The sequence below is a fragment of the Mycobacterium tilburgii genome, from assembly GCF_902168065.1.
Taxonomy (GTDB): Bacteria; Actinomycetota; Actinomycetes; order Mycobacteriales; family Mycobacteriaceae; genus Mycobacterium; species Mycobacterium tilburgii.
The window spans coordinates 57,672-98,318 of record NZ_LR655695.1 but is presented as its reverse complement, the minus strand read 5'-3'; the positions used below and the strand labels follow the sequence as shown (position 1 = coordinate 98,318).

At 66.8% G+C, this 40,647-nt stretch carries 37 protein-coding genes, 1 tRNA gene and 10 pseudogenes (1 of these 48 cut by a window edge); 33 read left to right on the top strand and 15 right to left on the bottom strand.

The genetic code is table 11. The features are described 5' to 3' along the window. A partial coding sequence (locus tag FQ389_RS04850) for an MmpS family transport accessory protein (RefSeq protein WP_144206220.1) occupies nucleotides 1–264 on the top strand: 264 nt, incomplete at its 5' end. Continuing rightward, on the top strand, nucleotides 264–878 hold the full coding sequence (locus FQ389_RS04845; protein ID WP_144206219.1) for a DUF2561 family protein: 615 nt from the start codon (nucleotides 264–266) through the stop codon (nucleotides 876–878). The genes FQ389_RS04850 and FQ389_RS04845, both read left to right, overlap by 1 nt. 89 nt (nucleotides 879–967) lie before the next feature. Here FQ389_RS04845 and FQ389_RS04840 read toward each other — a convergent pair whose 3' ends face one another. Continuing rightward, nucleotides 968–1,126: a hypothetical protein gene (locus tag FQ389_RS04840; RefSeq protein ID WP_260860496.1), complete on the bottom strand. Its 159-nt coding sequence runs from the start codon at nucleotides 1,124–1,126 to the stop codon at nucleotides 968–970. Nucleotides 1,127–1,297: 171 nt separating this feature from the next. Here FQ389_RS04840 and FQ389_RS04835 point away from each other — a divergent pair. Further along, a pseudogene (locus tag FQ389_RS04835) lies at nucleotides 1,298–1,728 on the top strand (DUF5994 family protein). A 51-nt stretch (nucleotides 1,729–1,779) separates the two neighbouring features. Here FQ389_RS04835 and qcrB read toward each other — a convergent pair. From qcrB to ctaE, 4 genes are read right to left on the bottom strand one after another with little or no spacing between them, the layout of a single operon-like run. Then, nucleotides 1,780–3,411, bottom strand: coding sequence for a cytochrome bc1 complex cytochrome b subunit (gene qcrB, locus FQ389_RS04830; RefSeq protein ID WP_144206218.1), 1,632 nt, complete (start codon nucleotides 3,409–3,411; stop codon nucleotides 1,780–1,782). Next, a complete protein-coding gene (qcrA, locus tag FQ389_RS04825) occupies nucleotides 3,408–4,601 on the bottom strand; it encodes a cytochrome bc1 complex Rieske iron-sulfur subunit (RefSeq protein ID WP_144206217.1) in 1,194 nt (397 codons plus the stop codon). Before qcrA ends, qcrB begins: the two co-directional genes overlap by 4 nt. Next, complete coding sequence (gene qcrC / locus FQ389_RS04820; RefSeq protein WP_144206216.1) at nucleotides 4,598–5,464, bottom strand: cytochrome bc1 complex diheme cytochrome c subunit; 867 nt, start codon at nucleotides 5,462–5,464, stop codon at nucleotides 4,598–4,600. The genes qcrA and qcrC overlap by 4 nt, the downstream gene beginning before the upstream one ends. Before the next feature lie 29 nt (nucleotides 5,465–5,493). Further along, a complete protein-coding gene (gene ctaE, locus FQ389_RS04815; RefSeq protein ID WP_144206215.1) occupies nucleotides 5,494–6,105 on the bottom strand; it encodes an aa3-type cytochrome oxidase subunit III in 612 nt (203 codons plus the stop codon). Nucleotides 6,106–6,246: 141 nt separating this feature from the next. On the opposite strand from ctaE, the gene trpD reads away from it, so the two are divergent. Continuing rightward, nucleotides 6,247–7,347 (top strand): anthranilate phosphoribosyltransferase, encoded by a 1,101-nt coding sequence (trpD, locus tag FQ389_RS19065; RefSeq protein WP_407662759.1) that lies wholly within the window; start codon nucleotides 6,247–6,249, stop codon nucleotides 7,345–7,347. On the opposite strand, the gene FQ389_RS19060 is transcribed toward trpD, so the two are convergent. The 3 genes from FQ389_RS19060 to FQ389_RS19050 all read right to left on the bottom strand — a co-directional run bounded on the left by FQ389_RS19060 (nucleotide 7,335) and on the right by FQ389_RS19050 (nucleotide 9,130). After that, nucleotides 7,335–7,520 (bottom strand): hypothetical protein, encoded by a 186-nt coding sequence (locus FQ389_RS19060; RefSeq protein ID WP_260860495.1) that lies wholly within the window; start codon nucleotides 7,518–7,520, stop codon nucleotides 7,335–7,337. The genes trpD and FQ389_RS19060 overlap by 13 nt on opposite strands. A gap of 228 nt (nucleotides 7,521–7,748) precedes the next feature. After that, a complete protein-coding gene (locus FQ389_RS19055) occupies nucleotides 7,749–8,045 on the bottom strand; it encodes a hypothetical protein (protein WP_260860494.1) in 297 nt (98 codons plus the stop codon). 242 nt (nucleotides 8,046–8,287) lie between these two features. Continuing rightward, entirely contained in the window at nucleotides 8,288–9,130 is an 843-nt protein-coding gene (locus FQ389_RS19050; protein WP_260860493.1) for an exonuclease domain-containing protein, read from the bottom strand. Nucleotides 9,131–9,289: 159 nt separating this feature from the next. Between FQ389_RS19050 and FQ389_RS04800 the strand changes: the two are divergent. The 4 genes and pseudogenes from FQ389_RS04800 (at nucleotide 9,290) to pimB (ending at nucleotide 12,910) form a co-directional block, all read left to right on the top strand. Then, nucleotides 9,290–9,546 (top strand): annotated as a pseudogene (locus tag FQ389_RS04800) (hypothetical protein). 227 nt (nucleotides 9,547–9,773) lie between these two features. Next, a complete protein-coding gene (ripC, locus tag FQ389_RS04795; RefSeq protein ID WP_144206213.1) occupies nucleotides 9,774–10,877 on the top strand; it encodes a peptidoglycan hydrolase RipC in 1,104 nt (367 codons plus the stop codon). Nucleotides 10,878–10,926: 49 nt separating this feature from the next. Further along, nucleotides 10,927–11,696: pseudogene (locus FQ389_RS04790) on the top strand (hypothetical protein). Between the two features lie 35 nt (nucleotides 11,697–11,731). Next, nucleotides 11,732–12,910: a GDP-mannose-dependent alpha-(1-6)-phosphatidylinositol monomannoside mannosyltransferase gene (pimB, locus tag FQ389_RS04785; RefSeq protein ID WP_144206212.1), complete on the top strand. Its 1,179-nt coding sequence runs from the start codon at nucleotides 11,732–11,734 to the stop codon at nucleotides 12,908–12,910. Here the strand turns inward: pimB and FQ389_RS04780 are convergent. After that, nucleotides 12,895–14,697 carry an AMP-dependent synthetase/ligase gene (locus tag FQ389_RS04780; protein ID WP_144206211.1) on the bottom strand — a complete coding sequence of 601 codons (1,803 nt, stop codon included), beginning with the start codon at nucleotides 14,695–14,697 and terminating at the stop codon, nucleotides 12,895–12,897. The genes pimB and FQ389_RS04780 overlap by 16 nt on opposite strands. Before the next feature lie 168 nt (nucleotides 14,698–14,865). On the opposite strand from FQ389_RS04780, the gene FQ389_RS04775 reads away from it, so the two are divergent. The 5 genes from FQ389_RS04775 to FQ389_RS04755 all read left to right on the top strand — a co-directional run bounded on the left by FQ389_RS04775 (nucleotide 14,866) and on the right by FQ389_RS04755 (nucleotide 18,287). Next, nucleotides 14,866–15,255, top strand: coding sequence for a polyketide cyclase / dehydrase and lipid transport (locus FQ389_RS04775; protein ID WP_144206210.1), 390 nt, complete (start codon nucleotides 14,866–14,868; stop codon nucleotides 15,253–15,255). A gap of 101 nt (nucleotides 15,256–15,356) precedes the next feature. Next, nucleotides 15,357–15,794, top strand: a complete 438-nt coding sequence (locus tag FQ389_RS04770; protein ID WP_144206209.1) for an SRPBCC family protein — start codon at nucleotides 15,357–15,359, stop codon at nucleotides 15,792–15,794. Between the two features lie 22 nt (nucleotides 15,795–15,816). Further along, nucleotides 15,817–17,076: an ArsA family ATPase gene (locus tag FQ389_RS04765; RefSeq protein ID WP_144206208.1), complete on the top strand. Its 1,260-nt coding sequence runs from the start codon at nucleotides 15,817–15,819 to the stop codon at nucleotides 17,074–17,076. Then, a complete protein-coding gene (locus FQ389_RS04760) occupies nucleotides 17,073–17,471 on the top strand; it encodes a hypothetical protein (RefSeq protein ID WP_144206207.1) in 399 nt (132 codons plus the stop codon). Before FQ389_RS04765 ends, FQ389_RS04760 begins: the two co-directional genes overlap by 4 nt. 87 nt (nucleotides 17,472–17,558) lie before the next feature. Beyond that, nucleotides 17,559–18,287 carry a lysophospholipid acyltransferase family protein gene (locus tag FQ389_RS04755; RefSeq protein ID WP_144206206.1) on the top strand — a complete coding sequence of 243 codons (729 nt, stop codon included), beginning with the start codon at nucleotides 17,559–17,561 and terminating at the stop codon, nucleotides 18,285–18,287. Here FQ389_RS04755 and FQ389_RS04750 read toward each other — a convergent pair. After that, nucleotides 18,284–19,579, bottom strand: a complete 1,296-nt coding sequence (locus FQ389_RS04750) for a glycosyltransferase 87 family protein (protein WP_144206205.1) — start codon at nucleotides 19,577–19,579, stop codon at nucleotides 18,284–18,286. The two genes, FQ389_RS04755 and FQ389_RS04750, sit on opposite strands and share 4 nt — an antisense overlap. Before the next feature lie 90 nt (nucleotides 19,580–19,669). Here FQ389_RS04750 and FQ389_RS17725 point away from each other — a divergent pair, with 90 nt between their 5' ends. The 3 genes and pseudogenes from FQ389_RS17725 to FQ389_RS04735 form a co-directional block, all read left to right on the top strand. Continuing rightward, nucleotides 19,670–20,164, top strand: a complete 495-nt coding sequence (locus FQ389_RS17725) for a hypothetical protein (protein ID WP_186296267.1) — start codon at nucleotides 19,670–19,672, stop codon at nucleotides 20,162–20,164. A 44-nt stretch (nucleotides 20,165–20,208) separates the two neighbouring features. Further along, nucleotides 20,209–20,424 carry a hypothetical protein gene (locus tag FQ389_RS22085; RefSeq protein WP_260860492.1) on the top strand — a complete coding sequence of 72 codons (216 nt, stop codon included), beginning with the start codon at nucleotides 20,209–20,211 and terminating at the stop codon, nucleotides 20,422–20,424. Next, nucleotides 20,393–20,786: pseudogene (locus FQ389_RS04735) on the top strand (beta-class carbonic anhydrase); the annotation flags it as partial. The gene FQ389_RS22085 and the pseudogene FQ389_RS04735, both read left to right, overlap by 32 nt. Nucleotides 20,787–20,790: 4 nt before the next feature. On the opposite strand, the pseudogene FQ389_RS04730 reads toward FQ389_RS04735, so the two are convergent. Continuing rightward, nucleotides 20,791–21,215, bottom strand: a pseudogene (locus FQ389_RS04730) (PaaI family thioesterase). A gap of 194 nt (nucleotides 21,216–21,409) precedes the next feature. Between FQ389_RS04730 and cysD the strand changes: the two are divergent. The 3 genes from cysD to FQ389_RS04715 are packed head-to-tail and all read left to right on the top strand — an operon-like array spanning nucleotide 21,410 to nucleotide 24,730. Beyond that, nucleotides 21,410–22,339 carry a sulfate adenylyltransferase subunit CysD gene (cysD, locus tag FQ389_RS04725; RefSeq protein ID WP_144206203.1) on the top strand — a complete coding sequence of 310 codons (930 nt, stop codon included), beginning with the start codon at nucleotides 21,410–21,412 and terminating at the stop codon, nucleotides 22,337–22,339. Then, nucleotides 22,339–24,192 carry an adenylyl-sulfate kinase gene (gene cysC, locus FQ389_RS04720; protein WP_144206202.1) on the top strand — a complete coding sequence of 618 codons (1,854 nt, stop codon included), beginning with the start codon at nucleotides 22,339–22,341 and terminating at the stop codon, nucleotides 24,190–24,192. Before cysD ends, cysC begins: the two co-directional genes overlap by 1 nt. A 55-nt stretch (nucleotides 24,193–24,247) precedes the next feature. Beyond that, nucleotides 24,248–24,730: an Rrf2 family transcriptional regulator gene (locus FQ389_RS04715; protein WP_144206201.1), complete on the top strand. Its 483-nt coding sequence runs from the start codon at nucleotides 24,248–24,250 to the stop codon at nucleotides 24,728–24,730. On the opposite strand, the pseudogene FQ389_RS04710 reads toward FQ389_RS04715, so the two are convergent. Then, a pseudogene (locus FQ389_RS04710) lies at nucleotides 24,727–25,114 on the bottom strand (VOC family protein). The gene FQ389_RS04715 and the pseudogene FQ389_RS04710 overlap by 4 nt on opposite strands. Nucleotides 25,115–25,163: 49 nt before the next feature. After that, nucleotides 25,164–25,576 (bottom strand): annotated as a pseudogene (locus tag FQ389_RS04705) (VOC family protein). Nucleotides 25,577–25,648: 72 nt separating this feature from the next. Between FQ389_RS04705 and FQ389_RS04700 the strand changes: the two are divergent. Together FQ389_RS04700 and FQ389_RS04695 are read left to right on the top strand one after the other, a co-directional pair. Then, a pseudogene (locus FQ389_RS04700) lies at nucleotides 25,649–26,081 on the top strand (NUDIX domain-containing protein); the annotation flags it as partial. Beyond that, nucleotides 26,078–26,578, top strand: a pseudogene (locus tag FQ389_RS04695) (Rv2253 family sensor-like surface protein). The pseudogenes FQ389_RS04700 and FQ389_RS04695, both read left to right, overlap by 4 nt. Before the next feature lie 36 nt (nucleotides 26,579–26,614). On the opposite strand, the gene FQ389_RS04690 reads toward FQ389_RS04695, so the two are convergent. Further along, the gene (locus tag FQ389_RS04690) at nucleotides 26,615–26,929 is read right to left on the bottom strand and encodes a DUF732 domain-containing protein (RefSeq protein WP_260860491.1); all 315 of its coding nucleotides are present in this window, start codon (nucleotides 26,927–26,929) and stop codon (nucleotides 26,615–26,617) included. 175 nt (nucleotides 26,930–27,104) lie between these two features. Between FQ389_RS04690 and FQ389_RS04685 the strand changes: the two are divergent. Beyond that, a pseudogene (locus FQ389_RS04685) lies at nucleotides 27,105–27,728 on the top strand (DUF1345 domain-containing protein). A gap of 477 nt (nucleotides 27,729–28,205) precedes the next feature. Here the strand turns inward: FQ389_RS04685 and FQ389_RS04680 are convergent. After that, nucleotides 28,206–28,281, bottom strand: a tRNA-Arg gene (locus FQ389_RS04680). 124 nt (nucleotides 28,282–28,405) lie between these two features. Here FQ389_RS04680 and argS point away from each other — a divergent pair. The 11 genes from argS to FQ389_RS04620 form a co-directional block, all read left to right on the top strand. After that, nucleotides 28,406–30,058: an arginine--tRNA ligase gene (argS, locus tag FQ389_RS04675; protein ID WP_144206199.1), complete on the top strand. Its 1,653-nt coding sequence runs from the start codon at nucleotides 28,406–28,408 to the stop codon at nucleotides 30,056–30,058. Next, nucleotides 30,055–31,473, top strand: coding sequence for a diaminopimelate decarboxylase (gene lysA, locus FQ389_RS04670; RefSeq protein ID WP_144206198.1), 1,419 nt, complete (start codon nucleotides 30,055–30,057; stop codon nucleotides 31,471–31,473). Before argS ends, lysA begins: the two co-directional genes overlap by 4 nt. Before the next feature lie 3 nt (nucleotides 31,474–31,476). Then, nucleotides 31,477–32,802 (top strand): homoserine dehydrogenase, encoded by a 1,326-nt coding sequence (locus FQ389_RS04665; RefSeq protein ID WP_144206197.1) that lies wholly within the window; start codon nucleotides 31,477–31,479, stop codon nucleotides 32,800–32,802. Then, nucleotides 32,799–33,881, top strand: a complete 1,083-nt coding sequence (thrC, locus tag FQ389_RS04660) for a threonine synthase (protein WP_144206196.1) — start codon at nucleotides 32,799–32,801, stop codon at nucleotides 33,879–33,881. The genes FQ389_RS04665 and thrC overlap by 4 nt, the downstream gene beginning before the upstream one ends. Nucleotides 33,882–33,918: 37 nt before the next feature. After that, nucleotides 33,919–34,863, top strand: coding sequence for a homoserine kinase (gene thrB, locus FQ389_RS04655; protein ID WP_144206195.1), 945 nt, complete (start codon nucleotides 33,919–33,921; stop codon nucleotides 34,861–34,863). Between the two features lie 260 nt (nucleotides 34,864–35,123). After that, nucleotides 35,124–37,016, top strand: coding sequence for a transcription termination factor Rho (gene rho / locus FQ389_RS04645; protein WP_144206194.1), 1,893 nt, complete (start codon nucleotides 35,124–35,126; stop codon nucleotides 37,014–37,016). A gap of 165 nt (nucleotides 37,017–37,181) precedes the next feature. Then, on the top strand, nucleotides 37,182–37,424 hold the full coding sequence (gene rpmE, locus FQ389_RS04640; protein WP_144206193.1) for a 50S ribosomal protein L31: 243 nt from the start codon (nucleotides 37,182–37,184) through the stop codon (nucleotides 37,422–37,424). A gap of 112 nt (nucleotides 37,425–37,536) precedes the next feature. Continuing rightward, a complete protein-coding gene (prfA, locus tag FQ389_RS04635; protein WP_144206222.1) occupies nucleotides 37,537–38,610 on the top strand; it encodes a peptide chain release factor 1 in 1,074 nt (357 codons plus the stop codon). Further along, nucleotides 38,607–39,479, top strand: a complete 873-nt coding sequence (prmC, locus tag FQ389_RS04630; RefSeq protein ID WP_144206192.1) for a peptide chain release factor N(5)-glutamine methyltransferase — start codon at nucleotides 38,607–38,609, stop codon at nucleotides 39,477–39,479. The genes prfA and prmC overlap by 4 nt, the downstream gene beginning before the upstream one ends. Then, nucleotides 39,472–40,125: an L-threonylcarbamoyladenylate synthase gene (locus FQ389_RS04625; RefSeq protein ID WP_144206191.1), complete on the top strand. Its 654-nt coding sequence runs from the start codon at nucleotides 39,472–39,474 to the stop codon at nucleotides 40,123–40,125. The genes prmC and FQ389_RS04625 overlap by 8 nt, the downstream gene beginning before the upstream one ends. Before the next feature lie 34 nt (nucleotides 40,126–40,159). Then, nucleotides 40,160–40,647: the beginning of a glycosyltransferase family 4 protein gene (locus FQ389_RS04620; RefSeq protein WP_144206190.1), read on the top strand. The gene runs 730 nt beyond the window's last position; only the first 488 of its 1,218 coding nucleotides appear in the window; the start codon lies at nucleotides 40,160–40,162; its stop codon lies beyond the right edge, outside the window.

The window sequence follows — 40,647 nt, the reverse complement described above, 5'->3', positions numbered from 1 at the left end:
CAGGTGACGTATTCGGTGACCGGCACCAAGGCGCCGGGCGACATCATCTCGGTAACGTATATCGATGCCTCCGGGCGCTCCCGCACGCAGCACAACGTCTACATCCCGTGGTCGATGACGGTCACCCCGATCTCGCAGTCCGACGTCGGCTCCGTGCAGGCATCCAGCCTTTTCCGGGTCAGCAGGCTCAACTGCTCGATCACCACCAGCGACGGGACGGTGCTGTCGTCCAACAACGGCGACGCGCCGCAGACGAGCTGCTGATGGTCAGCAGATACTCCGCGTATCGACACGGGTCCGACATTCTGCCCGACGTCATCGATCGCATCTTGCTGGGTGCCTGCGTCGCGGTTTGGCTGCTGCTGCTGGGCGTGAGCGTGGCCACGGCTGTCGCACTGGCCGATCTGGGCCGGGGCTTTCACAGCGCGGCCAGGAGCACGTACAGCACGCCGTGGGTGCTGTACGTCGTCATCGTCATCTCCGCGTTGATCATCGCCGGGGCGATCCCGGTGCTGCTGCGGGCGCGCAGGATGAGCAAGACCGAGCCGCCCGTCGTCAGATCGACGGCCCTGCAGGGGCGTCCGACTGTGCGGCAGCCGGCGGGGCGGCAGGTGATCGATCGGCTGCGCCAGCAGCGCGCCGCGACGGCGGGGACGGGCGAAGCGGTTGACCGCATCTGGCTGCGCGGCGCGGTGGTGATGGTCGCCACGATGGGGGCGGCGCTGATCGCCGTCGCCGCGGCGACCTACGCGATGGCTGTCGGCCACGACGGCCCGTCCTGGGCTGGGTACGCGCTGGCCGGCGTCATCACCGCGGTGTTGCCGGCGGTCGAGTGGCTGTTCGTGCGGCAGCTACGCCGCGAGGTCGAGGCGGAGTAGTTCCGCCTCGCAGGCTCATAAAGCCTTGGCGTACCGGCCGAATCAACAGGTCGTCGCGGACGGTGCTGGTGTGCTGCGACCCGTCGTTATCACGGCAGAAGAACGTCCACTTGCCGGGACTCTTCTGCGGCCCGCCGATCATCTACCGTGTAGCGCAGCCGGCTGGTCTCCAGGGTGTCGATGACGTCACCGACCCGGATGTCCGAAGGATGGATCTCGGGCGCCTCGTCCCAGTTCTGTATTGCCATGAATGTGCCGAGTTTGTCTTCGTTGTCTGCGGTCGAACACCGTATAGGCTGGGAGGACGTCGATTCCGCCGCCCTGCACCCGTGGGGCGTTTGCCGACAGCGAAGGGAGCCATCCCGTGATTTGCGGGGCCATGGCCATCGCGGGACAGTGACATCCGCGATGACCCGCCCCTGAGCGGTCGGGCCCGAACCCAGCCGGTCCGGGTCTCGGTGGCCCGCGAGCTGGGCCGTGCCATCGACGGCGCGTGGTGGCCTCGCGCCGACCGCATCACCAACGAACTGTCCGACCTGGTTGCCACCTTGATGCCGCTGCTGGGCGATATCATGTCGATCAACGTCAACTGGCACCTGTTGCAACGCCCACCCGACTTCAATTGGCCCGGCTGGAACACAAGCGCCAGCACGTGATGACCATCAGCGGCGAGAGCGGTTGCGTTAACCTGCTGATCGTGTCGTACGCGACGTACAGCACGCTGGCGCGGATGGTGTTGCGCTGCGCGACGGACCTGCCGGTCGGTGATGACGATCGGCTCAAGCCGGTGTTCGTGACCGTCGGTTCGATCGTGCGGGCGGCCCAACAGCAACGCGTCGGCTGTCCCTAGCCGACGCGTTGCCGATCAGTTTGCCGAGCCGAGCAGCCTAGTGCTCGCCGTTCACCGATCTGTTGGTGTCCTGCGTTCCCGCAGCGCGGTAAGGGCGCGTTGCTCGGAGGCGTGGGCCGCCTCACGCAGCGCCGCGTCCTCGGCCGGCGGGTCGGCGAACAGGAAGCTGCCGCTGCCCGGTGAACCACCCGAACCCAGCTTGTTCATCTTGTTGGGGATGGGCGCACCCTGGTATTCCAGCGGAATCGGGTGGCCGTGCTCGTCGACCGGGCCCAACGGCTGGTGCAGCTCGATGTAGGCACCCTGAGGGAGCCGCTTGATGATGCCGGTCTCCACACCATGCTCGAGCAGCGCGCGGTCGCTGCGTTGCAGGCTCACGCACCACCGGTAGGTGGTGAAGTACACCAGTGGCGGCAGCACCACCATGCCGATGCGCCCGATCCACGTCGTCGCGTTCAGCGAGATGTGGAACGTGGACGCGATGATGTCGTTCATCGCGCACAGCGTCAGCAGCATGTAGAACGAGATCGCCATCGTGCCGATCGAGGTCCGCACCGGGACGTCGCGCGGCCGCTGCAGCAGGTTGTGGTGCGCGGTGTCGCCGCTGAACCGCTTCTCCAGGAAGGGGTAGATGATCAGCAGCACGAACACCAGGCCCATGATGAGTGCCACCCACACGGCCGCGGGGATGGTGTGGTGCCAGAAGTAGAACTCCCATGGCGGCCAGATACGCGCCAGGCCTTCCGTCCACATCATGTAGAAGTCGGGCTGCGAGCCAGCCGACACCTGAGATGGCTTGTAGGGGCCCAGGTTCCAGATCGGGTTGATCTGCAGCACGCCTCCCATTAGGCCCAGCACGCCGACGATCGCGGCGAAGAAAGCGCCGGACTTGACCGCGAACACCGGCATCACGCGGACGCCGACGACGTTGTGCTCGGTGCGTCCCGGGCCGGGGAACTGGGTGTGCTTCTGGAACCACACCATGGCCAGGTGCAGCCCGATCAGCGCCAGGATGATGCCGGGGATGAGCAGGATGTGCAGCGCGTACATCCGGGGGATCAGGATGGTGCCGGGGAAGTCGCCGCCGAACAGCGCCCAGTGCAGCCAGGTTCCGATCACCGGCATGCCCAGCGTGATCGAGGACAGTGCCGCCCGCAGACCGATACCGGACAGCAGGTCGTCGGGCAGCGAGTAGCCGAAGTAGCCCTCGAACATCGACAGGATCAGCAGCAGCGAGCCGATGACCCAGTTCGCCTCGCGCGGCCGCCGGAACGCACCGGTGAAGAAGATGCGGGCCAGGTGCACCATGATCGACGCGGAAAACATCAGCGCGGCCCAGTGGTGGACCTGGCGGACGAACAGACCGCCGCGGACCTCGAACGAGATGTCGAGCGCCGACTCGTAGGCGCGCGACATCTCGACGCCGCGCAGCGGCTGGTACACGCCGTGGTAGGTGACATCGACCATCGACGGGTCGAAGAACAGCGTCAGGTAGACGCCGGTCAGCAGCAACACGAAGAAGCTGTACATGGCGATCTCGCCGAGCAGGAACGACCAATGCGTCGGGAAAACCTTGTTGAGCTGTCTGCGCACCGCCGCCGACGGGTGATACCGGCTATCAACGTCCTTGCCCTGGCGGGCCAGGACATTGCCGATCTTCGGGGGACTCAGCTTCGGACTCATGATGTCGTCCTCTCCCAAAATGCCGGTCCCACGGGCTCGATGAAATCACCGTTGGCGACCAGATACCCGTTTGAGTCGATGGTGATGGGCAGTTGCGCCAGCGCACGGGCCGCCGGGCCGAAGATCGGCTTGGCGAAGTGCAGCGCGTCGAACTGCGACTGGTGGCAGGGGCACAGGATCCGGTAGGACTGCTGTTCGTACAGCGAGGACGGGCAGCCCAGGTGCGAGCAGACCTTGGTGAAGGCGAAGAACTCGCCGAAGTTGAAGCTCTCCTGGCCCTGACGCTTGACCACCCGGGGCATGTCGCTGGGCCGAATCCGGATGAGCATCACGGGATTACGGACACCCAGCTGGATGGCGTTGAGCTTCTCGTGCGACTCCACCGTGGTGCCGTCGCCGTCCGACTCCCGCCACGGGAACACCGTCTCCATGCCGCCGGCGTCGATGTCCTCGGGCCGAATCTTGACGAACGGAACCCCGTCGGTGGCGCCCGTCGCGCGGGCCAGATAGATCGTCTCGCCGTGGTAGCGGGGGGTCCAGCCCGACGTCCATAGCACCGCCTTCATGCCGTCCGCGGTGGGTACGACCGGCTTCCACGGGTTCTTGATCAGGCCGCCGGCAAACGCCACCAGGGTGCCCAGGCCGAACGCGCCCAGCCCCAGTCCCAGCGACGCCCCGACCAGTTTGCGGCGCCCGATCGTCGACGTCTCGAAAGCGTCGGTCAGGTTCGCCACCACCGTCTTGCGATCGAGCTCGCGGGACGCGCCGTCATGGCGGTTCTGGATTGAAATCTCTTCCGGGATAAAGTCTTTCTGGTAGAGGATGGCGCCGATCGCGATGGACAGGATGGACATCCCGAAGGTCAGTCCGTACAGCGGGGTGGCCAGCGAGGACAGGAAGTTGCCGGCCTCGTCCTTCGATTTGTATTCCCACGGCCAGAACAGGAAGACCAGCAGCAGCGCCAGCCCGAATCCACCGCCCAGCAAAAGCCAGGTGGCGACGCCGCGCTCGGCGCGCTTCTCGGCTCTGGTGCCCTCGACCGGCCAGCGGGGTTCCTTGAAGACGGTCTCGACGCCGTCCATCTTGCCGCCCAGTTCCAGCAGTTCCTGGGTGGACATTGCGGCCAGTGCGGCCTCGTCCGGCTCGTTGGGTGAGCCGGTGCCCTTGTCGGCGTCTGAGCCGGTGCTCATGCGCGCGCCCCAATCCACAGTGCCAGCCCGATGGCCGCGACCATCCCGATTATCCACATCGCCATGCCCTCGGGTGCGGGTCCGTAACCGCCAAGGCCATAGCCGCCCTGCGACCGTTCCTCGGTGACGTTCTTAACGTAGCCGATGATGTCCTTCTTCGTCTCGAACGACAGCTGACGGTCGGAGAACTTCGGCATGTTCTGCGGGCCGGTCATCATCGCGGTGAGGATCTGCTGCTCGTTGGCCTGGCCCAGGTCGGGGGCGAACTTGCCGGACGACAGCGCCCCACCCTTGCCGGTGAAGTTGTGGCAGGAGGCGCAGTTCAGGCGGAACAGGTCGCCGCCGTGGCCCAGATCGGTGCCGCGCAGCGAGTGCATGGCGATGCTGCCGTCGGGGTTTCGCACGACGGTCGGGCCGCCACCGTTCGCCTGCACGTAAGCGCCGAGCGCGTCGATCTGCGCCTCGTCGAAGATGGGCTCCTTGCGCGGGGCCTGCGCCTCGCCGCGCATCGCCGGCATCCGGCCGCTGGACACCTGGAAATAGACGGCCGCCTCGCCGACCCCGATCAGGCTCGGGCCGTGGTCGGGCACGCCCTGCATGTTGGCCCCGTGGCAGGAGACGCAGGAGGTGTCGAACAGCTGCTTGCCGTTGCGCAGCAGCGCCGAGGACGACTCGTCGGCGACCGCCACCTGAGGCGTGGGAGTCAACACGGCGGCCAGCCCACCGGAGATGGTCAGCGCGATCATCAGCAGCAAGCCGCCGGTCAGCCGGCGCTGAAGACGCCGCCGCGATCGGTTGCTGGACTTTGGCGGCTGACTCTGAGGCTTGCTGCCGCGGGATCGGGTGAATCCCAGGTTCTTCAACCGAGCACTCCTGTTCATCGCGCGCCGGGTCATCGAATGAAATAGATCACGGTGAACAGCGCGATCCACACGATGTCGACGAAATGCCAGTAGTAGGAGACGACGATGCTGGCCGTCGCCTGCGCCGGGGTGAACTTGCTCATCCCGGTGCGGGCCAGCAGGAATATGAAGGCGATCAGGCCGCCCGTCACGTGCAGGCCGTGGAAGCCCGTCGCGAGGTAGAACACGCTGCCGTAGGCGCTGCCGTGGATGGTCGTTCCGTGGGTGGCCAGGTGGTAGTACTCGTAGCCCTGCCCGAGGACGAAGAACAGCCCCATCAGGAAGGTGATCACGTACCAGCGGCGCAGCCCGAACACGTCGCCGCGCTCGGCGGCGAACACGCCCACCTGGCAGGTGAACGACGAGGCAATCAGCACCAACGTCACCGGCACGGCCTGATACAGATTCAGCTCGGTCGGGGGTGGCGGCCAGTTCTCGCCGGCCTGCGCGCGCGCCGTGAAATAGAACGCGAATAGGCCAGCAAAGAACATAAGCTCGCTAGAAAGCCACACTATGGTGCCTACACTGACCATATTGGGCCGATTCAGCGAATGCACCCGAGACGTGATCGCAGTTCCCGAGGTCCCTACAGCACTCGTCACATCCGCAAGTATGACGCTTTGTAGTTGTTGAACCCTACCCGGGGCCGGAATTCGGTCTGGCGCGTCGTTTTTGGGGACCGCAACCTGCCCGGTTAGGCGGTGGCTGGTCGCGGTGGTCGGCCGTCGTGGGACCATCGGCGCGTGGCCCTGTCACCTGAAGTTCCATCACCCCAGGCGTTTTCCGCCGTCGCCGGGGTCGCCCCCACCTGGCTGCAGGTGCTGGGCCGGCTGACCGACGGGCAGCACCTGGCGCGTGGGCAGGCCGCGTGGGCCATGGAGGAGATCATGACCGGCAACGCGAGGCCGGCCCAGATCGCCGCGTTCGCGGTTGCGCTGAAGATGAAGGTGCCCACGGCGGCCGAGGTCAGCGAGCTGGCCGACGTGATGCTCAGCCATGCACGCTCGATACCCGGCGACACGATCCGCGACGACGCCGTCGACATCGTCGGGACCGGCGGTGACGGGGTCAACACCGTCAACCTGTCCACGATGGCGGCGATTGTGGTCGCGGCCGCCGGCGTGCCGGTGGTCAAGCACGGCAACCGCGCCGCCTCGTCGTTGTCCGGTGGCGCTGATACCCTCGAGGCGCTCGGCGTGCGTATCGACCTCGGGCCTGATCAGGTCGCGCGCAGCCTGGCCGAAGTGGGCATCGGGTTCTGCTTCGCCCCGGTGTTCCACCCGTCCTACCGGCACGCCTCGGCGGTGCGCCGCGAGATCGGGATACCGACGGTCTTCAATCTTCTTGGGCCGCTCACCAATCCGGCCCGGCCGCGGGTCGGGCTGATCGGCTGCGCGTTCGCCAACCTGGCCGAGGTGATGGCCGGGGTGTTCGCCGCGCGGCGCGCCAGCGTGCTGGTGGTACACGGCGACGACGGTCTCGACGAGCTGACCACGACCACCACCAGCACCATCTGGCGGGTGCAGGCGGGCACGGTCGACAAGCTGACGTTCGACCCGGCGGGTTTCGGGTTCGCCCGCGCCGAGCTCGACGAGCTGGTGGGCGGCGACGCCCAGGCCAACGCCGACGAGGTGCGGGCGGTGCTGGGCGGCGCTCAGGGCTCGGTCCGCGACACGGTCGTGCTCAATGCCGCCGGCGCGATCGTCGCGCACGCGGGGCTATCCAGCCGCGCTGAATGGTTGCCGGCCTGGGAGGACGGGCTGGCGCGCGCCACCGCGGCCATCGACTCCGGCGCCGCCGAACAGCTGCTCGCGCGTTGGGTGCGGTTCAGTCAGCAGGTCTGACCAGCCATCCGCCGCTTGTTTGAGGCGATGCGCGCGGATCGCGCCGTCGCGGCCCAGTCCGCCCAGGGGCCCGCGGACCGCAGCGGGGAAGCCCAGCCGAGGTCGTCGGCGACCAGCACGATACGCACGCCCGGGGCGGACAGCCAGCGCGCGATCAGCGCGGTCTCTTCCACCAGCGCCCCGCCCAGCGGGGCGTCGGTCGGCAGAATCGCTTGTGCGCCAGATCGCTTGTGCGCCAGCGTGAATCGCGTCGCTCTCCGACATCGGCGGCACCCCCGCCGGGCGTTGCCGGCCGCGGCGAGCTGGCCGTAGCGGATGACGGCCAGGTGGTCCCCGTCGCCGTCCGGGGCGGCGGCGATCAGCTCGGGCAGCGTCGCCAGCGCCCGCAGCCGCTGACCCCGTCACAGGATCTCGATCGCGGCGGCCGTGCGGTCGCGCAGCTGCGCCGCGCTCTCGTAGTGCCGGTCGTCGGCCAGCGCAGTGACCTGGCGGACGGCGGCCGCCAGCGCGCTGTTGTCGGCGCCGTCGATCAGGTCCGCGGCCCGCTGCGTCGCCGCGGCGTACTGCGTCGCGGTCAGGTCGCGGCCGGCGGGGCAGGGCGGGACCTCGACCTCGGGGCAGGCCGGGCCGTGACGGGCCGACCGGCCGAGCCGCGCCGTGCAGGTGCGGATTCCGGTGAACCGGGCCAGCAGCGCCACGGTGTCGGTGCGGGACCGAAAACGGCCCGATGGCGCGGTCGTGGCGTGGGGCCCGTACCACCGACAGCCGCGGAAACGGTTCCTCGCTGAGCAACCACCCACCACCAGCGCTGCGGAAACCGCGAGCGGCGGTTGTACGGCGGAGCATGGGCGACCAGCATGCGCAGTTCGCGCACCCCGGCCTCCAGCACGTGCGCGCACTCGACGGCCTCGACCCGCCCGAGCCAGGGTGACCATTTCCTTCATCCGCCGCGCGGGTCAGCGTCGGTGCAGTACTGGCTGACCCGGAGGCGTAGGTCGGTGGCGGTGCCGACGTAGAGCACCTCGTTGGCGGGTCCGCGGAACAGGTAGACGCCGGGCCGGTGCAGCAGTCCATCGGCGAGCACCCGTTTGCGGCGCTGGGTGGGTGTCACGTTGGGCAGGTAGCAGCGCAGATCGGCGTAGGTGTGCACCCCCTGGTTGCCCACCCGCTCGATCAACGCGTGCAGCACGTCGACCGTGGCGCGGGCGTCGTCGAGGGCGCGGTGGGTGGGTTCGCTGGCGACCGCGAACAACCTTGCCAGCGCGCCCAGCTGCACGCTGGGCGCCTCTTCGCGACTCAGCACCCGCCGGACCAACTGCACCGTGCACAGCACTTGCGTTCGTGGCAAACGGATTTCGCAACGTTGTGCCGCCGCCCGCAGAAATCCGACGTCAAACCGCGCGTTGTGGGCGACCAGGACTGCCCCACAGCCCAGGCCGGCGAATTCCAGAAACGTCGGCAGCACGGCGTCGATGGTCGGCGCGTCGCCCACCATCGCCGTCGTGATCCCGGTGAGCTGCACGATCTGGGGCGGGATGCTGCGCTGCGGGTCGACCAGGGTGGCGAATTCACCGAGCACGACGCCACCGCGGACCTTAACCGCCCCGATCTCGGTGATGGCGTCGGCGGGCGCGCCATCGGTACCCCGGCTGCGCCCGCCGGTCGTCTCGAGGTCGACGACGACGAAGGTGGTGTCGCGCAACGGGGTGTCGTCGGCCGGCGTCCCGACCGTTTCGGGGCCCGTTTCCAACTCGGGGAAACTCAGTTGAGTTCCACCTGTCACATGCATGGGCGTGACGTTAAGCGGCGGAGCCGACAGCTGCGCCGACCCACGCCGCGACGTGGCCGGCCAAAGTTGTCGGTCGGCGTGGTTAGCGTTCGGAACAGCACGACTCGGTGTGGCAAGTCGGTTTGGTTAGCCGGAGGAGAGGACCGATCCAAGATGGCCCAGAGCAGCGCACACGACGGCACGGGCGCCGCACCGGTACCGGCCACAGGACCGATAGTGATCGACTGCGACGACTTGTGTGGCGCGCGGTCCCGGCTGTCGGGATTGCGTGGTCAGCGTGTTACTCGGGGTACCGGAAACCTTGTTGCAGATGAACGGGCCGCGCTCGAGGTGCTCACGGAGGCGGGGTTGGCCCCCGGTTGCGGTTGGTGCCGATCCATCGCCATTATGGATCGGACGTCGCTTCCTAACTCCGTATACCAAACCCCAGGAACACAACTTGTTCACATAGTTTCGACAGAAATCTTTCCATTTTCTTAACGATCTGGTTTGGACAAACGTCGATATCGTTTCGTAACCTGTTTGAGACCTAAACCCAGTTCGACCTCGACCGTCGACGGCAGTTTAAGGAAGCAATACTTTGAGTTTCGCCTTCGCGCAAGCGATTTCGCGTGTCTTCACGCAGTCAGTCATCGGAATGCTGGCAAACCTAACGATTTTGGCGGGTATTTGTGCTGCCAATGTGGCCAATGCGGCAGCCGATCCGGCCGAAGACGCGGTCGCGAAACTCAATGAATTATCGCGGCAGGCCGAGCGGACCGCCGAGGCCATGCACAGCGCGCAGCTTGATCTCAATGCGAAACTCGCCGCCCAGCAGGCCGCCGACAAAAAGCACACGGACGACCAGGCCGCCTTCGACAAGGCGCGAGCCCGGCTGGCCCGCTTCCAGACCGCCGTCAACAAGCTCGCCGCCGCCACCTACATCGGCGGGCGGGTCGACGGCATGGACGCCATGCTGACCGCGCAATCGCCGCAAGGCCTGATCGACAAAATGGCCGTCCAGCGGGTAATGGCGACGCAGATGCGGACGCAGATGGCCGAGTTCCGGCGCACCGGCGAGCTGGCCACCCAGGCCGAGCGGGAATCCGCCAAGTCCGCCGCCGACGCCAAGAGCGCGGCCGAGCAGGCCGCGGCGGTGCGGGCCAGTCTGCAGTCCAAGCAGAGTCAGCTGCAGGTTCAGATCGCCGTGGTGAAGTCGCAGTACGTTGCCCTGACGCCGGAGCAGCGCACCGTGCTCGCCGACCCGGGTCCGATCCCCGCGGCGGCCCCGGCTCCCGGCGGACCGGGACCGGACGCGCTGCCGCCGGGTGCCCCGCTGGCCGGTGTCCCCGCGCCCGGTGGTGAGGCGCCGTTCCCGGGCGGTATTCTCGGGATGGCTCCGGGCGGCCCCGGCGGTGACCGTGCCAATGTCGTGCAGGCGGCGCTGAGCCAGGTCGGTACGCCGTACTCGTGGGGTGGCGCTGCACCAGGCGGGTTCGACTGCTCGGGCCTGGTGATGTGGGCGTTCCAGCAGGCTGGCATATCGTTGCCGCACTCCAGCCAGGCGCAGGCCAACGGCGGTCAGCCGGTCGCGCTGTCGGACCTGCAGCCCGGTGACGTGGTGACCTTCTATTCCGACGCGTCGCACAGCGGCATCTACGTCGGTGACGGCATGGTGATCCATTCCTCTACGTACGGCGTGCCGGTGCGGGTGGTGCCGATGAATGCCGCGGGCCCGGTCCACGACGCGCGCCGTTACTGAGCGAGCCGTACCACAGCCAGTCCGTCGGCACCGCCGTTGGATCTCAATCCTGCTGGCGTGCGAGTTCGCCGTCGCCGCGGCCCTGCCGTTCGATGCGCGCGACCGCGGAACGGACTCCGCACAGGTCGTCGGTGACCGTGCCGTTCACCTGCGCAGCCTCGGTCGGCCAGCCGCCGATCGCCTGCTCGCCAGGATCTCGTCGAACATCGGTGCCGCCGTCGAGAAGGTGGAGGCCTTCTGGGGGGTCGACTGGCCGCGCGACATCTCGGTGGTGGCCGCCGGCTCCGATGAGCAGTTCCGCGCGGCCGCCGGGGGTGGCGGGCCGGCGCAATGGGCCGACATCGCGGTGGTGACCGTCGCCGACCGGATCGATTCCGCGCACCGGCTGGTGCTGGGTCAGCGCATCGTGTTCGCACCCGGTACGGCCGGCATGAGCGACTCGGCGCCGCGAATCGTGTTGACGCACGAGCTTTTTCATTACGCATCGCGCGCCGACACCGCACTGGACACGCCGCGGTGGCTGGCCGAAGGCGTGGCCGACTTCGTGGCCCGCCCGCGCCGGCGCCGGCCGACGCGCGCGTGACATCGTCGGGGCAGCTGCCGTCGGACGCCGAACTGGACACCCCGGGGCCGCAGCGCTCGCTGGCGTACGACCGTGCCTGGTGGTTCGCGCGGTTCGTCGCCGACCTGTTCGGCCCGCCGCGGCTGCGGGCCTACTATCTGGCGGTCTGCGGCGTGACGGGGCCGACCCGTTCCTGGCCCGGGCGCGACGTGCTGGGCGTCGACGCGGCGGGCCTGCTCGCGCGCTGGCAGCACTGACTGGGTGCCGCGGCCTGATTGCTAACGTGACGCAGGTGAGCCGGGTCCTGCTGGTAACCAACGACTTTCCACCGCGGCGCGGCGGTATCCAGTCGTACCTGTGCGATTTCGTCACCCGGCTGGCCGGCACCGGATCGCACTCGGTGCTGGTCTACGCGCCGCAGTGGAAGGGCGCCGACGCCTTCGACGCCGCCGCGGCGGGCTACCGCGTGGTGCGTCATCCCGGCACGCTGATGCTGCCCGGGCCAGCGGTCGACACCCGGATGCGCCGGCTGATCGCCGAGCACGGCATCGACACCGTGTGGTTCGGCGCGGCGGCACCGCTGGCGTTGCTGGCTGCGCGCGCCCGGCAGGCCGGCGCGACCCGCGTGCTGGCCAGCACGCACGGCCACGAGGTGGGCTGGTCGATGCTTCCGGTCGCCCGACAGGTGTTGCGCCGCATCGGCAATGACTCCGACGTGGTGACGTTTGTCAGCCGCTACACGCGGTCGCGGTTTGCGACGGCATTCGGTCCCGCGGCCTCGCTAGAATACCTGCCGTCGGGTGTCGATACCGATCGGTTCCGGCCCGACCCCGCCGGCCGCGACGAGCTGCGCACCCGCTACGGGCTGGGGGAGCGGCCCACCGTGGTGTGCCTGTCCCGGCTGGTGCCGCGCAAGGGCCAGGACATCCTGATCAAGGCGCTACCGTCGATCCGGAAACGCGTCGAGGGAGCCGCGCTGGTCATAGTCGGCACCGGACCGTATCTGGACACACTGCGCAGGCTCGCGCGGAACACCGGCGTAGCCGACCACGTGACCTTCACCGGCGGGGTGCCCGCAGCCGAGCTGCCCGCCCACTACGCGCTGGCCGACGTGTTCGCGATGCCATGTCGCACCCGTGGCGCCGGGATGGACGTCGAGGGCCTGGGCATCGTCTTTCTGGAGGCCTCGGCGACCGGCGTGCCGGTGGTTGCCGGCGACTCGGGCGGAGCCCCGGAAGCCGTGCGGCACACCAAGAACGGATTCGTCGTCGACGGTCACTCCGTCGCCGAGGTCGGCGCAGCGGTCACCGAGTTGCTGGCTGACCGGGACCGGGCCGCGGCGATGGGCGAGGCTGGACGCGAGTGGGTGACCTCGCAGTGGCGCTGGGACTTCCTGGCCCCCCGGCTGGGCGAGTTGCTGACCCCGCCGCTGTGGCCGAACGGCGTGGCCAGGCGCTACTTCTTCTCGTAGATCGCTTCGATGTCGGAGGCGAACTTCTCGGCCACCACGTTGCGCTTCACCTTCATTGTCGGCGTCAGCTCACCGGTGTCCTCGGTGAAGTCGACCGGCAGGATCCGGAACTTGCGGATCGCCTCGGCATTCGACACCGCCAAGTTGGCCTGCTTGACCGCGGTGTCGATTTCGGCGACCAGATCGGGGTCGGTGGCCAGGTCGCCTACCGACGCACTCCCGGGTTTGCTGTTACGTTCCTTCCAACCCTCGAACGCTTCGGAATCGATCGTAATCAGTGCTCCCACAAAGGGTTTGGCGTCCCCGACCGCCAGTACCTGGCTGATCAGCGGATGTGCCCGGAGCTGATCCTCCACCACGGCGGGGGCGACGTTCTTGCCGCTGGCGGTGACGATGATCTCCTTCTTGCGCCCGGTGATCTTCAAAAAGCCGTCCTCGTCCAGCGAGCCCAGATCGCCGGTCTTGAACCAGCCGTCGGTGAACGCCTCGGCGGTGGCCCGCTCGTTGCGCCAGTAGCCGCTGAACACCACGCCGCCGCGCACTAGCAGCTCACCGTCGTCGGCGATGCGCATGCTGTTGCCCGGCAACAGTGTTCCGACGGTCCCGATCTTGACCCTGCCGACCTGGTTGACCGTGATCGCCGCACTGGTCTCGGTCAGGCCGTAGCCCTCGTGGATGGTCAGGCCCACACCTCGGTAGAAGTGCCCCAGCCGCCTGCCCAGCGGCGCTCCCCCGGAGACCGACGCGTGGCAATCGCCGCCGAGGGCCGCGCGCAGCTTGTGATAGACTAGTCGCTCGAACAGCGCATGCTTGGCGCGCAGCAGCAACCCGGGACCGCCGTGGTCGTACGCCTCGCTCCAGTCGACCGCGGTCTGCACCGCGCGGGCGAAGATCGGCCCCTTGCCGTCGTTGGCGGCGTTCTGCGCGGCGGTGTTGTACACCTTCTCGAACACCCGCGGCACTGACACCACGACCGTCGGCTTGAACACCGCGAACATCGGCAGCAGGTTCTTGATGTCGCTGGTGAAGCCGACGGTCACCTTGTTGGCGCACGCCGACAGCGTCAGCGCCCGGGCTAGCACGTGGGCCAGCGGCAAAAAGATCAAAAGCCGCTGCCCCTCGTGCAGCAGCGTGGGCAGGCACTCCTTGGCGCCCTTGATCTCGTACAGCAGGTTGGCGTGAGTGAGTTGACATCCCTTGGGCCGCCCCGTGGTTCCCGACGTGTAGATCAGGGTCGCGGGGTCCGCGGAGCGCAGCGCACTCTGCCGGGCGGTCAACTCGGCCGGGTCCACCTCCGCGCCGACCTCGACGAGCTGATCAAGCGCCTTGGGGCCGGAACCGTCGATGTGCAGCACCCGGCGCAGGGCCGGAAGTTCGCCGGTGAGCTCGGTGACGATCGCGGTGTGCGCGTCGGTCTCGGCGAATGCCACGACGGCTTCCGAGTCTTGCAGCACCCAGCGCACCTGTTCGGCCGACGAGGTCTCGTAGATCGGGACGGTGACGCCGCCGATGGCCAGGATGGCCAGGTCCAGGATCGCCCACTCGTAGCGGGTGGCGGAGAAGATGGACACCCGGTCCCCGGCCTGCACGCCCAGCGCGATCAGACCCAACGCCGCCGAACGGACCTGCTCGGCGGCCTGGGCGCACGTGACGTCGGTCCACACGCCGTCGACCAGGCGCTGGTAGATGACAAAGATGGGGTCGTCGCGCTCGTGCTCGAAGAGCATGGCCGCGATGTTTTCCTGCTCGCCGACGGTGAAGCGGGCGGGAACGCTGTACTCACGCACTGTTGACCTCGATGACCTAGTGACCGGTGGCCGGGCTTGCTGTCACTCACACTAATCGCGGGATTCGCGCAGCCCGGCAGTGGTGGCCGGGTCGGCCTAGCGATTGCCGGGAACGCTCGGCCGATGACCGATGACGCCCCGCTGTCAGTGATGTGTGAAGCTGACACGATGCACAGCATCCAGATCGCGGACCAGACCTATATCGCCGCCGACGGCGCCCGGGTCGGCGCCGCGGTGACCGACCGGTCGCAGTGGCGGTGGTGGTGGCCCGATCTGCGACTGCAGGTCGTCGAGGACCGGGCCGAGAAGGGCATCCGCTGGTCGGTCACCGGAGCGTTGACCGGCACCATGGAAATCTGGCTGGAGCCGTCGCTGGACGGCGTGGTGCTGCACTACTTCCTGCACGCCGAGCCGACAGGAGTGGCGGCCCACGAACTGGCCAAACTGAACCTGGCAAAGATGACGCACCGCCGCCGGGTCGCAGGCAAGAAAATGGCTTTCGAGGTCAAGACGACGCTGGAACAGTCGCGTCCGGTCGGTGTTTCTCCGGTAGCTTAGCCGCGTCACGGTTGACACGGAGTACCTTCGGTCCCAAGCGGGGTACTCCCGGAGGTGACCGGGAACGGGACCCAGTCGACGGGAGAGAGGGCATCGGCCAAGTGGCGGAGAAGACGACCCAGACCATTCACATCGAGGCGGATCCGGACACAGTACTGGAGGTGATCGCCGACATCGATTCGTACCCGGAGTGGATCTCGGAATACAAGGAAGCCGAAGTGCAGGAGCGCGGCGCCGACGGCTATCCGAAGACGGTCCGATTCGTGATAGACGCCGGCTTCATCAGGGATACCATGGTGATGTCCTACCAATGGTCGGCCGATCACAAATCGTTGAGCTGGACCCTGGTCTCCAGCTCGTTGTTGCGCTCACTCGAAGGCTCATATCGCTTGGCGGCCAAGGGTTCTGGCACCGATGTAACCTACGAACTCGCGGTCGACCTGGCGATCCCGATGATCGGGTTGCTAAAGCGCAAGGCCGAGCGCAGGCTGACCGACACCGCCTTGAAGGATCTGAAGAAACGAGTCGAGGCTGAGTGAGTCCGATCCCTACGGCCCTGCCGTGTCCACTTTTTCGTCCGCATGCCGGATCAGTCTCTTCGTCGGCAAGGGTGGCGTAGGAAAATCCACCCTCGCCGCGGCCACCGCGGTCACCGACACGATCGAGGGGCGACGCGTGCTGGTGGTGTCCACCGACCAGGCGCACTCAATCGGCGACGTGCTCGGCGTACCGGTTCTGCCGAGCGGTCGCGGCGAGCCGGTCCGGGTGCTCGCCGACCTCGATACCCAGCCGGGCGGCGGGACACTCGACGCGATGGCCCTGGACACCCTGGCACTGCTGGAGGCCCGCTGGGTGGAAGTGGTCACCGCGCTGGACCGGCGCTTCCCCGACTCCGAGCTGAGTAGCATTGCCCCCGAGGAACTCTCGGCGCTGCCGGGCATCCAGGAAGTGCTGGGCCTGTACGCGGTCGGTGAGTTGGCGGCGTCCGGGAGCTGGGATCGCGTCGTCGTCGACTGCGCCTCGACCGCGGACGCATTGCGGATGCTCACCCTGCCCGCCACCTTCGGGCTCTACGTGGAACGAGCCTGGCCGCGACACCGCCGGCTGTCGATCACCGCCGACGACCCGCGGTCGGCCGCCGTGGTCGAACTGATCGAGCGTATTAGCAGCAGTGTCGAGGCGCTGAGCGCGCTGCTGACCGACGGCGATCGTGTCGGCGCGCACCTGGTGCTGACACCCGAACGGGTGGTGGCGGCCGAGGCGGTCCGCACGCTGGGTTCGCTGGCACTGATGGGAGTCCGCGTCGAGGAGCTGATCACCAACCGGGTGCTGGTGGAGGACGAGTCCTACGAGTACTGGAACCTGCCCGAGCACCCGGCCTTCTACTGGTATGGCGAACGCATCTCGGAGCAGCGGGCGGTGCTCGACGAGCTCGACGCCACCATCGGCGACGTCGCGCTGGTGATGACGCCGCTGCTGGCGGGTGAACCGATCGGACCCAAGGCGCTCAGCGGCTTGCTCGACAGCGCCCGTCTTCGGCATGGAGCGGCTCCGCCGGGGCCGCTGCGCCCTATTGTGGATCTCGAATCCGGGACGGGCCTTGGGGCGATCTACAGTATGCGGTTAACGTTGCCCCAGCTCGACCCCGGATCGCTGTCGCTGGGCCGGGTGGATGACGACCTGATAATCAGCGCCGGCGGTATGCGGCGCAGGGTGCGGTTGGCGTCCGTGTTGCGCCGGTGTACCGTGCAGGACGCGCATTTGCGCGGTGGGGAGCTGACAGTGCGATTTCGACCAGATCCGGAGGTGTGGCCCAAGTGACGACGCCGCGTTCCGAGCTCGGGCCCGAACTGCGCCGGCTGGCTCAGGCGATTCTGGACGGCATCGACCCCGCCGTGCGGATGGCGGCGACGATGACGGCCGGCAACGGACCCGGAACCGGCAAGTGCCAACAGATCTGGTGTCCGATGTGCGCGCTAGCCGCCCTGGCCACCGGCGATCAGCACCCGTTGCTGACCTTCATCGCCGACCACAGCTTCGCCCTGTTGGAGGTCATTCGCGCGATCGTCAACGACATCGACCGGTCCGCTACGCCGCCACCGGATGATGACCCGCCCGGCGGCGGCACGGCAAGCGAATCACCCAACGGCGACAACGCGGCCGACACCGAGGGGCGCAGCCGGTATCAACCCATCCCGGTCACCATCGAGGAGTGATCGCCACCGGCTGAATGTGGTCGGTTGCGTCGGGGATGGGTACAGTTGGCGCAGAACACCGGCGGGTGCGGGCGAGAGGGAGGGGCCATGTGGTACTGGCTATTCAAGTACATCCTCGGCCCGCTGCTGCAGATTCTTGGTCGCCCGAAAGTCGAAGGCCTGCACTATGTTCCAAGTTCGGGCCCGGTGATACTGGCCAGTAATCATCTGGCCGTGATGGACAGCTTCTTCCTGCCGCTGGTGGTGCGACGGCGAATCACCTTCCTGGCCAAGTCCGAATATTTCACCGCCACCGGCATCAAGGGCTGGTTCAGCCGCTGGTTCTTCACCGCCGTCGGCCAGGTGCCGATCGACCGCAGCAACGCCGACGCCGCGCAGGCCGCGCTGGACACCGCCGAGCGGGTGCTGGCCTCCGGCAAGCTGCTGGGCATGTACCCCGAGGGCACCCGCTCGCCCGACGGCAGGCTGTACAAGGGCAAGACCGGCCTGGCACGGTTGGCGCTGCAGACCGGTGTTCCAGTCATTCCGGTCGCGATGATCGGCACCAACGTCGTCAACCCGCCCGGAACCACGATGCTGCGCTTCGGCAAGGTGACCGTCCGGTTCGGCAAGCCGATGGATTTCTCCCGATTCGAGGGGCTGGCCGGTAACCGCTTCATCGAGCGCGCCGTCGCCGACGAGGTCATCTACGAACTCATGCAGCTCTCCGGCCAGGAATACGTCGACGTCTACGCCGCGACCGTCAAAAATCGCGGCAAGGATGCGGCCGGCGCGACCGACGAGGCCACTCGAATCCCGGAAACCGCTGCCGGCTAACCGACGACGTTCAGCGGACGGCCGACGTCGGAATCGGTGCGTGCCAGCGGGTCTCGCGTGGCCGCCCGGGCAGTCACGGTGAGTCCCGCCGCCGCGATCACGGTCAGCGCCCACCACACATACGACATGCCGAGCAGTTGACGCCACCAGTTGGCGGTCTCCTCGTGGTGTTTGGGCAGCAGCTCGAGCGGTTTCCACGTCATCAGTGCAACCCCGGCGACAGTCAACAGCGCCAGCGCGACGTTGCGGCGTCGCCAGCCCAGGACCGCCGTGACCAACAGCGTCGGCAGCACCCACACCCAGTGGTGCGACCACGACACCGGTGACACCATCAACCCGAACAACGCGACACAGACGATCGCCAGCGTCGGCTCGCCGGCCTGCAACACGTGCCGCATCGCCCACACCGTCAGCGCCAACACGCCCACGCAAAGGGCGGCCCAGAGCACGAACTGCACGTCCTGGCCGAGCCCGAGCCGCGCCAGCGAGCCCGCGATGTTCTGGTCGGTGTTCAGCGCCGCGGAACCGATCCGGTCGGTGTGGTGGACGGTGTGCGTCCAGTACTCCCACGAGTCGCTCCAGGCCAGGATGAACCCGAGCAGGGTGGCCGCCACGAACGACATCACGGCCGTCGACGCGGTGCGGAAATCGCGGCGCACCAGGAAATAAAGCAGGAACACCGCGGGGGTGAGTTTGAGCGCCATGCCCAGCCCCAGCAACAGTCCGCGCGGCCACGGCGTGCGGCGCGGCACGCAGTCGGCGATCACCAGCGTCATCAGCACCACGTTGATCTGGCCGAAGGCGAAGTTCGAGTTAATGGGCTCCAACCAGATCGTCGCCGGCGCCACGATCAGCACCGCCAACCAGCACCGGCGCAGCCAGGCCGGGCCGGGCAGCAGCGCCGAAGTGTTCCACACGTCCAGCCGGGTCAGCACGATCACCGTCGACACGACCAGCAGTACCAGCGTCAGCGCGGTGATCGCGACGCTGGCCACCGGCATGTGCAACCAGGCGAACGGGCAGAACGCGATCGCCGCCAGCGGCGGATAGGTGAACGGCAGATTCAGCCCGATCGGTGTGTGGAACAACACATCCCCGCGGTACAGCGGACGCCCGTCCAGCCAGGTCTGGCCGCCCATTTGGTAAATGTCGATATCGATGCGATAAGGCGTATGTGCAAACAGACCCCAGGCCGTGTAGCCGAGCGCCGCGGCGGCTAGCAGCCACAACAGGCACCACACCAACGCCCGCCCCGCTCGGGTGCCCACGCCGGGCGCCTGCGAAATATTCATGTCGCAGAACAGCGTAATCGGTGCGCAGCGCCGTCCGGGCCCACAGCGCGGCTGCCGGGCCGCGGCGATTTGCTGGCATAAGTTGCAAGCGTGTGGCACTGGTTCGTGCCGCTCGGCGCCGGTTTCGTCGGGGAGTGGCTGCTGGTGCAGTCCCTGGTTCACGCGCCTCCCGCACACGACCCGATGGTGGCGCTGACGACACCATTAGCCGTTGGCATGGCCGCGCTCGCCACCGGTTTGAGTGTGGCCGCGACGGCGAAAGCGTCCGGGATCGGGTTCTTGGCCCGTCCCCGCTCCAGCCTGGCCGCCGGCGCGAAGGAGGCGCCGGTCAGCATGCGTGCGGGCATGGCGGGTGCCTGCCTGGTCCTGGCGGTGGCGCCGGGCCTCGTCGCCCGATCGTGCGGCACACCGTCGCGACGTTGCCTTACGCCCCAACCCCGGGTTCACCAACTTCGGCGCGGTGGTGCGACTGCCCGGGGTGGCCGGTTCGATCGCCCCAGCGTGATCGCCGCCGGTGTTGATCCGCGCGGCACTGGTGGCGGTCGGGCTGGCTCGGCTGCGCTCGTGGGGCGCCCCACCGGTTGAGCTACCGTTATGGGCTTGCCGGCGCAGACGATCTCACCGAGCGCATGCAATACACTGCCACGTCGTTCGCCGAGCCGTTGCAGCGAGTCTTCGGTGACGTGCTGCGCCCCGACACCGACATCGAGGTCACCGCGACGGTCGAATCGCGGTTCATGGCCGACAGAATCGCCTACAGGACCGCGATCACCGACGCGATCGAACAGCGGCTGTATCAAGCCGGTGGTCGCCGCGGTCGTCGCCTGCATGGATGCCCGGCTTGACGTGTATCGCCTGCTCGGCCTCAACGCGGGTGAGGCGCACGTCATCCGCAACGCGGGGGTGTGTCGTCACCGACGATGTCATTCGGTCGCTGGCCATCAGCCAGCGGCTGATGGGCACCCGGGAGATCATCCTGATCCACCACACCGACTGCGGCATGTTGACCTTCAACGACGACGACTTCAGGCGCGGCATCCAGGACGAAATCGGCGCCAAGCCGCCGTGGGCGCCCGAGTCCTTCCCGGACGTCGTCGAGGACGTCCGGCAGTCGTTGCGCCGCATCGAGAACAGCCCGTTCGTCATCAAGCACGAGTCGCTGCGCGGCTTTGACTTCGATGTCGCCAGCAGCAAGCTCGACGAGGTGGCGCTCAGCCGTCCTTGTAGGTTGCCAGGGCCTTGGCGACCAGCTTGCCGTCCTGGGCGACGATTTCGGCTTCACAGTTGGTAAGCGAGCGGCCCCGCCGCAGCACCCGGCCCACTCCTATCAGGTCGGTGGCCCGGGCCAGCGCCATGAAGTCCAGCGCCATCAACACCGTGACGCCCCGCAGCTCGGGGGCTCTTCGGCGCCGCACCACGCCGCGGCCATGACGGTGAGGTCGGCGAGCGTGGCGATGGCACCGCCGTGCACCATGTCGCCGACGGTGACGTTGGACGGATCCCACGGCAGCCGTAGCCGGACTTCGTCGTCGCCGAGCTGATCGGCGACGACGCCCAACTTGGCGACGAACGGCGATTGCGGGACGAACTGCGCGATGACGTCGCGCCCGCTGGCGGGCACCGAGGACGTGGTCATCCGCTCATGTTTTCGCATTGATCCGCGGCGGGGCAAGCGCGCACGCGGCAGCCGGCGCGATCGGTCCGGTGCACGGCCGCCGGTGTTTGTCCATTGACACCGCAGCGGTGGGCTGGTTCTATAAGCGATAATGACTGTAAACATGGCAAGTTAAACCAAGTTTATCAGGATATGTGGGTTACGACGAAGGAATCATGACGAGTGGGGTGACGGCCGGTCCCGTGGCAGGCCAGTACGAATTAAGCCATCTGCGTTCGCTGGAAGCCGAGGCCATCCACATCATCCGGGAGGTTGCCGCGGAGTTCGAACGGCCCGTGCTGCTGTTTTCCGGTGGCAAGGACTCCATCGTGATGCTCTATATGGCCCTCAAGGCGTTCCGGCCCGGGCGGCTGCCGTTTCCGGTCATGCACGTAGACACCGGCCACAATTTCGACGAGGTGATCGCGACCCGCGACGAACTCGTCGAAGAGTTCGGGGTGCGCCTGGTGGTCGCCTCGGTGCAGGAAGACATCGATGCCGGGCGGGTCGGCGAGGTGATCCCGTCCCGCAACCCGATCCAGACTGTGACGCTGCTGCGCGCCATCCGGGAGAACAAATTCGACGCCGCATTCGGCGGGGCGCGCCGCGACGAGGAGAAGGCCCGTGCTAAGGAGCGGGTGTTCAGCTTCCGTGACGAGTTCGGGCAGTGGGACCCTAAGGCCCAACGGCCAGAGCTGTGGAACCTCTACAACGGGCGCCACCACAAGGGTGAACACATCCGGGTTTTCCCGCTGTCGAACTGGACCGAATTCGACATCTGGTCCTACATCGGCGCCGAGAAGATCAAGTTGCCGTCGATCTACTACGCGCATCGGCGCAAGGTTTTCGAGCGGGACAGCATGCTACTGGCCGTGCATCGGCACATGCAGCCCCGCGCGGGCGAACGGGTGTTGAAAAAGACCGTGCGGTTCCGCACGGTCGGCGACGTCACCTGCACGGGCTGTGTCGAATCCGAGGCCACCACGGTGTCGGAGGTGATCGCGGAGACCGCGGTGTCCCGGCTGACCGAACGCGGCACCACCCGTGCCGACGACCGCATCTCCGAAGCCGGCATGGAAGACCGGAAACGGCAGGGTTACTTCTGATGGCTGCACCGACGACACTGCTGCGCATCGCGACCGCCGGCTCGGTCGACGACGGCAAGTCCACCCTGATCGGGCGGCTGCTCTACGACTCCAAGGCCGTGATGGAAGATCAGTGGGCCGCGGTAGAGAAGACGTCCAAAGAACGCGGCCACGACTACACCGACCTTGCCCTGGTCACCGACGGCCTGCGCGCCGAGCGCGAGCAGGGCATCACCATCGATGTCGCCTACCGCTACTTCGCCACCCCCAGGCGGAAATTCATCATCGCCGACACCCCTGGACACATCCAGTACACCCGCAACATGGTGACCGGGGCGTCCACCGCGCAACTGGTGATCGTGCTCGTCGACGCCCGGCAGAGCCTGCTCGAGCAGTCCCGACGGCACGCCTTCCTGGCGTCCCTGTTGGGCATCCAGCACATCGTGCTGGCGGTCAACAAGATGGATCTGATCGACTGGGATCGAGCCAGATTCGAGGAGATCAAGGACGAATTCCACGCCTTCGCGGCGCGGTTGGACGTGCAAGACGTGGCAACCATCCCACTGTCCGCGCTGCACGGCGACAATGTGGTGACCAAATCGGATCGGGCGCCCTGGTACGAGGGCCCGGCTCTGCTGTCGCACCTCGAAGAGGTGTACATCGCCGGCGACCGCAACCTGGTGGACGTGCGCTTCCCGGTGCAGTACGTCATCCGGCCGCAGACCCACGAGCACCACGACCACCGCAGCTACGCCGGCACCGTGGCCAGCGGCGTGATGCGTCCGGGCGACGAGGTGGTGGTCCTGCCGGTCGGCAAGACCAGCAAAATCACCGCGATCGAAGGCCCGAATGGCCCTGTGGAAGAAGCGTTTCCACCGATGGCCGTCTCGGTGAGCCTGGCTGACGACATCGACATCTCGCGAGGTGACATGATCGCTCGCACCAACAACCAGCCCAGGGTCACCCAGGAATTCGACGCGACGGTGTGCTGGATGGCCGACGCGGCGTCGCTGGAGCCGGGGCGCGATTACGTCATCAAGCACACCACCCGAACCACCCGTGCCCGAGTCACCGCACTGGACTACCGGCTCGACGTCAACACGCTGCACCGCGACAAGAGCGCTACGGCGTTGAAGCTCAACGAACTTGGTCGTATCTCGCTGCGCACCCAGGTGCCGTTGCTGCTCGACGAGTACACCCGCAACGCCAGCACCGGTTCCTTCATCCTCATCGATCCGTACAGCAACGGCACCGTCGCCGCCGGCATGGTGCTGCGCGATGTCACGGCACAGAAGGCAAGCCCGAACACCGTTCGGCATCAGTCGCTGGTGACGGCGGCGGACCGGGCGGCGCGCGGACGGACCGTGTGGCTCACCGGCCTTTCGGGTTCAGGCAAGTCGTCGGTGGCCATGCTGGTCGAGCAGAAACTGCTCGAAAAGGGCTTTCCCGCTTACGTTCTCGACGGGGACAATCTACGGCACGGCCTGAACGCCGACCTGGGCTTCTCGATGGCCGATCGTGCGGAGAACCTGCGCCGGTTGGCCCACGTCGCGACGCTGCTGGCGGATTCCGGTCAGACCGTGCTGGTGCCCGCCATCAGCCCGCTCGACGAACACCGCGAGATGGCTCGTAAAGTGCACTTCGACGCCGGATTTGAGTTCTTCGAAGTTTTCTGCGACACCCCGCTCGCCGAGTGCGAGGCGCGTGATCCCAAGGGCCTGTACGCCAAGGCTCGCGTCGGTGAAATCACGCATTTCACCGGTATCGACAGCCCCTACCAGCGGCCGAAGAATCCCGATCTGCGGCTCGTCCCGGACCGCCCGCTCGAGGAACTTGCGCAAAGCGTCATCGACCTGCTGGAGTTGCGGGGCTAGCCAGCGCGCACCCAAGCATCCGCCCCGATCGCCCTGTGATGGCACAATCCTCAGGGTGCGGATGTCAGCGAAGGCCGAATACGCGGTTCGGGCAATGATCCACCTCGCCACCGCGGACAAGGGCACGCTGGTCAAGACCGACGACTTGGCCCAGGCGCAGGGCATACCCCCGCAGTTTCTCGTCGACATCCTCACCAACCTGCGCACCGACCGCCTGGTCCGCAGCCACCGCGGCCGCGATGGTGGCTACGAGCTGGCGCGCCCGGGCGGCGAGATCAGCATCGCCGACGTGCTGCGCTGCATCGACGGGCCGCTGGCCAGCGTCCGCGACATCGGGCTGGGCGACCTGCCGTACTCGGGACCCACGGCGCCCCTGGCCGATGTCTGGCGTGCCCTGCGCGCCAGCATGCGCTCGGTACTCGAGGAGACGACCCTGGCCGACGTGGCGTCCGGCTCGCTGCCCAAGCACGTCGCGAAACTCGCCGACGATTATCGGGGGCAGGAAAGCGTCCGGCACGGCACTTCGCACGTCGACTAGCCCGCCGATCCGTAAGGTCGGGTCAGGATTTCCAGCGCGTGCCCGGCCGGGGCCAGGAAGTACACCCGCGCCCGCCGTCGTTGTGGTTGATCTCGCCCGGCCGGCCTTGCCGCGGATCGGCCCAGTGCGGCAAGCCGCGCGAACGGATCTTGCCCTAGATCTCGTCGAACTCCGGCTCGGACACCAGAAACGCGTAGTGCTGGCGCCGGATGTCCTCGCCCTCGGGAGCGTCCGCGAAATCCAGACTCACACCGTTGTCGAGTTGCACAACCATGAAGTGGCCGCATGGCTTCGGGCCGGGCAAGCCGGAAAGCTCGGTGAGAAACTCGCGGACTCGTGTTTGTCGCGGGCGGCGACGATGGTGTGGTTGAAACTGATGCTCATGGTCCTGTCCAGTTAACCACCGTCGCCATCGGTCGACAACGTGCTGGCGCTACTTGGGTGCGGTCAACTTTAGTGCGATGTTGTCCGGGTCGCGGAACCCCAGAATGTAGGACGGCCCGATGTCTTTGACGGGTTCGTGCTGGACGCCAATGTCATCGAGATGTGCTGCTGCAGCTTCTAATTCGTCCCTGTTGGCGAGTCGGAACGCGAGGTGGTCGAGGCCTGTGCGGTCTTCGTGGAAGCGGTCGGTGGCGACGGGCCGCAGTCTTAGCAGCGTGCCGCCGAGGTCGTAGATGACTCCGCCGTACAAGAAGCTCAGCTGCTCACGAGTCGTCTCGTCCGCATTCTCGGGGATTTCCAGCAACACCGGCCAATCGAGCACGCTCTCGTAGAACTGGCGGGATCGTTCTATATCAGTGACGGTGAGACGGACATTGCGATGGATGTAGTCGTTAGAGCCACGGGGGCCCATGCTGCCACTTCACGGATCACTTGTTGAGGGCGTGCCAGAATCGCGGACGTGCAGATAGCGACTACGCCGTCGTCGACAAACCCGTCTGCGCACTAGTGGTGCCGTACGACGGCAGCCGGTTCCGGCTGGTCGAACAGTTCCGCTATCCCGTCGGCGCGCGCCGTTGGGGGTTCCCCAGGGCACCGCGTCCGACTTGGCAGAGTCGGAGCCCGCCGAGCTGACCGCGAGTGAGTTGCGCGAGGAAACCGGGCTTACCGCAACATCGTTCGAGGCGCTCGGTCTGGTCGATGTTGCTCCTGGAATGACCAGCCAGCGGGGCTGGGTTTTCCTGGCCACCGCGATCACCGAGGGTTGGACGGACCGCGAGCACGAGGAGCAGGACATGCGCAGCGCGTGGTTCTCCCGGGGGACGTCGAGGAGATGATCCGCGCCGGGGTGATCGCCGACTCGCAGTCCATCGCGGCCTACGGGCTGTTCCTGCTGCACGGGCGATGAACGCGCGCGCCAGGATCGCCGCGGTGCTGGGCGCCATCGCAATCGTCGCCGCTCTTGCGGTTTCGGCTCACGCGGCATCGCCGGCATGAAACGGCAAGTACTCGCTGGTGCGCTATGCCGCCAGCAAGACCGGCACCAGCATCGCGGCCGGTCAGGCTGATCCGACCTTCAGCGCCGACTATATAGTGTTCGTGACGTCGTGCTCGGCGGGCGCGTGCGTGGCCACCGCCAGCGACGGTCCGGTCCTCAAAAACCCGACGCTGCCCGTCCCGTTGCACTACACCTGGGACGGAACCCGGTGGGTGTAGCGCTTCGATTTTCAGTGGGATTGCTATATGGGAGAGGGGATTGCGAAGGTCTGGGCGCCGGCACGGTCGTGGGCGTTCTACGCTTCCCAACCGGACGGGTCGCTGCGCGGAACCTGGCAAACCGACATCGCCAGCGGCCCGTGTCGCGGGACGGTGGAGATGCCGGTGGCGGCGTTTGCTGCGGGTTGACCGGGCTCACGATGACGCGACGACCCGATCAAATCCCTAGGGGCAGTAGTTCGATTCGGCGGCGCTGACGACGCCGGTTGCGTCGCTGAGGTTGATCCCCGGGTTCTTACTCTGCACGACCTGTGCCATCTGGTCGGGGGTCTCGCCGGCGCTGCGGTCCGCGAAAATCAGGCTGTCCTTGTCGCCGGTAAGGCCGATCTTGTGAATCTGGGCGAGGTAGGAGTCGTCGTCGGCGACGGCAATGCCGGTGCCGAACGTCAAGGCTGCGGCCACCAGAGCCGGGGCAATCAGGAAAGACAGTTGGCGAGCAGATATCACGGTCGGCTCCTTGTCTGGGAGGGGGGGCAGCACAACCGCATCAGCATGCGGTCGGGTAAGCCGCCACGCGAGGTGAGAATTGGCAAATAGAGCCGCTCGGGGCGTACCGAGCCCGTACGCCAATCGGCAAACCAGACGGGGGAGTGCCGGTGCGCGGCACAGGTGTGCATTGCTATGTGGTGCCGCCCGCGGATGGTTAGGTCGGATCATGGCGTCCCTGGTGAAGTTGGTCCGCGATATGGTCGCGGTCCGGATAACCGTTGCCGTGCTGCTCGGCATCGTCGTTGCGATTGTCGTGGGTGATGCGGCCGGCTGGCGTTTCGCGCTGGCCGACTGGGTCGCCGCGGCCGGAGTGTATGTGGTGTGGACGCAACTCATCTTTTCGGTTCTGGGTGACGCGAGAGGATCCGACCCGATGGCTCGCCGACGCCGTCATCCTGTCGGCCAGCATCGCCAGCCTGGGTGGCGTCGGCTACGTGGGTGGCCGCCACGTCGCGCTCCGGCGCCGAGTCCGTCCAGGCCGCCATTGTCGGCATCCTGACCGTCGCCGCGTCATGGTTCGCCGTGGACACCCTGTTCACCGGGCATTACGCGCGGCTGTACTATTCTGACGATCCTGGCGGGATCGATTTCCACGACCCCGGAGCCACCCCGGTTCCGCGACTTCGGCTACGTCGCCTTCACGGTCGGCATGACCTACCAGGTGTTGGACACCGAGATCAACCTGACGCCCATCCGCGGCACGGTGTTACGCCACGCGCGGATCTCGTACCTCTTGGGCGCGGTGGTTCTCGCGGTGACCATCAATTTGATTGCCGGGCTGAGTTCCTAAGGTGTGACGCGGGCCGGGTGCCGACGTCAACCGAGAACGAACCTCGTTGCGGTTCAGCCGATCCCGTGTTGCGGTCAAGCCTGATTCAGCCAGACGATGAAATCCGTGGCCTGCGCCTTCCATAGCGCTGGGTAGGCGATTCTACGAGTGGCCGGCCGAACCGACGGAGACCGGACGGACCGTCAGTCGGCCGTTTGCACCTTCGGCAGGTCGCGTTGGGCGATCTGCAGGCTGTCGCGGTAGTACTCGTCGTCTGCGAAGTTGAGGGCGAAGACTTCGCCTTGATTTTGCCGAAGTCGGGTTCGGCGTTGTAGTCGCGCGACGCCTCGAGGGTGTAGATGTAGTCGTTCGCGTCTTGGGTGGCGGACCGTTGCTTGGTGGCCTTCACCAGCGCATCGGCCTTCTCGATGGTGGGGCTCTCGTCCTGGAGAAGCGAGTAATGGCAAAAACCATAAACTGATTTGACCTGGCGTAACCTGGTGCCCCCGGCAGGATTCGAACCTGCGGCTTTCTGCTCCGGAGGCAGACGCTCTATCCCCTGAGCTACGGGGGCGCATGCATCGACGCTACGCCATGGGGCGTGAAACTGTCCGGGATAGACTAACGCATCCCGGGGGCTGCTTCGTCACCGCAATGGATTCGGGGCATAGGCACGCTAACCAATAGGATGGACGCTCGTGACACCCGCTGACCTGGCTGAGCTGCTCAAGACCACCGCATCCGCGGTGCTGGCCGAGCGCGGCCTTGACGTGTCCGCGCTGCTGGCCACGGTAACCGTGGAGCGGCCGCGCAATCCCGGTCACGGCGATTACGCCAGCAACCTGGCGATGCAGCTGGGTAAGAGGGTCGGCGCAAACCCACGCGAGCTGGCCGGATGGCTTGCCAGTGCGTTGGCCGCGGCCGACGGTATCGCGTCGGCGGACGTGGCCGGACCGGGTTTCATCAACCTGCGTCTCGAGGCCTCGGCACAGGCCAAGGTGGTCAACGACGTCCTTGACGCCGGTGAGCGCTACGGGCGCTCCACGGCGTTGGCCGGCCATAGGATCAATCTGGAATTCGTCTCGGCCAATCCGACCGGGCCGATCCACATCGGCGGCACCCGCTGGGCCGCCGTCGGCGACGCGCTGGGCCGGCTGCTGGCGACGCAGGGCGCCGAGATCGTGCGCGAATACTATTTCAACGATCACGGCGCGCAGATCGATCGATTCGCCAACTCGCTGATCGCCGCGGCCAAGGGGGAGCCCACCCCCGAAGACGGCTACGCCGGCACCTACATCAACGACATCGCCGCGCAGATCCTGCAGAAATCGCCCGACGCGCTGGATCTGTCCGACGCCAAGATGCACGAGACGTTCCGCGAAGTCGGCGTCGACCTGATGTTCACCCACATCAAAGAGTCGCTGCACGAATTCGGCACCGACTTCGACGTCTACACGCACGAAGATTCGATGCATACCAGCGGGCGCGTCGACCAGGCCATCGCCAGGCTGCGCGAAAGCGGCAATATCTACGAGAAAGACGGCGCAATTTGGTTGCGCGCCAGCGCTTTTGGCGACGACAAAGATCGCGTCGTGATCAAGAGCGATGGCAAACCCGCCTACATTGCCGGTGATCTCGCCTACTACCTGGACAAGCGGGAGCGCGGCTTCGATCTGTGCATCTACATGCTCGGCGCCGATCATCACGGCTACATCGCGCGGCTCAAGGCCGCCGCGGCCGCCTTCGGTGACGACCCGGCAACGGTCGAGGTACTGATCGGGCAGATGGTCAACCTGGTCCGCGACGGTCAGCCGGTGCGGATGAGCAAGCGTGCGGGCACCGTGATCACCCTCGACGACCTCGTGGACGCGCTCGGCGTCGACGCCGCACGCTACAGCCTGATCCGCTCGTCGGTGGACACCGCGATCGACATCGACCTGGCGCTGTGGTCGTCGGCGTCGAACGAAAACCCAGTCTACTACGTGCAATACGCGCACGCCCGACTCTGCGCGCTGGCGCGCAACGCCGCCGAGCTCGGCCTGATTCCCGACACCGGGCACTTGGAGCTGCTCACCCACGACAAAGAGGGTGCGCTGCTGCGCACCATCGGTGAATTTCCGCAAGTGCTGCACACCGCGGCGTCGCTGCGCGAACCGCGCCGGATCTGCCGTTACCTGGAAGACCTCGCCGGTGACTACCACCGGTTTTACGACTCGTGCCGGGTGTTACCCCAGGGCGATGAACAACCCATCGACCTGCACACCGCTCGGCTGGTGCTGTGCCAGGCGACCCGCCAGGTCATCGCCGACGGGCTGGCGATACTCGGCGTCAGCGCTCCGGAGAGAATGTGAACGTTCATCCCGCCGGCCCCCGACACGCCGAAGAAGTCCGCCATGCGGAGAGTCCGCCTCGGCCCCAATCAACCGAGGAACTGTTGCTTATTGCGCCAAATGTATGGCCGCGCAATATGATTCGTGACTATTCCGGAGTTTCTCTGATCGCCGGCGTCCCGGTGACGGACCTTGCTCAGGAATACGGAACTCCGTTGTTCGTCGTCGACGAAGATGACTTCCGTTCTCGCTGCCGCGAGATCGCCTCTGCCTTCGGCGGCGGAAAAAATGTGCACTACGCGGCAAAAGCCTTCCTGTGCAGCGAAATAGCTAGGTGGATCGCACAGGAGGGCCTATCGCTGGACGTGTGCACCGGCGGGGAGCTGGCCGTAGCGTTGCATGCTGACTTCCCGCCGGAGCGAATCACCTTCCACGGCAACAACAAATCCGTTGCCGAGTTGACCACCGCGGTCAAAGACGGTGTAGGCCATGTGGTTTTCGACTCGATGACCGAGATCGAGCGCCTCGAAACCATCGCGGGCGAGGCCGGCGTCGTGCAGGATGTGTTCGTCCGACTCACCGTTGGCGTCGAGGCGCACACGCACGAGTTCATCTCGACCGCCCATGAAGACCAGAAGTTTGGCCTGTCGGTGGCTGACGGCGCGGCCATGGCGGCGGTGGAACGAGTGTTCGCCACCAACAATCTGCGGCTGGTTGGGTTGCATAGCCACATTGGTTCGCAGATTTTCGACGTCGCCGGCTTCGAGTTGGCCGCGCGCCGTGTGCTCGGTCTGCTGCAAGAGGTGGTCGCGCAGTTCGGTGTGGACAAGACCGCGCAGATCTCCACCGTGGATCTCGGTGGCGGCCTGGGCATCTCGTACCTGGCCTCCGATGATCCTCCTCCGATGTCCGAACTGGCGGCCAAGCTGAGCGCGATCCTCAACAGCGAGGCAGCGGCAATGGGGCTGCCGACGCCGCGGTTGGTGGTAGAGCCCGGACGTGCCATCGCCGGGCCCGGCACCATCACGCTATACGAGGTCGGCACCGTCAAGGATGTCGAGGTAAGCTCGACGGCGATCCGCCGTTACGTCAGTGTCGACGGCGGTATGAGTGACAACATCCGTACCGCGCTCTACGATGCGCAGTACGATGCCCGGCTGGTGTCGCGGGTCAGCGATGCGCCGGCCATATTGGCCCGTATCGTCGGAAAGCACTGTGAGAGCGGCGACATCGTGGTCCGCGATACCTGGGTGCCCGGCGATCTGGGCCCCGGCGACCTGCTTGGGGTGGCCGCGACGGGCGCGTACTGCTATTCGCTGTCGAGCCGCTACAACATGGTCTGCCGGCCCGCCGTGGTGGCGGTTCGCGACGGGCGGGCCCGCCTGATCTTGCGCCGGGAAACGGTCGACGATCTGCTGAGTCTGGAAGTGAGGTGAACTGTGTCCGGTAATGAAAAGCCCGTCGGCGTGGCGGTACTCGGATTCGGCAACGTCGGCAGCGAAGTCGTCCGTATCATCGAGCAGAGCGCGGACGATCTGGCCGCCCGAGTCGGCGCGCCCCTTGCGCTGCGCAGCATCGGCGTCCGACGCGTCGCCCCCGATCGCGGCGTACCGGTCGAATTGCTCACCGACAACGTCGACGAGCTGGTGTCCCGCGAGGACGTCGACATTGTCGTCGAGTTGATGGGTCCGGTCGAGTCGTCCCGCAAGGCGATCCTGGCCGCCCTCGAACACGGCAAATCGGTGGTCACAGCGAACAAGGCGTTGTTGGCGCAGTCCACCGGGGAGTTGGCCCAGGCCGCCGAAAACGCGCATGTCGACCTGTATTTCGAGGCGGCGGTGGCGGGCGCAATCCCGGTCATCCGCCCGCTCACCCAGTCGCTGGCCGGCGACACGGTGGTGCGCGTGGCCGGCATCGTCAACGGCACCACTAACTACGTCCTGTCCGCTATGGACAGCACCGGCGCTGATTACGACAGTGCGCTGGCCGACGCGAGCGCGCTCGGCTACGCCGAGGCGGATCCCACGGCCGATGTGGAGGGCTACGACGCCGCGGCCAAGGCCGCGATCCTGGCGTCCATCGCCTTCCACACCCGGGTGCGGGCCGACGACGTCTACCGTGAGGGCATCACCAAGATCACCCCGGCGGACTTCGTGTCCGCGCACGCGCTGGGCTGCACCATCAAGCTGCTCTCCATCTGCGAGCGCATCACCACCGACCAAGATCAACAGCGTGTTTCGGCGCGCGTCTACCCGGCGCTGGTGCCGTTGTCACATCCTCTGGCCACCGTTAACGGCGCGTTCAACGCGGTGGTGGTCGAAGCCGAGGCGGCGGGCCGGCTGATGTTCTACGGTCAGGGAGCCGGCGGTGCTCCCACCGCGTCGGCGGTGACCGGTGACCTGGTGATGGCCGCCCGCAACCGGGTGTTGGGCAGCCGAGGGCCGAAAGAATCCAAGTACGCTCAATTACCCATCGCCCCCATGGGTTTCATCTCGACTCGTTACTACGTGAGCATGAACGTCGCCGACAAGCCCGGTGTCTTGTCGTCGGTGGCGGCCGAATTCGCCAAGCGCGAGGTCAGTATCGCCGAGGTCCGCCAGGAAGGCGTGGCGGACGAGGGCGGGCGCCGAGTGGGCGCACGCATCGTGGTGGTCACCCACAGCGCCACCGATGCGGCGCTTTCCGAAACCGTTGCCGCGCTAGCCGACTTGGACGTCGTACAGAGTGTGGCAAGCGTGCTGCGATTAGAGGGAACCAGCATATGAGCACGCCACGCACCGCCACCCATACGCCGTGGCCGGGCCTGATCGCTGCCTATCGCGACCGGTTGCCGGTCGGTGACGATTGGACGCCGATAACCCTGCTCGAGGGCGGCACGCCGCTGATTCACGCCACCCGGTTGTCCGAACAGACCGGCTGCACTGTCCACCTCAAGGTCGAGGGGCTCAACCCCACCGGTTCCTTCAAGGACCGTGGGATGACGATGGCGGTCACCGACGCGGTGGCCCGCGGCCAGCAGGCCGTGCTGTGCGCCTCCACCGGCAACACCTCGGCCTCGGCGGCCGCCTACGCCGCGCGTGCCGGCATCACCTGCGCCGTACTCATCCCGCAGGGCAAGATCGCGATGGGAAAGCTCGCGCAGGCGGTTATGCACGGCGCCAAGATCATTCAGATTGACGGAAATTTCGACGACTGCCTGGAACTGGCCCGCAAGATGGCCGCCGATTTCCCGACGATCTCGCTGGTCAACTCGGTCAACCCGGTGCGCATCGAGGGTCAGAAGACCGCGGCGTTCGAGATCGTGGACGCGCTGGGCACCGCGCCGGATGTGCATTCGCTTCCGGTCGGCAACGCGGGAAACATTACCGCGTACTGGAAGGGCTACACCGAGTACCACCACGAGGGCATCGCCGACAAGCTGCCGCGGATGCTGGGCACCCAGGCCGCCGGTGCCGCCCCACTGGTGCACGGCAAACCGGTCAGTCACCCCGAGACCATCGCGACGGCCATCCGCATCGGGTCACCGGCGTCCTGGGCGGCGGCCGTTGCCGCTCAACAGCAGTCCAATGGCCGATTCCTGGCCGCGACCGATGAAGAGATTATGGCCGCCTGCCATCTGGTGGCTCAATCCGAAGGCGTGTTCGTCGAACCCGCGTCGGCGGCCAGCATCGCGGGCCTGCTCAAGTCCGTCGAGGACGGTTGGGTGGCCCGCGGATCGACGGTCGTGTGCACGGTGACCGGCAACGGCCTGAAGGACCCCGACACGGCGCTGAAAGACATGCCGAGCGTTTCCCCAGTGCCGGTGGATCCCGTCTTGGTCGTCGAAAAGTTGGGCCTCGCGTAGTGGCCGGTTGGCGTGCATCGACTCTGAGAGCCGGCCGGTGACTCAACTGCTGCCCGCCGGACTGGTCGCCAGCGCCGTGGTGTCGGCGTCCAGCGCTAACCTCGGCCCGGGTTTTGATAGTATCGGCCTGGCGTTGAGGTTGGCCGACGAGATCGTCCTGGAGACAACCGATTCCGGACTGGTCGTCGAGGTCGAGGGCGAGGGCGCGGACCAGGTGCCGCTGGGGCCGGATCATCTGGTGGTGCGCGCCATCGAACGCGGCCTGCAGGCGGCCGGAGTGCGGGTGCCCGGCATGGTGGTGCGCTGCCGCAACGCCATCCCGCACTCCCGCGGCCTAGGCTCGTCCGCCGCTGCGGTGGTCAGCGGCCTGGCTGCGGTGAACGGCCTTGTCGCACAAACGGATTCGTCACTGCTCAGTCAAACGCAGCTGATTCAGCTGTCCTCGGAGTTCGAAGGCCATCCGGACAATGCCGCCGCCGCGGTGCTGGGCGGTGCGGTGGTGTCATGGACCGACCGCGCCGGTGCCCGGGCGGACTATTCGGCCGTATCGTTGGCGCTGCACCCCGACATTCGGCTGTTCTGTGCGATCCCCGAGGTGCAGTCGTCCACCGCGGAGACCCGCGTGCTGCTGCCCGCGCAGGTCAGCCACGAGGACGCCCGATTCAACGTCAGCCGGGCCGCATTGCTGGTGGTCGCGCTCACCAAACGCCCCGATCTGCTGTTGGCGGCCACCGAGGACGTCCTGCACCAGCCGCAACGGGCGCCGGCGATGCCCGCGTCGGCGGAATATCTGGGGCTGCTGCGGCGTCTTGATGTGTCAGCGGCGCTGTCGGGGGCGGGACCGTCGCTGATCGCGCTGACCACCGAGTCCGAGTTGCCGGCGGAGGCCCTGGAGTATGGTGCAGCCAACGGATTCAAGGTCATGCGAATGACACCTGGCGAAGGAGTTCGCTGGAGCCCGAGTGTCACGATCGCCGGTTAATCCACAGGCTCACCGGAGGGTTTGCTTGCTTCCATCACCGATGCGGGCTATCCTCGCATCGTCCAGCAATCGCAGGTTCTGCATCTGCATAAAACTGCCTTGCCGCTGGGACAACTCCAATTCTTCTCGTGAACGAGGTTCGCCTTAATTCTCCGCCCCTCCAGGCGATCACCGTTGCAAGTCGATTGGGCGCACTCGGCAATTTGGCTGACTGCAACGACCCCCTATGACGTGATCAGCGGGGGAAAGAAAGGAAATCCGTGACTGATACGGACCTGTTCACGGCTGACGAAAGCACCGACGGCAACCAGCCGTCGACCGCCGTGACCACAGACACTCCCGACGTCAAACCCAACGTCTCGACCGGCTCCCTGTCCACTATGGTGCTGCCCGAGTTGCGTGCGCTGGCCAGCCAGGCCGGCGTCAAGGGGACGTCCGGCATGCGCAAGGGCGAACTCATCGCCGCGATCAAGGAGATCCGGAGCCAGTCGAACGGCGCCACCGCTGATGACGCCCCGGCCAAGGACAAGAACAGCGACAACGGCACCACCGAGCAAGCCACGAGCCCGGAAAAGAACGAAGACCGAAACCAAGAAACCGCGACGGCAGAAACGCCGGCCACCCAAGGGGAACAGCAGGATTCGGCGCCCGAAGGCCCGCGGCGGCGCGAACGCCGCACCGCCAGCCGGGAAACGGGCTCGTCCGGCCGCGGCGGCGACGAGTCGGACCGCAGCAATACCCAGAACCGCAACGGCACCGCCACCGAGGAGACCGACACCCGCGACCGCGGCCCGAAGGACAACAAGAGCGAGAACTGCGGATCCGACTCCGGCTACCAGGGCGGGGATCAACAGGGCTCCGGCGGCCAGCAGGGCCGTGGCGGTTCCAATCAGCAGGACGACGACGGCGAGGGCCGCCAGGGCCGGCGCGGCCGCCGGTTCCGCGACCGCCGGCGGCGCGGCGAGCGCAGCGCCGAAAGCGGTGACACCGAACTGCGCGACGACGACGTCGTTCAGCCGGTGGCTGGCATTCTCGACGTCCTGGACAACTACGCCTTCGTGCGCACCTCCGGCTACCTGGCCGGCCCGCTCGACGTCTATGTCTCGATGAACATGGTCCGCAAGAACGGCCTGCGCCGCGGCGACGCGGTGACCGGCGCCGTCCGGGTGCCGCGCGACGGCGAGCAGCCCAACCAGCGGCAGAAGTTCAACCCGCTGGTCCGGCTGGACAGCGTCAACGGCGGCCCCGTCGAGGACGCGAAGAAGCGGCCCGAGTTCAGCAAGCTGACGCCTCTCTACCCCAACCAGCGGTTGCGCCTGGAAACCACCCCCGACCTGCTGACCACCCGGGTCATCGACCTGATCATGCCGATCGGTAAGGGCCAGCGCGCGCTGATCGTGTCGCCGCCCAAGGCGGGTAAGACGACGATCCTGCAAGACATCGCCAACGCGATCACCAAGAACAACCCGGAATGCCACCTCATGGTCGTGCTCGTCGACGAGCGCCCCGAGGAGGTCACCGACATGCAGCGCTCGGTCAAGGGTGAGGTCATCGCCTCAACCTTCGACCGCCCGCCGTCAGACCACACCTCCGTCGCCGAGCTGGCGATCGAGCGCGCCAAGCGCCTGGTAGAGCAGGGCAAGGACGTCGTGGTGCTACTCGACTCGATCACCCGGCTGGGGCGCGCCTACAACAACGCGTCGCCGGCGTCGGGCCGGATCCTGTCCGGTGGTGTCGACTCCACCGCGCTGTACCCGCCCAAGCGCTTCCTGGGTGCGGCCCGCAACATCGAAGAAGGCGGATCGCTGACGATCATCGCCACCGCGATGGTGGAGACCGGCTCCACCGGTGACACGGTGATCTTCGAGGAGTTCAAGGGCACTGGTAACGCCGAGCTCAAGCTGGACCGAAAGATCTCCGAGCGCCGGGTCTTCCCCGCGGTCGATGTGAACCCGTCGGGCACCCGCAAGGACGAGCTGCTGCTCTCGCCCGACGAGTTCGGCATCGTGCACAAGCTGCGGCGCGTGCTGTCGGGGTTGGATTCGCATCAGGCCATCGACCTGCTGATGTCGCAACTGCGCAAGACCAAGACCAACTACGAGTTCCTGGTGCAGGTGTCAAAGACGACGCCTGGCGCCATGGATAACGACTGACCAGCCGCGGCACTCAAACCACGCTCACGACACGCCAACTGACGTCGCAATGGTTTGAGTTTCGGCGGCTGGCACGCGGCGGGAATGCCGGGCGGTGCCCCGTTGTTTTGGGGGCTAGTGGCTTACCTGGCATAATCGACGCTCGACACGATCGAAGAGGACATCATGAAAACTGACATTCATCCCGCCTGCACGGAGACCACGGTGGTCTGCGGCTGCGGACACACGTTCCAGACGCGCAGCACCAAAGAGGGCGGCCGCATCGTTGTCGAAGTTTGCTCGCAGTGCCACCCGTTCTACACCGGCAAGCAGAAGATTCTGGACAGTGGTGGCCGGGTCGCGCGCTTCGAAAAGCGCTACGGAAAGCGCAAAGCAGGAGCCGACAAGGTTGAATCAACCGGCAAATAGCTGTCTTACCGACGCCCGAACTGTGGCCATCTGGTGCGCAGGCCGGGCGTCGGTTCGTGTTTGCGGCCAACGAGGCTCGCGAGACCGGGGGAGACCGGGGAGGAGGTGTGTGATAACGCGGTCGGTACAGACGATTGACGTGCTGCTCGCCGAGCACGCCGAGCTGGAGCAGCGACTGGCGGACCCCGAGCTGCACAGCAATCCCGACGAGGCGCGCAAGGCCAGTCGCCGATTCGCCCGGCTGGCACCGATTGTGGCCACGCATCGCAAGTTGGAGGCGGCTCGCGACGATCTGGCCACCGCGCGCGAACTCGCCGCCGATGACGACTCGTTCGCCGACGAGGTCGTCGAACTCGAAGCGCGGGTGGCCGAACTGGACACCCAGCTCACCGACATGCTCGCCACGCGCGACCAGCATGACGCCGACGACGTCGTGATGGAAGTCAAATCCGGTGAAGGTGGCGAGGAGTCGGCGCTGTTCGCCGCCGACCTGGCCCGGATGTACATCCGCTACGCCGAACGGCACGGCTGGACGGTCACCGTTCTGGACGAGACCACCTCCGACCTGGGTGGCTACAAGGATGCGACGCTGACTATCGCCAGCAAGGGCGACTCCGTCGACGGGGTGTGGTCGCGGTTGAAATTCGAGGGCGGCGTGCACCGGGTGCAGCGGGTCCCGGTTACCGAATCCCAAGGGCGTGTGCATACTTCGGCCGCGGGTGTGCTGGTCTATCCCGAGCCCGAGGAAGTCGGCGAAGTGCAGATCGACGAGTCGGATCTGCGCATCGACGTCTACCGCTCGTCGGGCAAGGGCGGCCAAAGCGTGAACACCACCGACTCCGCGGTGCGAATCACCCACCTGCCCACCGGGATCGTCGTCACCTGCCAGAACGAACGTTCACAGCTGCAGAACAAGATCCGGGCCATGCAGGTGCTGGCCGCCCGTCTGCAGGCACTCGCGGAAGAGCAGGCGCAGGCCGACGCGTCGGCGGACCGGGCCAGTCAGATCCGCACCGTGGACCGCAGCGAACGGATCCGCACCTATAATTTCCCGGAGAACCGGATTACCGATCACCGAATCGGTTTCAAGTCACACAATCTCGACCAGGTTCTCGACGGTGACCTAGATCCGCTTATCGATGCGCTCAGCGCCGCCGACAAACAAGCCCGGTTACAACAGGCATGACAGCCCTGAGACGCGCGATCGACTCGGCCGCAACGGTGCTCGCCGAGGCCGGAATCGATTCGGCGCGTTTCGATGCCGAGGAGTTGGCCGCCTACGTGGCAGGTGCCGAACGTGGCCGGTTGACACTGATCGAATCGATCGACGACGACTTCTTGGTGCGATATCAGGACGCGGTCGCCGCGCGGTCGCGGCGGGTGCCATTGCAGCATCTCACCGGGACGGCTCCGTTCGGCCCGGTCCTGCTGCACGTTGGCCCGGGAGTGTTCATTCCGCGCCCGGAAACCGAGGCCATCTTGGAGTGGGCCACGGCGCAGCACCTGCCGGTGCCCTCGGTGATCGTCGACTTGTGCACGGGCTCGGGCGCTTTGGCGATCGCCCTGGCTCGCCACTGGCCGACGGCCCGCGTCATTGGCATCGACGACTCCGATGCGGCGCTGGACTACGCGCGCCGCAACGTCCCGGGCACTGCGGTCGAGCTCGTCCGCGCCGATGTCACCACGCCGGGCCTGCGCCCCGAGCTCGACGGGCGCGTTGGCCTGATCGTGGCTAACCCGCCCTACGTGCCCGACGACGCGACGCTGGAACCCGAGGTCGCCCGGCACGACCCACCGCACGCGGTGTTCGGCGGCACCGACGGCATGGCCGTGATACCAGCTCTGGCCGGTCTCGCTGGGCGCTGGCTGCGCTCCGGCGGGCTGTTCGCCGTCGAGCACGACGACAGTACCTCTTCGGCAACGGTCGACGTCGTCACGGCGGCCGGGCTTTTCGACGACATTCAGCTGCGCCGCGACCTCACCGGCCGGCCACGATTCGTGACCGCGCGCCGGTGTGCCCGGCACCCGCAAACAGGGGACGCAATCCGTGGCTGAGGTGTTCGATTGTGCTGTCCCCGAACAACGTTCGGCCGGGATCGCCGCGGCGGTCGGGGCGCTCAAGGGTAGCCGGTTGGTCGTGATGCCCACCGACACCGTGTACGGCATCGGCACCGACGCCTTCGACAACACCGCGGTGGCCGCCCTGCTCGCCGCGAAGGGGCGCGGTCGCGACATGCCCGTCGGCGTCCTGGTCGGCTCCTGGCACACCATCGAAGGCCTGGTCTACACCGTGCCGGACGGCGCGCGGGACCTCATCCGCGCATTCTGGCCCGGCGCGCTGAGTCTGGTTGTGGCGCAAGCACCGTCGTTGCAATGGGATCTCGGCGATGCCCGTGGCACCGTCATGCTGCGGATGCCACTGCACCCGGTGGCCATCGAGATCTTGCGTGAGGTCGGCCCTATGGCGGTGTCCAGCGCCAACGTTTCCGGGCGGCCGGCGGCGGTGAACGCGGCCGACGCGCGCGCCCAGCTCGGCGACCTAGTCGATGTCTATCTCGACGCCGGGCCCTCCGCACAGCAGGCCGCCTCGACGATCGTCGATCTGACCGGGCAGACTCCGCGGCTGCTGCGGGCGGGACCGGTGAGCGCCGAGCGGATCGCCGAAGTGCTCGGCATCGAGCCCGGGCGATTGATCGTCTAGCCGCACCAAAACAAGGGTTCAGCTCTGATGGAAGGTGGCGTACGGTCGCGTGGTGTCTAGCGAGCCGGGCAGCAATGTAGCCAGTCTTGCCGCAGGTCTGCACGCCCTGGCCGATTGCGGTGCTGGCGTCCCGCTGCGTGAGCTGGCGTTGGTCGGCCTGACCGCCGCGATCATCACCTATTTCGCGACTGGCCCGGTGCGGGTGCTGGCCACCCGGCTGGGCGCGGTCGCCTACCCGCGGGAACGCGATGTGCACGTGGCGCCGACGCCGCGCATGGGCGGGCTGGCGATGTTCGTCGGCATGGCCTCCGCGGTGTTCCTGGCCTCCGAGCTCCCCGCCCTGACACGCGGATTCGTCTATTCCACCGGTATGCCCGCGGTCATGGTGGCGGGTGCGGTGATCATGGGAATCGGACTGATCGACGACCGCTGGGGCCTGGACGCCCTCACCAAATTCGCCGGTCAGATCACCGCGGCCAGCGTGCTGGTGACCATGGGTGTGGCCTGGAGCGTGCTGTACAT

What these genes read in the sequence shown, in the direction of transcription:
- FQ389_RS04845 (WP_144206219.1), top strand. Translation starts at nt 264, where the DNA reads ATGGTCAGCAGATACTCCGCGTATCGACACGGGTCCGACATTCTGCCC.
- FQ389_RS04840 (WP_260860496.1), bottom strand. Translation starts at nt 1,126, where the DNA reads ATGGCAATACAGAACTGGGACGAGGCGCCCGAGATCCATCCTTCGGAC.
- qcrB (WP_144206218.1), bottom strand. Translation starts at nt 3,411, where the DNA reads ATGAGTCCGAAGCTGAGTCCCCCGAAGATCGGCAATGTCCTGGCCCGC.
- qcrA (WP_144206217.1), bottom strand. Translation starts at nt 4,601, where the DNA reads ATGAGCACCGGCTCAGACGCCGACAAGGGCACCGGCTCACCCAACGAG.
- ripC (WP_144206213.1), top strand. Translation starts at nt 9,774, where the DNA reads ATGCTGGCAAACCTAACGATTTTGGCGGGTATTTGTGCTGCCAATGTG.
- FQ389_RS04775 (WP_144206210.1), top strand. Translation starts at nt 14,866, where the DNA reads ATGCACAGCATCCAGATCGCGGACCAGACCTATATCGCCGCCGACGGC.
- FQ389_RS04755 (WP_144206206.1), top strand. Translation starts at nt 17,559, where the DNA reads ATGTGGTACTGGCTATTCAAGTACATCCTCGGCCCGCTGCTGCAGATT.
- FQ389_RS04750 (WP_144206205.1), bottom strand. Translation starts at nt 19,579, where the DNA reads ATGAATATTTCGCAGGCGCCCGGCGTGGGCACCCGAGCGGGGCGGGCG.
- FQ389_RS22085 (WP_260860492.1), top strand. Translation starts at nt 20,209, where the DNA reads ATGCAATACACTGCCACGTCGTTCGCCGAGCCGTTGCAGCGAGTCTTC.
- cysD (WP_144206203.1), top strand. Translation starts at nt 21,410, where the DNA reads ATGACGAGTGGGGTGACGGCCGGTCCCGTGGCAGGCCAGTACGAATTA.
- cysC (WP_144206202.1), top strand. Translation starts at nt 22,339, where the DNA reads ATGGCTGCACCGACGACACTGCTGCGCATCGCGACCGCCGGCTCGGTC.
- thrC (WP_144206196.1), top strand. Translation starts at nt 32,799, where the DNA reads ATGAGCACGCCACGCACCGCCACCCATACGCCGTGGCCGGGCCTGATC.
- rpmE (WP_144206193.1), top strand. Translation starts at nt 37,182, where the DNA reads ATGAAAACTGACATTCATCCCGCCTGCACGGAGACCACGGTGGTCTGC.
- prmC (WP_144206192.1), top strand. Translation starts at nt 38,607, where the DNA reads ATGACAGCCCTGAGACGCGCGATCGACTCGGCCGCAACGGTGCTCGCC.